This is a genomic window from Microcoleus sp. S1D4 (assembly GCF_036700765.1).
Classification (GTDB): domain Bacteria; phylum Cyanobacteriota; class Cyanobacteriia; order Cyanobacteriales; family Microcoleaceae; genus Microcoleus.
Window position 1 is genome coordinate 57,672 of sequence record NZ_JAUBPP010000006.1, and the last position, 57,671, is coordinate 115,342.

The window sequence follows — 57,671 nt, forward strand, 5'->3', positions numbered from 1 at the left end:
GACAGAAGCGCCAAATTTCGCCAACACTATCCGCAGTTGACAGAACACTTTATCAAAGCCGGTCACTGTCCCCATGACGAAGTACCGGAACAGGTAAACGAACTGATTCGCGGATGGGTAATTAACCAATAGTCGATCGGCATCAACTCTGTTAATCTCCGTTAATCTGCGGTAAAAATACCTCAACCAAAAAACAAGACGACCTATTGGGGTCGTCTTATTTTATTTAATAAAAAATGCAATTTGTCAATAGCAAACAGCGACTATTTTTTCCGTTTAGCCTTATCTAACCGCCTGCGATCGCGCCACTCAACCGAAGTCAAATATGCAACCCCGCCTGTGACAGTCACCAGCAGTACAAAGGCCACTAAAACGAGAAAATTAGCAATAGAAAATTCCACAACCCCTCCTGCTTGGCTTAGATTTGAGATTATGTGCGATCGCACAACCGCAATCAAATTAGCTTGTAACGAGGAATATAAGTCCTCATCAAACTCTGCAGACTCGCATTCCTCACTACAAACCTTACAACAACTCTTCCAAAATTGTAAACCGGACATGATTAATTGCCAAAGTCCCCACGGAAACATCCTCCTTCTTCAGAGGAACGCCCCCGCTGGTGAGACTTTGAAACCGAATTCCCTTGCCAATTTCTACGTGGTACCAAGCTAAGCCCATAAAAAATCTCAAAGGATAAGGGCCTCTGTCTTGAATATCATCGGGATTAGATTCCATCGGTACCCAGCCAAAGCCCGGAATATAAAACTCCAGCCAAACATGATTGAAATCAGGTTCCAGCGGCACACCTTTTCTGTCAGCAAAAGCCGGACACTTGTAACGCCCAATTGTGCGGCAAGCAATCCCGTTTAACCTTGCCAAAGCCAACAATAACCCTACGTACTCGCCACAAGAACCGATGCCGCGCCGCAGTACAATATCGGGTGTATCTATGTGAGGTCTGATTCCGTAAGAAAGTTGGTCGTAAACAAAATTGCGAATGCTCAACAATTGCCTGAGAATGTTAGTTTCTGTGCCAATTGAGGCCACCGCAGCCGATCGCACAATCTCCGTATCCATCGCCAAATTATCATTATCCACCAAATACTTAGCTTCAAACTCCGGCGACAGTTTGGGAATCTTTTCCACATCGCGAGGCGACAATTGATACTTAATCGATCGCACTTCCAACAAAGCCTTCCAGCCAAAAATTCGCCGTTCCCCCTTCATCAGGCGATCGAACTTAAACACCGCCACCCGTTCCCCTTCCTGAATTTCCTCAGTAAAAGGCATCCCGACTGGCGTAATTTTCCTCACCTTTTGCCGGTGAGTTTCCGAAGGTAAAGCAATCCGCCACTCCAAATTGTCGATTTCTACCTCATCCAGAGGAGACAGTTCCTCCACATAGGACATTTCTATCAAAAAACCGTTTGACAAAGCGTAGCATTCTGCCTCATTGTAGTGAAAAGACAAAGGGTGAATAAAAGTGCGATCGCGCTTCGTCAACTGAAAAGGATCTTCCGAATTCGGGTCATCCCGGATATAAAGCTCATCGCCCGCATAAGCCACGTAGAGAACCTCTTCTCCCGTCTCTGAATCCTTGTGAAAAGCCAAGCCAGAAGGATATTCAAAGGGAGTCAAAATGCTAAATTTAATTTCTCCTGTGGCCCGTTCCAAACAGTAAACAGTTTGCTCGGTTTTGTCGCAAATCCAAATTTCCTCATCCCGGATTGTGATATTTTCTACTCCGATACCCGGAGCAAAAAATCGAGTAATTTCCCGACCAGTTTTCCCGTCAAAAACCAGAATATAGCCCAATCTCTGGCAAGTCACGTAAAGCGTAGATTGCCAAATCGCAATCCCGTCAACTGGATAAGAAAGGGAAACAAAATGTTCCGGTTTGAGTTGTGCGATCGCCCCATCGCGAATTGCACCCGGACAGCAACAAATATCCTGACCTCGCGCAAACCAGAGAGTATCTTCCCAAATAGCCAGCCCGGTTGCGCCCGCAAACTTAACCGTTTGATAAGGATTCAAAACAGTAGTGTTGTCAGTTTCTCGATCGATCTCCAATAGCAGCCCTTCGGCGCGATCGACACCGAACAACCGATTTCCCAAAAAAGCAATGCCGTGCAGTGCAGATACACCGATCGGTCTGACCATTCGCAGCCCCGAAGGCTGTTTGTCCGAGATAACTGGTGAATCGAGGTTCATGCTAAATTTCTTGTCGGTATTGTACAGAAAACTTGACTTTTGACTTGTAGCCGATCGCTTGAGATCCACCGGTCTTCATTACCGAGATTCCCGGTCTCCAAAACTAACGCATCAACCGGGTTTGTTTACGAAAATACAAGTTTTAGCCTGTCGTCGTAGTTAAAAAACCCGGAATATTAGTCATTGTCAAAATTGGGTGTAACAAGGTCAACCCAACTTGCTGCTGTGAATGCAGCTAAGTATAACCACTAAACCACCGCGCCAAAACGCTACACAGAATTCTATTTCCGTCACAGCAGCCAAACTAATCGTATCTGTCTGAACATATAAATTAAGTACAACAGATTACTATATCCGCCAAAACCTTGGGTAGAATAAAAATGTGCATCGAGTTCTTAGGTTCATCAGAAGGCAGGTTCATCATGGCTTGGAAGTCTGCTCTCAATACCAGCGCCCTTTCTTTAATTCTGTCTTTACAGGCAGTTGGCACCGGTAGTTTCTTTATACCAGCCGAGGCTATCAACAGCCCCGCAAAAAGCGTCCACCGCCCCTCAACACCGCAGCTACCCCTCAACTTGCAAACAGCTCAACCCCCCGGACAGACGGGAAACAGAACCAACAGCAAGCAACCCGGAGCCGCTTGGAATAACTTTCAACCGCCGGAACAGGGAGTACCCGGAAGGCGGGAAGGGGGAGGAACCAGGGGCTTAGTCTGCCCCACTCCGATCACAGCCTTGATTCCCCAATCAACTATGGGGCAAACCATATCAGGAAAGCCGACATTTTTCTACTACATTCCCGCAGCCGTTGACAAAACAGTTCAGTTTGAGTTAGCAGACGAAAGTGACAAAACAGTATACAAAAAAAGTTTTCGGATGGTAACTAGCCGTGGTGGTATCGTTAGCGTCAGCCTAGGCTCCGACGGCAACGCGCCAGCCTTGGAAGTGGGCAAAAACTATCAATGGTACTTTACTATCAAATGTAGCCCGCAAAGCTATACAGATGATGTTCTCGTGTCCGGGTGGATCAACCGCACCGCACTCGCCCCAACAGTAAAAACACAGTTGGATCGATCGCCCGACAGTCGCGCCAAGCTCAGCATCTTCGCCCAACAAGGTCTTTGGTACGAGTACCTGGCAACTCTAGCTCAACTGCGCCTAGAGTCTCCCAGCGATAGCAGTTTAGCCACCAAGTGGTCAGAAGTGTTGAGTTCGGTCGAACTCGGCAAAATCGCCCAAGCACCATTAGTCGCCAGTGAGTTAACACCCATAACCAAAAAATAATTCTATTTGTGCGCGGCGTACCAAAAACTCGGTTTCGAGGGCGGTATCTGCCAGCGCCACAGATGATTTTGGGGGTGTTGGGGGTTTGTTTGTCGATCGTCCTGAATAAATTCAAATTTTTGTGCTCATGAGCATTTCTGGTTCGCTTGCCTCTTGAAAGCCGGACTGTTCAAATTTTTATAGTAAAATTGCGCCCAATACTAAATGGTAAACTTGCAGAGTCAAGCAGAAGACAAACTTATTTTACAAAACACATTAATTATGCGCCCGAGAGCAAATATTGCAATATTTCGGTTGGGGATTTCACTTCTAACAGCGCTTCCTATCGCTTGCTTTTATGCCAATAAAGCTATATCCCAAATAAATGATATTTCTCAGTTTTCGGCCGCTGACAACTCAGCAAATACGGACAACGAAGCATTAGCACTTCAAAAACTGGAAATCCAACAAGATGAAACTGCAACCAACTTAAATCAACTCCCCGATTTTCCCGAAAGCAGCCCGATCGAGAATCAGCCCGATCGCTGTTCTACAATTAATCAAACAGATTGTGATACGCGCCTGTCGCCCGAAGCCAAAAAGTTCGCAGACAGCCAGCCAAAATGTCATAACCCCCTAGATTGCAATGTTTTAGCCCAAAACCAACCCCAGACACCTCCAAACCTGCCACCGCCCCCAACTCAACCAGATCCAAATCGCGATCGATTTCTGCAACCAGCCCCGCAGCCTTCCCCACAACCTCCCCAAACACCACCAACAGTTGCGCCCCAACCCCCGTCACCAGTTCCGCAGCCGCTGCCGAATACGATAATTCAGGTGCAGAAAATTGAAGTAATTGGCAGCACCATATTAACTGAAGACGAAATTAACGCCTTAATCAAGCCGTTTGAGGGCCGTTCTGCCACCCTAGAACAGATCCAACAAATCGCCGACAAAATTACCGAAATTTACCTCAATCGCGGGTACATCACTTCCAGAGCAATCTTGCCACCCCAAACTATCACCGCAGGGGTAGTCAAAATTCAAGTGATCGAAGGCAAGCTAGCCCGAATTGAGGTAGAAGGAAATAAAAGAGTGCATAAAAGTTACATCCGCAGCCGAATTCGACTCGGTGCCGGAATACCTTTAAGCACATCTTCATTAGAAAACCAACTCCGGCTGCTGCGAGTCGATCCTTTATTCGACAATGTAGAAGCCAGCCTGCGGGCTGGAGATAATGCAGCCGAGAGCATTCTGATCGTCAGAGTTACCGAAGCTAATCCGTTTCAATCTAGTTTCAGCTTTGACAATTACTCGCCTCCCAGCGTCGGTTCCGAAAGATTGGGGGTGAGTGTGCGGCACCGCAATATCACAGGAAATGGCGACGAACTGGCGGCGGCTTATTACCGATCGCTAGGTGATTCAGACTTGTTCGATTTCAGCTACCGCATCCCGCTAAATGCCATGAACGGCACTTTGCAACTGAGGGCGGCACCGAACCGCAACAGTATTGTACAAGCACCTTTTGACGCTTTTGATATTTCAGGAAAATCGCATTTATTTGAATTGAGTTACCGCCAGCCGCTGCTGAGAACGCCGATCGAAGAATTTGCCCTGTCTGCCGGTGTTACTTATCAGACAAGCAGAACTTTTCTCGCTGGCGAACCGTTTCCTTTTGGCATCGGCCCGGACTCCAAGGGTGTCAGCACTACCACTGCAATTAAGCTGGGACAGGACTACATTCGGCGCGACGCGCAGGGTGCTTGGGCCTTGCGATCGCAATTTACGATCGGCACTAGCTTGTTTGATGCTACTCAAAACGAAGGTTCTGTCCCTGACGGACAATTTTTGAGTTGGCTTGGTCAAGTGCAGCGAGTACAGCGATTGAACGACAAACATTTATTAATTTTGCAATCAGATTTACAGTTGTCTGCTAATAGTTTGTTGCCTTCCCAGCAATTTGTAATTGGTGGCGGACAATCTTTGCGCGGCTACCGCCAAAATGCCCGTTCTGGCGATAACGGCTTCCGAGTGTCTGTCGAGGATCGGATTGCTTTGCAGCGCGATGCTTCGGGAAATCCCAAACTTCAATTAGCGCCTTTTTTGGATGCGGGTACGGTGTGGAATAATCCCAACAATCCTAATAAATTAGCGAATCAGAGATTTTTAGGTGGTGTGGGTTTGGGGGTAATTTGGCAACCGATACCGCAGGTGAACCTGCGCGTAGATTACGCTTTTCCTTTGGTGAGAATTAGCGATAAAGGCGACAATTTGCAAGATAACGGCATTTACTTCAACCTAATTTATACACCATAAGGAGAATGGGAGAATGGGAGAGGGGGAGAGGGGGAGAATGGGAGAGGGGGAGAATGGGAGAATGGGAGAATGGGAGAGGGGGAGAATGGGAGATGAACACAATATTTCCTTCTTCCCTCTTCCTTCTTCCCTCTTCCTTCTTCCTGATGACGTTGTACCGAAAGCTCGGAGGCGACAGCACTGATGACTAATGACTAATGACTAATGACTAATGACTAATGACTAATGACTTCTTCCCTCTTCCTGATCAATACTTCGGACAGTTTTTTAAAGTTTCTGTAAGCTTTACAGTGCAAGCCTTCGCATTTTTAATCTTTTTTTCAAACTTAAGGCTAAACTTAAACTTTGAAAAAATAGTCCGCACTATAGCCAGCATGGGTTTCAGATACTCGATCCTGCCTAAAACTGTCCGAAGTATTGCCTGATGACGTTGTACCGAAAGCTCGGAGGCGACAGCACTGATGACTGATGACTAATGACTGATGACTAATGACTAATGACTAATGACTAATGACTTCTTCCTTCTTCCCTCTTCCTTCTTCCTTCTTCCTTCTTCTATCCGATATTAATCGCCAACTTCCCCGACAACCTCCGCAGCAGCCTGAGTTTCGAGCCATAGTTTGAGCAGCAATCGCTCGGCCCGATCGCCCAAAACAGTCGCAAACACGCCCTGGGCCCCCTCAGACTCGCCAGAAATCCACGTACCGCGCAGAGTCACCTCCACAAAATCAGCATCAGCAACACAAAGATCGATCGCCTCGCTATCATTTCGGCGGGCCTCAGATTCCAGCAGAGACAGCGCCGGCAAATTCGCCGGCAGCAAAAATGCCGCAGTGCTCGGTTCGACGCTGATGCTTTGACCAACTCGCATAGCCAGCACAACTCGCAGCGCCACTAACTGTTCGGGAGATTGAGCCAAACGCTCTAGGTTAAAGCCCGTTTCAGTGTAAGTCAACTTCAGCATATTGACAGCCTTAAAATTGAAATTTGTCAGTAGTCAGTAGTCAGTTGTCAGTTGTTAGTAGACTGACTAATTTCCTATTCCCCAATTTGGTATTCGTGCCAAAACATTTCGGAAAAAGCCACAGTGGGGTGCATAGGAGACTTCGGCTTAGTTCGCAAAGGCATTTGAGCTTCTATGGGAGTTCGATCGCCCTTACGAGAGTTGCACCCTTCGCAAGCAGTCACCACGTTGTCCCAAGTATGCAGCCCGCCCTTCGATCGAGGCATGACGTGATCCAGCGTCAACTGTCGGTTGCTGCCGCAGTATTGACAAGAATGAGCGTCGCGGCGCAGAACTTCCCGGCGATTGACCGGTGGCACTTTCCAAAGGCGTTCGCTGTTGGCAAAAGTCAAGCGGATGTGTTCGGGTACGTGGATGCTGGTGGTGGGCGATCGCACCAGCCAGCCATTGCCGGTGCTATAATCTAGAGCTTGGGCCTTGCCTGTTACCAAAAGTACGATCGCCCGTTTGATGTTGACACGGCTCATCGGTAGGTAATTCTGGGAAAACACCACCACAGATTGCCTCAATACATCAGTTAGTACGGTCACGGCTGCCTCCTCTTCATTAGGATTTTAGATTGAAGAATTTAAAATTTTTCGACTTCGCTCAAAACAAGTTTTAGATTTGGGATTTTGGGTGTTTCACCAGCATGATTAGATTTTAGATTTTGGATTGTGGATGTTTCACCAGCATTGTTAGATTGAAGAATTTAAATTTTTTTGACTTCGCTCAAAACAAGTTTTAGATTTAGGATTTTGGGTGTTGCACCAGCATTGGCTGAATCTGGTTTTTTGCCAGTTTCCCAAGCCTTTCCCAATTTCTCAAATATCCAATCAAATGCCCCCGCTTCTGTCGTACAGAAGCGGGGGCCCAAAAAACTGCTTTCATGCAAATTTTCATCCTGTATCGGTACAGTTTTTTAGCTGTACCTCCCGCTTCGCGTATCTTTCTCTGGCTGTGCCACTCCCAGACCGTCCCGGTCTACCTGGTTGTAATTAATTTCTGCATTTTGTCTTAATCCACTATAACCGGGTTTAATTGGGCTTATACGCGCCCGCGAGATTGCTGTGACGGTGACAAAACTCGCCATCAAGACGCGCAGTGACGAGTCGCTGCAACCACAAGGGCGATCGCCGCGCTGCGGTTGATAGGTGGAATTGGTGGAGAGAAATGTCACAGTAGGCACAAAGCGATCGGAGACCTTTAAATCTAGCTTTAAACATACTACACTGATATTACACATATGTCCACCTGTCACGGAGAAAAATAATGCATACCTTACCTAGAACCTCAACCACCGAAATGGAAGTCACCAGCATCCGACTAGAAAGAGAGCTCAAGGAGAGACTCAAAGAGCTCGCGGGGAATCAAGGCTATCAAGCTTTGATTCGAGATTTGCTCTGGAATTACGTCCAGCAGAAGTCTGGAGAGTATCGCCAGATGTTTTGCCGAGAAGATATTCGAGCCAGCATTAATGCCACAGCACAGCAGGAGGAACGCTGCGCGCTTACAGGAGAAGCAATCCGAGTTAATGAGCCGATGTTATTAGGCCTGACGATGCACGGGGAAATGGTGCCGCTAAGTATGGGGAGTATGGCTGGATAAACCAGTCGATCGAGAATTTGCCCGGCCTGGGGTGAAGGCCCCAGGCGCTGAATATCAAATCCTGAAGCGTTTCGAGATATCTATTTAACGAAAGCAAGAAGACGAGAAGTGCGCGAAGGAAGATCGGAGAAGGAAGAGGTGCAGCTAATGCTAAACTTTCCATCGGGTGTGCCGCAGGATGAATGGTCAATTTGATGGAAAAATTTATGGTAATGCTGAAAAACCGCTACTTGACTGCTGTAAGTTCGATCGCCATTCTCACAATTATTACCGGATGCGCCGCTACGGAATCACCCCAACTTGCAACTCCCTCTCCTGTAGCCGAATCTTCCCCGCCGCCGGTTAAACCGAGTCAGCCGTTAACAGTCTCTGTCAACAATTCCGAAACTGCCACAAATACCAAAATCCAGCAATATCTCAACGGATTGACAGCCCAAGGTTCTGCCAAAGAAGACCAAGGAATCTGGATGCAATCTGGCAATACTTTGCTAGCCAACCATCAAGGTACAGTTCCTCTGTCAGCAGCTTCCATTACCAAAGTAGCAACATCTCTGGTAGCCCTGCAAGAATTTGGGCCGGAACATCAATTTATTACTTTAATTAGTACCGACGGGACAATCAAAGACGGCGTATTAAAAGGCGATTTAATTATTCAGGGTAGCGAAGATCCTTTGTTTGTTTGGGAAGAGGCGATCGCCCTCGGTAACACCTTAAATCAAAAAGGCATCAAGCGCATCACTGGTAATTTGATAATTGTCGATAAATTTTACATGAACTTTGAATTAAATCCCCTCAAATCAGGAGAATTGCTCAAACAAGCATTCAACAGTCAAAACTGGCCCAGCGAAGCCGCCGCCCAGTATCAAACACTAGCTCCAAATACCCCAAAACCTCAAATAGTAATTGATGGTACTGTCAAAGTTGTGCCAGCACCTCCCACCAGCGTGCCTTTAGTCAAACATTATTCTTTGCCCCTCACCGAACTGATCAAAAAAATGAATCAGTACAGCAACAATCTCATGGCAGATATGCTCGCCGATAGTGTCGGCGGCGCGAAAATAGTTGCACAAAAAGCAGCAGCAGCAACTGGAGTTCCTCCCGCCGAAATTCAACTCGTCAACGGTTCGGGATTGAGCGAAGATAACCGTATTTCTCCCCGCGCCGCTTGTGCGTTATTTATAGCTTTAGAAGGCTATCTTAAACCTTACAGCATGACAGTTGCCGATGTCTTAACTGTAGTTGGAAAAGATAAAGGAATCCTTTCTGAACGACCGTTACCCAAATTAGCAGTAGTCAAATCTGGTACGTTGGATAATGTTAGCGCTTTGGGCGGAGCGCTGCCAACTCAAAAACAGGAAACAGTATGGTTTGTTATTATGAATCGAGGGGCAAATGTCGAGGAATTCCGCACTCAGCAAGAGGTTTTGCTGAAAAGCTTTTTGAAGGATTGGGGAACTGTTCAAGCCTCACCGGCGGAATTAACGCCAAATCCTGCTAGAAAGAGTAAGGTATCTCGCAACGAAATTGTCAATTAATTTGGTTGTAGTCAGGAGTTTCGTCCTTGATTGTTAAGTAGCGTAAGGTTCGCCACAAGCACCTAGCCCGCTTAGGGATGCAATGGACGGATTTGCGTCATTATTAGGTGTTGGCGATCGGCAATAAACCAGATTTATTACCCATCGCCCAATTCCGAGGAGTTCCCTATTTACGAAGGTGATGAAACACTCTAACGATAGAAACACCCGATTATTATCCCCATAAAACTGCTCTGTCTCTACAACTTGCGAAAATAGCCGTTGGAATACTCACAAGCATAGAGTACAGACACTTTTTCAGGCTTGTCTGCAAAAAACTCATCACAAGCACGTTTTACACCAGGCGATTTGAATGGCTCAGCAGTATGTGGACGTGAAAACACCTTTTCATCATAATAAATGCCAAATAAGCAAATAGCTCCTGGCGTTAGACGCTCGTACACATAGGGTAGTACATATTGAGTAGAGCTATATATATCGCCGTCCACAATTGCAAAGCTGATCCGATCTGGAAGACATGAAGGAACAGTATCCTCGAACCATCCTTTATGAATATGTGGTAGATCCAGTCCAACATCGGAAAAATTCTTTTTGAATTTGTCGAGTTTAGCTGTCATCGAACCTTGAGCGTATATTCCATCTTTTATATCGTCTTCTTGTAGTTTTGGAAGCCCTTCAAAGCTGTCAAACACATGAAATTGTTTCTCCGGCGCATACTCATTCAGAATTTTTTGGATCACAATGGAGCTTTCGCCGGCATTACAACCCACTTCGACAACATCACCCTCTACTTTGTATGCTGCTATTTGGCTTGCCAAATGAAAAATATTCATTCGAGCTTCTACAGTTGCCATACCAGGCGTTTTTGGAATAACTTGACCGTTCAATCGCAATTTATTCAATACCCGATTAGCCAAGCGATGGCGTTTGCGTGGAGTCCGGTGATCCCAATCAAAATAAGTTGCAATGAAAGTATTGTCCATGTCGTTTACTAGATGAAATTGTGAATAGTGGTTTAGAGAATGGATGACTTCACTTATAATCCTTGCGTCAGCAGCATAGCAGTGGAACCAAATTACATAGTTTTGAAGAGCGGTCGAAAAAACATTTTGGAACCTGCCAATAGCAAGGAATTTAAATAGAAGAAATGAAAATCCTATCTTTCCTAAAAAGTTGAATAACGCTCACTTCATTGAGAATAGAGATAGAGTAGCGAAAGAAAATGTTGCTACCTGAGATACTCCAAATTGGTTTACTTCTCTAGAATTACACGCAGTTATGAAATTACGATGAAATGCCGATCGCTGCAAAGCATGAAATCATCTCCTTTTCAGAAGAAAGAGGCAATTAAGCTGTTGCGGCAATTAAATTTTATGTAAAAAAATAAAACAATGAGTGGGCCGTTGCTCTGAGCATCACCCTGAATATGCAATGTTTATTTGCGCGACAGCTTAACAGCTTTGCTTGCGAGAATTTTATCGGCTATATTTTGGGGTGTATTGTGGAGTGGGTTTTGGTGGTTTGTCTGAAGCATAAAATCATGCAAAAACACCAAAAATTGTAACAGGTTTGTAGTAAGTAAGGGCTTTAGTTTTTTCTGTTGATAACCTCACATATCTTTATCTGGGATCGATCGCCCTAACGACTACAATGCCGATCGCGCTTTCGACTCTGCTAATATATCTTTGCAAGTCGTAAGCAACTGTCACAGCCCCAGCCGGCGAAGCATGAATTAAGCCCAGATTCCCGTCTGCATTCCTGTACACAAAACCCGTGTGGGTGACATCCAATCCTTTAAGATCCGTGGCTACCGCCACAATATCCCCCGGTTTTAACTGAGAATAAATACTTTTTATCCGATTTGTCGGGATGTAATTAACAATCGTTTTGGCTAAGTCTGCTTCTTGGTTGACTATGCACTGATAAGTTGCTTCGTCTTTGACCATTTGCGGGTAACTGCTGCGGTGCTGGCTCATGAAATTTAGTGTTTTATTCATGGGCACTCCGCCTAATTCAGCGGTGATGTTTTCTACTGTTTTCCGTTTTTGATTGTCGTTAATCCACTCAGAAAAATAGTGCAGGCGGCTGCAATAACCGTTCATTTTACCGTTTACATACCGCTGTTGTTCTAGGCGATTTACAAAGTTTTGATAGTCGTAATCTTTGACGGCTACGCCTCGCGAAATCGCTAAAACGGTTTCGACAAATAAAACGCAATCAAATTTATTTAAAGTTACGATCAACTTTTCTTCGCCGGAATTGTCAAGCAAATTCTCGGCGTAGGGTTTTCCTAGGAAATTGTCGGCGATCGCCTGTAGGATTTCTCCGATCGCGCGATCGGGCAAATTTTGTTGTTTTGCATACTGTACAATCTTTTCAAAACGTGCTATATCTTCGGGTTGTGCAGCATTTTCTCTCGCGGTATTGTCTGAGTCGGCTCCTCTAGCGAGCACTTCGAGCAATTGCGAATAGGAAATTTTAGATAAATTGTTGATTTCCCAAAACAGACTCGGGAAACTGGAAATAGTTTGGTTGTTTATTACGTCCCACTTTTCGCTTTTTTCCGTCAACTGGGCCGCTACATCCGCGCCCTGTGCTTTTGTTGGTCGATCGACAACAGCGACAGCAGGTGGAGGCTGAAATGCCCACACATCCGGTATCAAAGAATTATTCACAATGGCGATCGCAAATCCCCAAATAGCCGGACTCCAAAAATTTCTCATGTTTTTCAAAGGATTTTGCTTTAACCGAGTGCTATCCTGAAATCTTTACAATTATTAGAAGTCTGCATCAGCCTAGAAGAAAGCTCGAATTGGCAGTGGCGGACTCGGCTGATAAGTGTATCAGTCCATTTTAGATTTTAGATTTCAGATTTCAGATTTCAGAAATGAATCTCGGAGGGTCAACTACCCGGCCGCTTCGGGGTTTGTACCTGTTTTTGGGCTTGGTCATTTAAATTAGTTTCCCAAAAGAATCCGACTGTAAGCCCGCGATCCAAACCCTTATATAATCAGTGATTCGCAATTTTCAAATTTCAAATCTAAAATCTAAAATGGTATTATACGCCGACCTATTATAAACTTATCCTGCGAGTTTGATACCACAACACTGTAATGCAAGTAGACCGCCGACGCCCCCCCATCGGGCCCCAACGCCCCATCCAGCCCCGACAAAGCAGCAGCCGTCCAGTCCCATCCCGACAAAGTAGCAGCCGTCCAGTTGCATCCCCGCGCCCCATAGATTTCTGGGAAAAGTCGGTATCAATTCTTAAAATTATCTACGTTTATCTGCGTTCCTCTGCCTTATATCTGCGGTCTCTTTATCGAGAGAAGATGGATGCCAGAAGTTTAACCCAATCCCCACCCCAAAGCAGCCAGCGTCCAGTCAGGCGCAGACAAAGCAGCCAGCCTCCCGTCCAATCTCGTCGCCGAGTCAGGACGAAATTTTCTCGATTAAAATACGGTAACATCCTGTGCTTAGTTGCTGGGGCGATCGCGCTTTTTTGGATTGTCACAATACCCTTCAGAATTCGCCGTCCCCCAGAACCGCCAGTCATTTTGACTCAAGAACCCCTCTCGCCGCCGATAATTCAAACACCGGAAAGTTTAGTCGATCGTCAAAGCGAGCCTACCTTCAGCTACAACATCAAAACACCTCCTAATTTAACTTACTCTCAAGAATTGCAAGGGATTGTTGATGAAGCTGTGAAGATTGCGACCAGCAAAGGACTGCCTGCAGACAAGCTATCAATTAGCTTAATTGATGTTAGCAATCCCCAAACCCACAGCATTGCCGGATATCAAAATCAAAGTCTCAGATTTCCCGCTAGCGTTGCCAAGTTATTTTGGATGGCAGCCTTTTACTCAGCCACCGAAAAAGGCATAATTACGCAAAAAGAATCAACGTTCAAAAACGACCTAGAACAAATGATTGGTTTCTCCAACAACGATGCCGCCAGCCGGATTTTAGACAAAATCACTGATACAAAATCAGGAGTCCGGCTCGCAGGAGAAGAGTTGCAAACATGGCTGCAAAAACGCACGCAAATTAATTCATTTTTCCAGTCAGCCGGCTACAATGATATTCGTATAAGCACCAAAAATTATCCCATACACTATTTGCATCAAGAAGGCCCTATCGGTCGTGACTTGCAATTGCGGGGCGATGCTTCCCAGCCAATTCGCAATCAAGTAACTAGCGATCAAGCCGCCAGATTAATATATGAAATCTATACTAGGCAAGCTGTTTCCAGCATCGCCAGCCGCAAAATGGCTTACTTGCTGACGAGAGATTTAGACCCCAAGGCCTGGAAAAATGACCCTACCAACTCGATCAAAGGATTTCTGGGCGAGTCTTTACCAACTAAGATTTATTTTGGTTCCAAGGTTGGCTATACTTCCAAATCCCGCAGCGAAGTGGCATTTGTCAGGACTTTGGACGATCGCGCGATTTATATCTTAGCTGTTTTTGCTGACGATCCCGCTTATTCCAGAGACGAAACAGCATTTCCGGCCATTTCGCGATACGTGTTCGATCGGCTCAACGCTCGCGAGATCAAAAGTTCGCAGTGATCTGATGTGGGGCGATCGAACAACCACAATAAAATTGGTTTGCAGTCAGGACTTTAGTTTTTTGATTCAGAAACACTGAAGTCCTCACTACAAACATAATTCATTGGTTCGTAGTGAGGACTTTACTCCTTCTGAATCAACCATTGTACAAACAATTTAACTGGGGCGAAAGGATTCGAACCTCTGAATGGCTGGACCAAAACCAGCTGCCTTACCACTTGGCGACGCCCCAACGTCTTAACCTTCATCATATTAGCATTCAAACACCTAAATCTGTCAAGCATTTTGACAGTAAAATCTCAAAAATATTTTTTAAACCGATCGCCCGCCAGTTTTTTGTTTGACCGGTGCGGGGCGATACAGCGGGACTTAAATCCAGAAATCTGCTCCCTGTAAGGGTTCCGAGATACACTTCAAACTGCCACCCTGCTGTTCCACCACAATCTGGTAACTGATAGACAAGCCTAGTCCCGTACCCTGCCCCATCGGGGTTAGTGGTAAAGAAAGGGTCAAACAAGCGGGATTTAGCTTTTTGGGTCAATCTCTGTCCGCTGTCGCGAATCCGAATCACCACAAATTTGCCGTTAGCGGAGCCCGCCCCTACGGGGGCTGCGCCAACGAAGAGGATCGACTTTCCAAACTCAGCATTCTCCAACTCTCTGGCCACCAGCGCCGTCGAGATGGCGATCGTCTTGGGCGCGGGCCGATTTTCCCAAGAGTCGATCGCATTCCCCCAAATAGTCATAAATACTTGGTTGAGAGCTCCGGGATAGCACTCTACCTTCGGCAAGTCGCCCTAGTCTTTAATTACCTCAATTCCCGGTATCAGCCCGTTGGACTTCAAGCCGCCCTGCAAAATCAGCAGCCTGCTGTCAACCCCTTCGTGAATGTCCACCGGCTTCAATACCCGCCCCAGCAAAACAAGCTCTGTATTTTGTGTCGGGAGACTGTTGGCACAAGTCGCGTGCAGCCTGCTTGCGCCCAACTCAGAGCAACCCCTTGACTGAAATTGAAACTTTTGAGTTATGGAATTAGGACACCACAGATCTAAATACGATACAAATTATATTTCGACTTGACTGTGCTTTTTAATACTCCGGCTGGGTGAATCTAAGAGCCTCCCCAGGGAAAAAACACGCTTCACCCATACATCGCGGATAGCAGTTTACAGAGAATTTTTGAATAAGTCAGTCCTAGAGGCAGGCGAGGCACAAAACCCGGGTTTTTTTCCTCAAGCATCTCTGGGATGAGCAACGATTTTCCAAGAAACCGGATTTTTTGGAGCAAGTTCTCTAAATTTAAGTGTATTTTAAGGGACTTGTCTAATCCTGCGTAGGAGGCTTGCTGGTAGATTAAAATAATCAATTTGTGCCACAATACCAGTGCGGTTTACGAGTCTGTGCCACAGACTACTCAATTACAGTGAGAAAATGAAGTACAAAAGATTGCCAAAATGTTAAACTTTGTAACGATAGTTGGTCAAACTCGACCGTCGAGGGTTTTAGCATTGAGATGGAGATTTTGCAAGTGTTGTAATAGGCGATCGACTTTTCTAGCCATCCCTGTTTTCGAGCCCTTCGACATGGCGAAAATTATGTTTTCTCTTTTCAAAAGTTATAAATAAACCGGGAGAAGAATATGTCTGCAACTAGCATTCAAATACCAACTATTTTGGCAGTTGATGATAGCGTAGTAATGCAAGGACTGGTCAAACAAGCCTTAAGCAAAGAGTTTCGAGTTCTCGTGACAGACAATGCAGTCGATGCTTTATCAACGATTTATCACGAACAAATTTCTGTTTTGTTGCTCGATGTTTCGATGCCTGGTATTGACGGATTGGAACTCTGTCGCACAGTACGAAGCTTACCTCAATTTCAAAATTTGCCGATCGTGATGCTGACAGCCAGAGATGGAGCCTTTGATAAGGTGCAGGGTCGTTTGGCGGGAGCAACCGAGTATTTAACTAAGCCCTTTGATGCTGAAAAGTTGCGCGAAGTTATTGGTAAGTTTATCACTCTCAAATCATAAAAGAAGATGGGCGCGGTTTCAACCGCCGTCTCCTTCTATAGCAGTTAGATCTCTCATATGAGGTATTGACAGATCGATCGCTCAATCCCTCAATCCCCCAATTCCTCAATCTAAAATGTCAACTCCTCACCACGCTTGAAAAAGGCTATATATTTTCCCTAAGTGCTAAACTTTTAACTTAGCCAACAGCAGGGGAGCGATCGCGCTGATGGGTAAAACGTGCTGAGCTGCACCAAGGGCGATCGCCTCTTTCGGCATTCCAAAAACCACGCAACTGTCTCGATCTTGAGCAATTGTCAAGCCTCCTACTCGCGCGATCGCCAGCATACCCTCAGCACCGTCTCTACCCATTCCTGTTAGCAAAACACCAGCAGCCCCCCTACCATAAAAATTAGCAACTGACTTAAAAGTTACCGTTACAGATGGGCAGTGTCCCCCTTCACCACCACCTTCCGAATAAATAAATCGCCCTTGAGAATCCAATTCTAAATGACGCTTTTCAGGCGGAAAATAAATAATCCCAGCTTGCGGTAATTCCCGCAAACCAGCTATTCTCACCGGCAGTTTTGATTCACAACCCAACCAGTTAACCAATCCCTGCAAAAATCCTTCACTGATATGCTGGATGCAAATTACCGGCACTGGCAAATTAGCTGGAAACTGCGAAATAATCGACTGCAGCGCTTGCGGCCCGCCTGTAGACGCGCCTACAGCCAATAATTTAATAGTATGAGGCTTAAGATTTTCCCTGGATAATTGGTAATTGTGCGCTGATAATTGATTAATTTTTGGGCTGGGGCGATCGCTTGTTTCGATTCCTCCCAGCCTTTGATGCCGCGTAAATACTTTAACTCCCGACAAAACTTTAACTTTAGCAATTAATTCATTCGCGAGACGAGCGTAATCTGATGCCAACCCGCCAATCGGTTTGGGGAAAACATCTAATGCACCTGCTTCCATAAGTTCAAATACATTTTGAGTATCGCTTGCTTGTACAGAAGCACTAATTATTAAAATCGGTCGCGGGTATTTTTTCATCACTTCCTGCGTGAATTCTAACCCGTTCATTTTTGCCATATTAAAATCCGTACAGATAACGTCCGGCTGAAGTTTCGGAATTAATTCTAGTGCTTCTAACCCGTTGCAAGCGGTTCCTACAACTTGGATTTCTGGCGAAGCATCCAAAATGCGCTTGAGGACAATCGTAGCTACTGGGGAATCTTCTACTAACAATACTTTTATGACCGAAGACATGAATTTTTTAAGTAATTGGGAATGGATAATTGGGAATTGGGCGAGCGCGAAGCGGAGGGATTGGGAATTGGGAATGGATAATTGGGAATTGGGCGAGCGCGAAGCGGAGGGATTGGGAATTGGTAGCCGTCTCTCCCACTCTCCCACTCTCCCACTCTCCCCCTCTTCCTTCCCCTTCCCCTTCCCCTTCTTCTACAATTAAACTAACCTTTTCAAGGTTTCAATCAATACATCTTGATTGAACGTACCTTTAGGAATATAAGCATTAGCCCCGGCATCAGCCCCTCTTTTTCGATCTTCATCCGATGCCAAAGATGTTACCAAAATAATCGGCAACTCATTGTATTCTTTTTGCTCGCGAATTTTAACAGTAAGTCCTAAGCCATCCAAATTTGGCATTTGTATATCAGAAATCAGAGCATCAAAGTAGCGAGTTTTTAATTTATTGAAAGCATCCATTCCGTCTACGGCTGTCACCACTTCATAACCTGCACCTTCGAGGATGCGCTTTTCTTGAGTGCGGGTAGCGATCGAATCTTCTGCTAAAAGTATAACTTGTTTGCGGCTGACTGTCTCAACGGGCGATCGCCCGCCAGAAACCTCACGCGACGAAACTTGTTTGCGTACAGATTTTATCAAATCATGAGGATTGAGTACCATACAAACTTCCCCCGTCCCGAGAATCGTTGCACCTGAAACATTTCGCACCCGTTTCAACAATTGACTTTGAGGTTTAATCACCACATCCTGTGCGTCAATCAAAGTATCTATAAATAATCCCAATCTTTCCTCCCCAACTTTCAGGACAATACAAGACATTTTTTGAGAAGTTGAAGTCAGGGATTCTCCCTCTATTTTCCTGTTGAGTTCTTTCCAACTTTCCTCTCTCCACTCCTGATTTTGAGGCAGCCATTCTCCCTTGTTTAATTCTAATAAATCTGCCAAATACGCAACTGATAGCGGCTGAGCATCGACAAGTATAGTTGCTTTCCCTTCTAAAGTAAAAATATCAGAATTAGCCACCATTATCCCCGTATCAACAAATTCACTTGGCATCGCATAAGCAACACCTTCAACAGCTATAATTAATACATTAGCAGTAGCTATAGATGTGCCGATAGTTAGCCGAAAAATACATTCTTTTCCTGGTACAGATTCAACTTTAATGCTGCCTTTTAGTGATTCAACATTAGTCCGAACTACATCTAAACCAACCCCCCTGCCAGAGACTTCAGTAACAAATGTTCTGGTGGAAAAACCCGGAGCAAAAATCAACGATTCAATTTGGCTTTCTGTCATGACGGCGAGTGCTTCCGGCGTGCAAACGTTGCGTTTGACAGCAGTTTGTTTAATGCGATCGAGATTCAGCCCCTGGCCATCATCAGCAACTTCAATGATAATATTACTAGCAGTCTGGTAGCCTTTAATTCGGAGAGTAGCCACGGGAGGTTTGCCCAGCCTTTCGCGTTCGGCGGTAGTCTCGATGCCGTGGTCGATCGCATTCCGAATCAGGTGCATCAAAGGGTCTTTCATTTCTTCTAAAATGCGTTTATCAGCTAAAGTTTCCCCACCTTCAATGACTAATGCAACTTCTTTTTCTTCCTGCTTCGCCAAGTCTCTAACCGCTCGGGGAAATATATTAAAAATAGTAGACAAAGGCAGCAATCTAAGAGTGCGAATTCCTGAGCTTAATTCCTCGGCAATTAATTCGAGTCTAGCCGTATCTTCATCAACTAGATTGTTCAAGCGATTTACTAAAGTTCCCAGATGTTCTAAATGTTCTTCAGTCCGCTGGTAATATTTCTGAAACTGCATGAATATCTCGTTTTGTTCAGATCCGGTTTTCTCAGTTTCTATTTGATGATCGGCCAACCGATTTATAAAAGATTCTCGGCTCCAATCTTCCCACAAAGTGGTAATTTTTTCGAGTTCAGCAAGTCGGTGTACTAACCGAGTTTTGGTAACAGTTAGTTCCCCTGCTTGAGTCATTAAATCGTCTAAATTTTTGGTAGCAACGCGAATTGTTTCGATGCGGTAAGACGAACTAGAAGAACCATTCTTAACAGTCGGTTCGGAAGCCGATGTAACAGCGGGGCCAGAAGCGGCAGGCAATTTTTGAGATTTCGACAGCAATTCTCGCTCCGATTGTACCGTCAAAAAAGAGAAATTACTATCTAAATTAGTGGCTAAAGAAGTTTCATTATTTGTTTCTGGTGGCGTATTTTCCGAATTGGTAAATTGCGTTTTTACTAATGCTTGTTCTGGTACTTGTGAAGATGATGGTTCTGCTATCGGGGCGGCGGGCTGGGGATTGCTAGAAGCACCCATCATGCTAGCGAGCACGTAAAATGTATTGACGCCGGAATCTTGACCCGTGACGGCTTCGTTAACGAGTTGGCGAAGCGCCTCTAAACCTTGGGAAAGTCGATCGCTAAGCTCTGGATTTAGTTGAGTTTCTCCCCGCTTGATACCTCCCAAAATATGCTCTATTTGATGAGCTAAAGATGCTACATTTTTTACGCCCAACATCCCAGCATCACCTTTAAGAGAATGGGTTTCCCGCAGCAATTCTTCTAACTTAGCTAAGTCTCTTGGGTGTTGTTCTAAGTACAGAAATCCATCGTCTAGTTTCTGCAAGTGTTCTTGACTAGCAATTTTAAATACATCTCGTAGTTCTTGATCTTCTATCATATATATCTTTGGATAATTGGTAATCGCTAATTGGTAATGGCTAATTCTTCAGGAGCATCTCAGTTTTGCAAAAAGCATTTTTTTATCATAGTGCGAGTTTAATATCTCGCGTATTGTACAAATCGCGAGCGGGGAGGCTCGCACTGTAAATGCAAAACTGAAATGCGCCCAATTTTTGATTAAATCCATTAAATCCATTAAATCCTGTATACCCCTCGTTTCCGAACTTCCTTCTGACATCACAGACTTGAAATTTAATGCAGCTTCGTTAGGTTTTTGAGTGCCGATTTTGGCTTGAGTAATGCCACTGACTGTTTGAAAAGCGGCTTAGTTGAGAGAATTCATGGCATCACCTACTTGCTGAATAGCGATCGCCTGCTGTTTAATATTAAAAGAAATTTGTTGATTGCTAGTAAACACCAGATTGCAAGCTTCCCGAAGCCCCGTAAAAGCTTCTGCCATATCTCGTGCTGTTTTCACCCCTGCTATATCAAATTCTCTCTTCATCGGAATAGTAAATTCGCTGTTGACTGTTGACTGTTGACTGTTAACTGTTGATTATTAACATCATGTATGAGTGCAACCGGAATTAATATTACTGCCGTTTTGGCTCCCTCTTCTGTTGCTTTCATAGTCGAGTAGATCGCACATTTAATCTCTGGAATAATACCATTAATCTTTTGTGCCACTTCTTGGCTTTCCTCTGCTAACTTGCGAATTTCCCTTGCTACCAACGCCAAACCTTGCTCGTACTCACCGGCTCTGACTGCTTTCACGGTGGCGTTGAGAGCCAGGATATTCCTATGGCTGGCTAAATCGCTAACCAAACTTGCTAAAGTCGAGATATTGCCAATCTGACTTGTACTGTCATCAGGAGGAAAAGGGGCTTACAGTTGCATCTTTTTGTGAAGCTATCAGAACTAATTGCTATTCTTAAACAACTGCTTTTAGATCTAAAGCAGCTTCATTCAATTTTTGAGTACCGACTTTAGTTTGAGTGATACCGGAAGCCGTTTGTGCTGCTGCTTGGTTGAGTGAGTTCATAGCTTCCACCACTTGCTCGATCGCGATTGCTTGCTGTTTGGCGTTCAGCGAAATTTGCTGAGAGGTCAAAACCACATTGTTAATTGCATCAGCCACTCCAGCAAAGGCTGCTGCGGTTTCTGAGGCAATATTTACACCAAATTCTACAGTTTTAGTTCCTTCATCTGTTACCATTACTGTTGAGTTAATCGCCTTTTGAATATCAGCAACTAAGAGATTAATTTGCGTAGCAGATTTTTTACTGCGATCGGCTAGTTTGCGAATTTCTGACGCGACAACGCCAAATCCCTTGCCGTGTTCGCCCGCCCGCACTGCCTCCACGGCAGCATTAAGCGCTAACATATTAGTCTGATTTGCCAAATCGCTAACGACAGTTGAGATATTGCCAATGCGATCGGTTTGCTCGCTCAACTGCATAATTTGCCCTTGCATATCCTGAACTTTTGTTTTCAGGGTTGCCATTGCTTCTAAAGTTTGTTCGACAGCTTTTGTACCTGTTCCAGCTAAATTTAAAGCTTGTATTGCTTGAGATGCGGCAGTTTCTATCTGCTGTGAAGTCGCGCGAGAAGATGCACCCAATTCGTCCATTGTCGTAGTAGTTTGATTGACTGAAGCTGCTTGCTGGCTTGCCATGCGTTCCTGTTCTTCAACTGTTGCTGCAATCTCAGTGGAAGAAGTGGCGATCGAACTAATTGCGCGATCGATAGTTCCGACAATTCCTGACGAAATCAGCCAAGCTATGCCCGCACCAAACAGCATTAAAAGCACCGAAGCAACCAGCAGCGTCGATACCAATAAGTGTAAAGCTTCCTTTGTTATCTGCGTTTTTTCCTTAATTATATTTAATTCGGCTTCCCGAAATACCCGGTTCACTTCCACAAATTCATTCACAAAATTTGTGTACTTGCCTGTATTAAATAGAGCGATCGCTTTCTCTTTTTGATTTTGCTGCAATAAGCGAACAATTTCGTTAGAACCATCATAATATTCGTTTACTAGCTCTCGCATCCTATACAAACGGGTTTTCTGGGAGGGATCTTTAACGATCTGCTCTACATTATTTGCCGACTGGCGAGCTAATTGTGCACCCACTTGAAAATCCTTTAAAAACTGCTGATTTTTATTAATTATATACCCGCGCATCCCCCGTACCATTTGCTCCGCACCTGCGGATATTTTACTGGTTTCTCCGATTACTTGCTCTACTCTTTCTGTTTCTTGGAAAGTGTTAAACACCTGATTGGTAGTAGCGATAACTATTACGGGAAACCCTAAGTATATAGTTGCTGGCACTAGATATCCGAGCAATATCTTGTTTCTAATGTTTAAATTGTTAATTTTAGCAAACATCTTTTTTCCTGAATTTAAGATAGGATTTCTGTTGGTAATATTGTGACGCTGCGCTTGTCGTTAGGAATACCGCCTTAACAACAGAAATCAGCCGGCAACTTCTGGGAGCGATGCCGTGCAGTGACACTAACAAATAATATCATAGCAAATTCCGTTTTATTGCTATAGCGGTTCTTAATTTTTGTGAGACATGAGGGCGAGTAATTACATGGCTTACACCCAAAGGTCAATCAACCGGGTTTTTAACCGAGATTGAGGTTTTTTCGGAAGTATTTGGGTGATAAAATTAGCTCTATGGCAACCTATATATAATTCCTAAATTACCAGTTACGAAAAATCCCAGTGTATGGCGCTTTTGTTGAGAAATGCGATATCTTTTCTTGAATTTCCAGTGCGCGGAGTTCCTTGGTGTCGGCGCAATTCCGATGGCTGATAAAATCTTTTTTCAAACCTCCTCGTCAACAATAATTCCCCCTTGTTTCAGGAGTTTATGTAAGTTGAGAACAGCGATAAGTTTTTCTTTGTAGATAGTTGTACCGAGCAGATATTCGCGGTTTTCCGAAGTTAGTGCAGCAGGAATAGTCGCAAGCTCTGCCACATTCAAATATATAATATTTAAGATTTCATCAACAACTATACCTGCAACCAAATCTTCAATTTCAACAACGATCGCCTTAGATAGAGATTTTGTATCCGCCGACATATTTAAAACATTCCGAATATCCACTAGCGTCAGAATCTCGCCCCGCAAATTCATATTTCCAATAATGCGATCGGGAGTGCAAGGAACCGGAGTTACTTGGCGAATGTCAGTAAATTCACGCACTACCTCTAGATTAATACCAAAATATTCGTCGTTTAAGAGAACCACCGCCAGCGACAGATTAATTGCTTCAGAATTTTTGCGATCGCCCAAGAGCCTCAAATTATCAGCTCGCTCTCGAAAAATTGCCTTTTCTTCCGGCAGAGCATTCGGACAAAAAACGCGAGGCTGGCTCAAAAAATTAGCATTTTCTGCTAACAATTTTGGATCTATTTCTAACTGCAAATTTTGACCCTCTACCTTGCCGGCTAACGCCCCAGAGCCTGCAATGCTTGCAGAAAAAGGAATTTCTGCCTCTGTTTTGTCGGGAGAATATCGAATTAGGCGATCGAGATTTAGCAGCATGATCATATCGGCTTCACAGCGGGCAAATCCAGCTACAAAATGATGCGACGCCTCTGAGTTGTCTCGCCCGTAAGATAGCTGCGGAGTTATTGCATCTTCCGGGATCTGCTTAACTTCGGTAACTTCATTAACAATGATGGCAACTCGAACTTCTTGCCATTCTATAACGATCGCACTATCTGTCAAACAATACTCGTGCCACAGATACCCAAAACGAAGATTTAGATCCATCACCGGCAGAATAGAGCCCCTGAGATCGATCGCCCCAACAATATCTGGAGGCGCTTCCGCGATGGGTTTCAGCTCCGGTAGAAAGAAAATTTCCCGAACGCAGGCGACTTCTACACCCCAGAGCAAACCGTTCTGTTTAAATATAAGATACGGCTTAGTTTCCATATTGATTGTGACACTTTATTGACTGGGACTTGGGAAAAAGACATGGTTTTTGCGATCGTATTTGGCTTGGTAGCGAGCAAAGTGTGTCAACTTAATATCAAATGTAGTATCGATCTACTGTTTTACGATTAGGCCTCAGATCCCCCCTAGCCCCCCTTAAAAAGGGGGGAACCGGAAGATATCAAAGTCCCCGGACTATCCGGGGGATGCGAGGCTTGGATACACACCAGAGAGAGCAAAGATTTCAGACTTAAGTTTACACCAATGGGTAGCGAGGTACTTACCAAAAAAATTAGTTTGTAAATTCTCCCTGCCCGTCAGTTTTGTTAGCTGTACAATTTTACCAATTTTTTTTGAACATCCATCAATACTTGACTCGCTGTCATTTTTTCCTGCTGCTCTATCGGAGTATTGGGCGGTAGTTTTTTGAGAATTTCGCAGGATGAGTTGTACATTTTAATAGCTATATTTAGCTTACCTTCTTGAAGGTATATATTTCCGAGTTCGAGATAAGCTGAAACAAAAGATGGGCACAGATAAATTATTTTTCTCAAGATAATTTTAGCTGTTTCCAAATCGCCCTGTTCTTCAGCAATGTGCGCTTGTAAACAATAAGGAAATACTGACATAGAATCTACTTTGCTAGCTCGCTTGCAGTGATCGATCGCCTGAGAATAATTACCTAAATTTGCATAAATTTGCGCCAACAAGTAATCAGCATCAAAGGTCTGACATTGTAGAGATAACGCTTTTTTTGCCCGGTCAATTGCCTCAGTATAATTTTTATTTTTAAAGCATTGCTTAGCTTCTTTGATTAGCATTAAATAAGTTTGTTGTGGCGTTTTTTTGGTTAAATTAGAGTTTAATAATGCCCCATCCTTGCCCGCACAATGTTCCTCCACATAGCGACTTGGCAGTATTTTTTGCAATGGAGTATCTGCTGTTAACAACGACCCGATCTCCGCAAAATTGCCGTTAGCCAAACTAGCTGGCACCGTTTTTGCTGGTAGCAACTGACGGCTGTCGCTACCAACTTTCGCTCCCTTTCCCGATTCCCCAGAGGCTGATTTTACCTGGGATGCTGGTGTAATCAAAGACTCTATTTTACCTGGTTCATCCCCTAGGACATTCTTGGCTTGATAAACAACCGACTCCGGGAAAATTTTTGGTTGAAACTCCTTCATTACGTGATTGTAAACTTCCGCGTGACCGGTCATTAAATATCCTCCAGGTCTCAGCGTCTTGGCAAATTTTTTCAATACCTGGGAAATATATTTATATTCAAAATAAACAAAAACATTTCTGCATAGTATCAAATCAATGTTATTAATATCTGTGTAAATATTAGGAAAATTATCTGTCACTAAATTGAGATTGCTAAAGCTCACAAATTGGCGCAATGTTCTATCTATTACCCACTCGGTTTTTCGTCGGTCGAAATAGCGCGCTTGCAAATTTGGATCGACTAAGCGAAACGACCAAGGGCTGTAAATTCCCTGCTGCGCTTTTTCTATTACTTCTTGATTGATATCAGTACCTAAAACTAAAATATTCCATTTTTCCAAATCAGAAATTAGCTTTTGTAAAATAAAAAGTAAAGAATAAGGTTCTTCACCGGTAGAACAGCCTGCACTCCAGATTCGCAGGGTTGGCTTAATCCCCAATTGATCGTGTAGTTTTAATTGGCGATCGATCAATTCCGGGAAAATGACTTTTTCTAGGAGCGAAAATTGTCCTTTGTCCCGCATGAAATAACTTTCGTTGGTTGTCAGCAGCAGGGCGAGTTTGTCCCATTCGTTTTGACTTTCCAGACTCGCAGCAGCTAACATTTGATAATAATTATCGGGTAAGCCTATTTTTACAGCTTTCATCCGAGTCAAAAGTTTTTGAGTCAAAGCCGATCGATCTTGCGGGCGAATTTGTAAACCGGTGCGAGCCGCAATTAATTGAATAAATAGCTGAATTTGTGCATCGTTCATATCAACTCGGTAAATTTGTTTAGGTATAATTTATTATGATGGGGAATTGGGAATTGGAAATTGGGAATTGGGGATTGGAAATTGGGAATTGGAAATTGGGAATTGGGCCGATCGCACTCACCGCCACAATCCGAACGGAAATAAGATCGTGTCAGGTCGATCGACCGCAAGATTCGAGTTGGGGCGGTGAACTCACCCACAAAAACCATCGTTAATTTAGCAGATTGCGAGAGCGAAAACAGCAGGTAGAAAACAGACAGCAGCACGAAAAAAATTCGGCCGTTTGCTTTCTACCTTCCGCCTTCAATCGGTAAGGTGCGGCCCGCGCACCCTACACAATGCCCGTTCCAAATCCCGACTGTTTAAGCTGGAAAAATCCGCAGGCGGCGGTTGGGTTCTTCCCCAAAACTGTGAGATTTTAGGTGATAGTGTTCCACAAGTTCGTGCTGCATTTTGCGGACGTTGGGAGAACGCGGTAAGAGTTCCACCGGCTGTCCCTTGGGAATCACAATTTGCTCCACAGCCAAGCGGGTTTCTTCGAGAGCTTCGAGCTCGTCAGAAGTACCGCTGCGGGCGAATAAGGCGAGGTCTGCCACTTCCGGGGTGCCGGGGTCGTCCATGTCCAACAAGCGCCGCAAGGCTCTCGCTACGTGGGGAATAGTGCCGGCCTTAATTGTGTGCAGGGGAACTTGGCGAGTTTTGGCCAAGTGCCTTAATTTTGACTGGTTCCGCACGTTCGATCGCAAAGCCAAAACCACGTCAGCACTTTCAATATCCTTCGTCAACTGCACCGGCAAGTTCAGGGTGGAAATCACCTGTTCTAGCTGGTGGCGAGCTATGCCGTAAGGATAAACGTGGAGGGGCAAATCTTCGCCGTTAGGGCCGACGTTCTGCGAATAACGTCCCCGCTGCTGCGGTACTGGTTCCACGGACAGGGATTCTTCGAGGAGTTGCTCGAAATACCGACTCTCAGGAGCCACCGGCGCGCTGTTAGCTGCTGCGAATTTCTCGCCTTGAGGGGGCATCGGCACCATTTTGCCGGCACTGCGCCACCCAGAAATCGGTGTGACAGGTCGGATTGCTGATACCGCAGCGGGGCCTTGGCCGGAAGCTGGCATCCCTGGGAACCGGGCGGGGGGAGAGGCTGACTCGCGCTCGATAATTACTTCTCCGCTGTCGCTGACGCTTCTGATTTGCTGGCTTGGTTCGCGTCCCCGCAGCAGGCTGTCGATCGAATCTGAAACTCGCTCGTGAATTACCCAGCGCTGGCGTTCGAGCATTTCGACCGCAATTTCAAAAGTAGGCGGCGATTTGCGTTCCAAAACTGTCTTTTGAGAACCGCGCCGCCTTGCTTCGTCATCTCCTAGTGTCACCGCTTGGATTCCGCCAATTAAGTCTGCCAGAGTCGGGTTTTTCATCAAGTTTTCGATGCGGTTCCCGTGGGCGGTACCGACCAATTGCACGCCCCTTTCGGCGATCGTCCGAGCGGCCAAAGCTTCTAATTCGGTGCCGATTTCGTCAATCACGATCACTTGCGGCATATGGTTTTCCACTGCTTCGATCATGACTTGGTGCTGGAGTTCGGGACGGGAAACTTGCATTCTGCGAGCTCTGCCGATCGCCGGGTGCGGGATGTCTCCATCTCCGGCGATTTCGTTGGAGGTGTCGATGATTACCACTCGTTTTTCCAAGTCGTCGGCGAGCACGCGGGCGATTTCGCGCAGGGCTGTGGTTTTGCCGACTCCGGGGCGGCCTAGCATCAAAATTGACTGACCGGTTTCCACTAAATCGCGGATAATGCCGATCGTCCCGAACACAGCGCGGCCCACCCTCAATGTCAAGCCGATAATCTCGCCGCTGCGGTTGCGAATGGCGCTAATTCGGTGCAGGGTTTGCTCGATACCGGCTCGATTGTCGCCGCCGAAGCTGCCGACTCGATCGATGCAATAGTTGAGGTCTGCTTTGGAAATCGGTGTTTGGGAAAGATGTTCGGCCGAGGATGGAAAACGAGCTTCTGGTCGGCGGCCCAAGTCCATTACAACCTCAATGAGATTGTTGCGCTGCGGGTGCTGCTCTAAGGGCTGCCGGATCTCGTCTGGCACGATTTCTAATAATCTGTTGAGGTCGTCTGTAATCTGCATTCGCCTCGGTGTGTTCGGTTCAGTGGACAGTGGACTGTTGACTGTTGACTGTTGACTGTTGACTGTTATCAGTTGACTGTTATCAGTTGACTGTTGACTGTTGACTGTTTACGCATCGGTGGCTAGAAACCCGGCTTCGACGAGTTTTGAGTTGGGTAACGAGAAATATACTAAGAAACCGGGTTTTACTCTTGTCGCAAGTGCGATCGTGAAATCGCAAAATACAGTTGTTAGTTATCAGTTGTTTTGATTAACAACTAACAACTAACAACTAACAACTAACAACCAACAACTAACAACTAACAACTAACAACTAACAACTAAGAGAGCGGGCACGGGGCACCTACCAACTAACAACTAACTTTTAATCTGGGAAACTAGAGAACGAGCTAAACTCACGGCCTCCGAGAGAAGTTCTGGGACGGCTTCGAGTTGATTCAACCGAGGTGTTGGAACTTCGGCTGCGCTGTGAGCGGCTGCCACGGGAACGGCATAAGCTCGATCGCTCTGCATTGTGTCTAATTGTTCTAAAATTGGCGACAGCAAAACCCTGGCATAGCTGCCGTAAGCTACACCTGCAATGTATTGGACAGGAGGAACTGACAAATTTTTTCCGCCATCCAAAAGCAGTCCAGAGGCTCTGAGTTTGCTGACAGTGCGATCGTTAGTGCCTCCTGCAAGTTGCACGAATCCCGGCAACTGGGCAGCCAAAACTTTTTGACCGAGTTTGACGGAGGCTCTAGTAGTTCCTATTCCGATATCTCCGCTCATTGGCCTACCGTCGGTTTGCCAAATTAGGGGACAAGGAAGGGGGGAAATTATTTGATACAGTGTCCGCAAATAGTCAATCAAATTGTCTCCATCGGGGCAACTAATTGCTATTAATTTGAGTCGATAGACCCACGGAGCTATGCTCGACCAAAGTCGCGCAAAATCTACTTCTCTGCCTACTTGCGTGTGGATTTCTAGGGCATCCGCACCGGATTGCAAGATTAAAGGTGCGATCGCAGCGGGAGCAGACACGTAAGAACGAGTGTAGATTAATTGGCTCGGACAAATTGGCAGACAGCGACCGCAGCCATAGCATTGCTGGTCTATCACCCCGGAAAAACCCTCAACAGCTTCCTGAAAAACTATTGCGGAGGCCGGACATATTTTTTCGCAAGGCCGCCAGCAGTCCGTCGGACAATCGGCTGGGTTGAATTCGGCCTTGCGAAAATGCGGGTCTTCCCCATCGTTTAAACTCACCATCAGCCAGGGCAACCCTTTGCCCCCAAACCTGCGGTTGGGGGTTTTTGCCTGTAATTCGCTGGCAACTTGTAGGGCTTCTTTTGCTGCTGCGACTGCGGCGGGATCTGCCGCGACATCGATACAGTCAGCGCCTGCTAAGGTGTAAGCCAAGGTGAGATTCCGAACCGCAGGCAGGTGTTGAAAGCTCGCCCCACAGATCAACTTGAACCAGCGGCCACCTTTTAATGAGTTTAGGGGATGATAATGTTCTGTCACCCTTATATGCTAATCCTTTCAGCTAAAAATTACGAGGTGCAAATTTCTACTTAATTTTAAAATTGAGCCTGGTACAAGCTGCAAACGCTACTGATAGCAGTAGCTCTGGTGCTGTTTGCCCTATATGTAGAGTTCCGAGGTAACTGTTTTTGATAAATCTAATTTTTTTGAGAGTGCCTAACGATGACGCGATTTTTAAGTTTGGCGATTGGCTTGACTTACAGACAGACTTTCTACCGTATCATATTTGGGAGGATTTGGCAAGGGAAAGGTAGACTAGAGATTTTTTTTTGAAGTTGCCGTGCAGTGGCAATGGTCATAAAGTTCGATCGAGCTTTGAACCCAATTGACCAACCGCAGATGAACATTCTCCTCCTTGACTAGGAGCTACATTCATCTGCGTTAATCAGCGATTCAACGAGCTATACTACTTGCTCAGCCGCTTGTAAACCGTAGCCAAAGCATGGCTATCCCCCACATTTCCCGGAAACAAAACAACTGGTAAATTGGGAAACAGAGGATGATCTGCATCGGTTTTCACCACCGAACAACCTGCGATAATTTGACCGATTTGCCTGACACTTTTCAGCGACAAACCTGTACTCAAAACATCATTAGAAGTAATGCCGCCCTTGCTAATCAAAAACCCGATATCCGCAGGCAGTCCGCGCACGATATCCATCAATAAAGCAGAAACCGCCTCTCCAAATTTTAACCGGACTTCGGTATTTTCAAATTCGAGTTCCTTGCGGCTGGTATAAATTACAGGCGTTTTACCATCGGCATGAGCAGTGCTAGCTTTTTCGAGAATTTCATCGAGCATTTGGGTGCGATACTCTGGTGAATCTTCTAGCAAGTGAGATACATCTATTTCAATGCTAACTATATTGGGTTCTTTTAACAAGCGTTCCAATTGTTCAGTAGTTTTCTTAACGTGGGAACCAACTATTACTGCACCCGGTTTGCCATCCCTCACATATTTGGCCATTTCGTCGGCTGCTACTGGCTGCGGGCCGAGGTCAGCTAAGGATGTTAAAATACTCGCTGCGCTACGGAATAAAAACTTTTTGCCTTGACTGGCTGCCGCGAGAATGTGTTTGGCAAATGTGTCTAAATCGCCTTGGCTTTCGCCGTCAACAACTGCACATTGGTTGTCTTTCATCTCCATCAGTCGATCTAAACTTCCGTAGCGTATATCTGCGAGTAAAATGCGATCGACTGTATCAGCTTTGATGCGACCTTTGGTTTTTTCTTCTACGTAGTCGGGCAGGTAACTGTGACTGTAGCCGAAGACTGAATCTTTGGCAAATTCGGTTTGGTGTACTGGTATTTCGACGCTGTTAACTATTAGGTAGTGTACGCTGTTGCGGGTAATTCTCCCTCCTTCAAAAAAGGCGGGAATTAGAAAATGAGCGTCGAAGGGGCCGAGTTCTTCGGCGATCGCGTCGGTTTCGATGGGATAGTGACCGCGCAGGGTAGAATCGGAACGGCTAACTATTAGGAAGTCTTCGATTTTTTCGCTGGCGATCGCCCTTTTTAGATTTTGGCACACTTCCCGGGTGACGGAGGCTGCTTTTTCGGGAGTTAGCGATCGAGTATTTGTCAGTATAAAAAAAATCGGGGACTTGTCCCGCAGCCCCAAACGCAGGGTATCTTCGTCCCAACGTGTCAGCAGCAAGCAACTGTGCACGGTTTGCGAACCTGTTGGATCGTCGTCGAGAACTATAATCTTGGGTTGGCTAGAAGACATACTGACCTTGTTGTTAACGTCACCTTTCCAAGATATCCTTACCTGTTACTTAACAGCCAAAAATTTACAATTAGGATATTTCTTAACAATTCTCATTATTCATGAATTTTAAGATGTGTTGAATAATACCGGGCGGTTGAAACCCGGTTGATACTTACCTTACAGCCACTAAAGAGCGGGTTGAAGAAGGGGCGGTTAAAATTTAATAAGGTTGGGTTAACGCTGGTGTCAGAAGAGATTTCTTAGTGTTAGTTTTCGCGAGCGGCGACCATCGCGATCGCCGAGATTATGATAGTTATAAATTAACTGATGTGCGCGGGGAGAAATTAGTTTTTTAACTGAACCGTATTTGGCTAAAATTACGTTATACCAATTTCATAAAGTAGCGCTAGACATTACCCCCCCAACCCCCCCTTACCAAGGGGGGGCTAAGACTTCAGCTAGACCACATCTTTAGAAAAATGGTATTATGCTCTTCATTCCGCTTGGCATGGAATTAGTTTGTGTAGACGCGGTTTCAACCGCCGTCCGATCTTTTCCATTTTTTCAATTAGCAGTGTTTCGATCTTGCAACTTTTTTATTTCTGCTTGAACTTCTGTAGCTAACTGCAAAGCTTCGTTGAGCAATCGCCCTTGTTTGCTGGCTCGATCGCTAATTTGCAAGGCATTCAATGTTCTCAAATTATTGGCAAACAGTTCGGAGTTAGTTGCGACAAATTTTTTGTTTTCTCTGAGAATTCTTTCAGTTTTCAAAGCTCGAACTAAATCCTCTCTGATGGCCTGCAAGGCTTGAATGACTTTGGCTCGATCGCCTATTTTGACTTCCGCATTGCCCGCATCTTCTATCCGATCGTTAATTTCGATCGCTTTGATTATACCATTATAGCGATCGACATCATCAAACAAATTGATTAAATCTTTATTTTGGCTGCTCCAAATTTTCCACGCATCCTCAAAAATCAAACCGCAGATCGCAGCGAGGTGGAGGGCGAACCAAAACAAATAAGCCCTAGGAAATATCGCAACCAGTAACCAACAACTGATTATAACCAAAACAATTAAACCGACGGTTTTTAAAACTTCGCGCGCAAAATTAGTTGCAGTCGCCGGTCTGTATACGCGATCGGGCCCCGCGCCGCACAGGTGCCTGAGCTCACCGACAGTAATTTCTAATCCTTGAATGTCAGCTCGCATAAATCTTCACAAATATTTGTTAAATATAAAGTTTTGTGGTAGAACAAAAGGCTCGTCTACAATAAATCTAACACTTTTTTCAACCAAAACTGCACTATGTCCGCACGTCCTATCTACCTAGACAACCACGCCACAACTCCTGTAGACAAACGGGTACTTGATGCGATGCTGCCGTATTTTACCGAACAATTCGGCAACGCAGCCAGCATCAACCACGTCTACGGCTGGGAAGCAGAAGCAGCGGTTAAAAAATCGCGGCAAATCATAGCAGAAGCAATCAATGCTTCTCCAGAAGAAATTGTTTTTACTAGCGGTGCGACGGAAGCAAATAATTTAGCGATTAAAGGTGTCGCCGAAAGTTATTTCAGCAAAGGAAAGCACATTATTACAGTAAAAACCGAACATAATGCAATTCTTGATCCCTGTACGTATTTGCAAAAATTGGGGTTTGATATTACTGTTTTACCTGTAAAAAGTGACGGATTGATTGATATTGGCGATTTGATCAAAGCGATTCGGGCAGAGACAATTTTAGTTTCAGTGATGACGGCTAATAACGAAATTGGCGTGATTCAACCGATCGCAGAAATTGCTGCAATTTGTCGCGGAAATGACATTCTGTTTCACACGGATGCGGCACAGGCGATCGGCAAAATTCCCCTCGACGTACAGGAAATGAACATCGATTTAATGTCCTTGACAGCCCACAAAATCTACGGCCCAAAAGGTATCGGTGCTCTGTACGTGCGCCGCAACAAACCAAGAGTGCAGCTAGCGCCACAAATGCACGGAGGAGGCCACGAACGGGGAATGCGATCGGGAACTCTTTACCCACCGCAAATAGTTGGGTTTGCCAAAGCAGTAGAATTGGCAATTGCAGAAATGCCGTCGGAAACAGAACGAGTGGTTAATTTGCGGCAGCGTTTGTGGGAAAATTTGAGTGAATTGGGCGATGTTTTTCTCAACGGTCACGCTACGAAAAGATTGCCGGGGAATCTCAATATTAGTGTAGGTGGGGTTGACGGTCAAGCGTTGATGTTGGGTTTGCAACCGGCGGCGGCAGTTTCTTCGGGATCTGCTTGCACTTCTGCGAAAATATCTCCATCTCATGTTTTAGCAGCGATCGGGCGATCGGACAAATTAGCTTATGCTTCAATTCGGTTCGGTATTGGCCGATTCAATACCGCAGCAGAAATAGATGCAGTCGCCGAACACGCGATCGCAACTATTCAATCTCTCCGACAAGCTCAAAAAGTCAATCAATTTTAGATTTTAGATTTTAGATGGGAGAATTGAAGATTAAGAAGTAGTTTTGAGTTTTTAGTTTTAAATGATTTAACTTAAAACTCAAAACTTTTCCTCTTTTTGTCATCGAGTATAATTTGGATCAACCCCTTATTTAGAACCAAACACCTCGCGCACCCGATAAATCGGTTTTCCCTGCGACTCGTGATAAGTCCGCATCATCACTTCCGCCAGCAAACCAAAACAAAATAACTGCACGCCAGTTAACAGTAAAACCACAGCCAAAATCAGCAAAGGACGATTGCCAATACTTTGACCAAAAGCAAATTTTAAGACTGTCAAATAAATCCCTAAAACCGTTCCCAACGTCATAGAACTCAGTCCCAAAAGTCCAAAAACGTGCATCGGTCGAGTCAGGAACTTTTTCATAAAAGAAATAGTTAACAAATCCATCAACACCCGAAAAGTCCGCCAAATTCCGTACTTACTTTGACCGAAACGGCGGGCGTGATGTCGCACCGGCAGTTCTGCAATTCTCGCCCCTTCAATAAATGCCAACGCTGGCAAAAAGCGGTGCAATTCCCCGTAGAGATTCAAGTCTGCTACCAACTCGGATTTATAAGCCTTCAAAGAACAGCCGTAGTCGTGCAGAGTTACGCCTGTAACGCGACCAATTAACCAGTTCGCAATTTTAGAAGGAATCAACCGGCTAATAGTATTGTCTTGCCTATTTTTGCGCCAGCCGCTAACTAAATCGTAGCCTTCATCTAACTTTGCCAACAATAGCGGAATATCAGCAGGGTCATTTTGCAAATCGCCGTCTAGGGTAACAATAGCACGACCGCGAGCGCGATCGAAACCTGCCGACATGGCAGCAGTTTGCCCGTAATTGCGGCGCAAAATTACAGCACAAAGGTCATCGCGAGTGCTGGCTAACTGCTGGAGAAGTTCAGCAGAACCGTCCTTAGAACCGTCATCTACACAAAGAATTTGATAGCTGAGTCCAGATGGTTGGATAGAAGAGGCGATCGCCTCAATCAAATGAGGCAAACTTTCCACCTCATTATACACCGGCACCACCACTGAAACGTCGAGAACAACCTCAGAGCCAGCCTGCTGTGCAGCCAATTTTTCCAAAAATAATGCAGCGTCCATTTTTTTATTCGATAATATTAACAGTCAACCGTCAACAGTCAACCGTCAACAACTAACTAGGTTGATAACTTGCCACAACTTTACCATATCCCCGCAATTGCTGGTAATAAGCTTGACTGACTCGATCGCCATCATCCGACAAAACATCGATACCGATACCATTGCGACCTTGTGCTTGTCCAGAACTGTGAATGTAGCGATTATCTCCGAGATATAATCCTACATGAGTGGCTTTTTCGGGCGTACCAAAAAATACTAAATCCCCCGGTTCTAAAGCACTAATACTAATAGGTTTAGTAAAAGCTTCCTGCTGATAAGCATCCCTCGGCAACCAGATTCCCGCAGCCACGAACGCCGCCTGCATTAAGCCCGAACAATCATAATTTGGCCCGACTGTGCCGCCCCAAAGATAATAATTGGATTGGTTCATAGACTCGCGAGCGAAAGTAATTACAAATGGTAATTTTTCCTGGATTTGGGCCTCAGAAACCACCAGAGGATGATACACTGTTTCTGCCAAATCGAGCAACTCAACATCTCGAATATCCAGCCATCCCGGATAATCATCTTCGCACAGCCGCACCATTACAGCCGTTGTATCCCCCTCAACAACCGAGTCTATGCCATTTCTCCCCTCCTTATGAAGGGGGGGGTCAACTACTCGCAAATGCCGCCCCAGCGCTGCTTGAGTTGCCAATCGATCGCACTTTGGGGAATCGTAAATATTTATGTGCGATCGCACCCGGTACTCCACAACATCAGATAATTGAGAATTGACCATTGCTAATTGCTAATTATTTGCTGTTAATTGTTCGCATCCAACGATTTATGGCAATTAGCAAACCGCCGTTAACCGTTAACCGTCTGCCATAAACCATGACATTTTTCCACAAAGACGAACAATTAGAAACCCTCGGCAGTAGCATTATAGACTCTGCATTGTCAGAATTTACAGGATTGACGGGCGATCGCACAGCCATTACCTGGATAGTCTACGATCCGCCAGTGCGAGTCAACACGGGCGGCGCCCTCAGCGCACCAGAATTTTGGAAATATCAACCGCGAGGTTTTAGCAACCGAGCATCCGAACGAATTTATCCCGCCAGCATCATCAAATTATTCTACCTCGTTGCCATCTGGGAATGGGCCCAAAAAGGCATGATTCAAACATCGCCAGAATTAGAACGCGCCGTCCGAGATATGATAGTTGATTCCAGCAACGACGCCACCGGTTTAGTAGTAGATGCCCTCACCGGCACCACAAGCGGCCCAGAATTATCACCAGGCCCCTTTGAAACTTGGAAACAGCAGCGAAACATCGTCAACCGTTACTTTCAATCATTAAATTGGCCGGAATTACAAAATATTAACGCCAATCAAAAAACCTGGTGTGACGGCCCCTACGGTCGCGAGCGAGCAGTTCTGGGAGAATTAATGGAAAATAGAAATATGCTGACCACAAATGCAGTAGCCCGTTTGCTGCACAGTATAATCGGTGGCGTAGCTGTTTCTGCCAAAGCATCGCAAGAAATGATGGGTTTAATGAAACGCAGTTTAGACCCAGCAGAATTAGAGGCAGATCCCGAAAATCAAGTTACAGGTTTTTTAGGCGGCGGATTGCCAGAAGATGCAAAATTGTGGTCAAAAGCAGGGCTGACAAGTCAAGTTCGTCACGATGCTGCTTATATTGAAATACCGGGTTTGCGGCCGTATTTGTTAGTTGTATTTACCGAGGGTAAAGAGAATAGCAAGAATGAAGAAATTTTGCCATTTATATCGCGGCAATTTGTCGAAGCGATGAAGGTACTTAATTAGATTTAGTAGCTGATTATTGCGACTAGACTTGAATTGCAAAAATAATTTGGACGATGCTCAAAGCCCGTCCAAAAATTTGATTAACAATAATTTTTTTTTACAAGTTCTAGAACGGAGAGGGGGGGATTCGAACCCCCGAAGGGTGATAACACCCTTAACAGATTAGCAATCTGCCGCTTTCGACCACTCAGCCACCTCTCCAAGATGACGGTAACTAACTATAGCACACACATCTTCTTTTTGCCAACCCCTAATTTAAAGATTCCTCAATCCCTTACTCTGTATCGAAGGAAGAAGGGCACAACAGGAATTTTGACACGGATACACAGATGAATTATTCAGCTTGACTCACATATTGAAGTCAGAAGGAAGAAGAAAGAAAAATCAACTATTCCCAATCCCCGATGCCCCATGCCCCATTCCCAATGCCCAATGCCCGATGCCCGATGCCCGATGCCCAATGCCCCATGCCCCATTCCCAATGCCTACTCGCCAAATCCCCTAGCCTTCAAGTGTTTTTCCCAACTAAAGTTGGAACTCAAAAAGAACCTCTTAGTATACAAATAGCCCAAGCGGTACAGATTAGCCTTGCGATCGGCATCAAGTTGAAAATCCGTCGTCGTCACCTGAGCTTCAGTCACATCAATATTAATCACCCTACCTTTATCCATCTCCCGCTGGTGATAGCGGTCTCTTGCTTTCATCATCGTTGTGAACATCGCCGACAGCATTGACACCGGATTTTTAATCTTAATTTGATTTTCCAGGCCAGTATCAACCAACCGAAACCCAAAGGTAAACCAGCGCGGTGCAACCGGAGTCGAACCCGATTGCGTGTCATAAATCCACAGCGGAAAATTGCTCAGAATTCCCCCATCGACAATTAAGTCGTTTCCGAGTTTTCCCGGCTCAAAAAATAGGGGAATGCTCATCGACAGCCGCACCGCTTCAGCCACGCTAAAATCTTCAGCGCTTTTGAGCTGCAACTCCTCGTACAAAGCGTCGGAATCAGCCGATTCCCGTCGGTTCAAATCATCGGGAATCACCAACATCTCACCGCGACTGAGGTTAGATATTACTACTTTTAATTCCCGGTCTTTTACCAGTTGTTTGACATCCGCAAAAGTATGCAAGTGACCTTTAGCAAGTGTTGCTTCCAACCACTGCCGGAAAGGCTGCGAAGAATATTCACCCATCTGGCGGCTAATTGTTAGGAAAAGTAGCGTCCAAGCTGGAGATTGCAGGTCATCTGCGGGGTCGCCGTTTAAAATTAGAGGACTATTTTTTTGAGTTAAAAATATGTTGTAATCTAGCTGTCCCAACAATTCTTCTAAGTCATCGATTGACAAGTCTGTTGCCAATACTGCCGCCGTAATTGCACCGGCAGAAGTGCCTGCCAATTTTCGCCAGCGGATGCCCAAATCGCTGCAGCATCTGAGCGCTCCTAAAAATGCAACTCCACGCACGCCTCCGCCTTCAAAAATTGCGTCGGCATAAATTTGATTGTTTTCGTCGGGAGGCGGAAATTTGCTGAGAATTGTTTGTCTTTCGGTGGCGGACATCCTGACACCGGGTTCTTGCAAAATTTGCTGCGGATACCAGTTGCTCATTTTAGATTTTGGATTGTGGATTTTAGATTTTGGATTGATATCTATTGTTGTTGATTTTTGTTGGCATTCATTGCTTCTTTGACGTATTCTTGAACTTGCGATCGCACTTGTTCGTAGGCCACCGACGCGCACCAAGGCCGGAGAGATAAAATAGTTGTATCTGGAGTAATCTCGGCTACCAAACAAGTCGGGGGCGGATTTTCCAACACCAGCGGGTGAGAGTGGGCAATTTCTAATAACTCAGCCATCGTTGGACGGATCGGCCGATCGCCAATATCAATTTTTAAGTCTACTCGCCTCGTTCCCATTGCCGTGGTATTTTTCAGTGTACCGTTAAATAGCTGGTTGTTAGGGACAATAATTTTTATGCGATCGTCCGTCACAACAGTAGTTGAAAAAATCCCGATGCTATCGACAACTCCCTTCACATCAGTAGCTTCGATTGCATCTCCTACTTCAAAAGGCCGCAAACTAATCAACATTACCCCAGCAGCAAAGTGCGACAAAGTATTTTGCCACGCCAAGCCAATCGCCAAACCCGCCGCACCCACCACCGCCACCACGCTAGTAGTTTGAATTCCCAACTGACTCAAAGCCGCGACTACTCCGACAATCAAAATCGTAATTTCTGCCGCTTGAACCAAGAATTTCCGCAGCGTGGCCTCCGTGCGGCTCAGAGCTCGGCGAGTCACGCGCCCCGCAACGTCGATCGCAAATCGCGTAATTAACAAAATGCCGATCGCCCACAGCACTTGAGGTACAACTTTAAACCCCAATTCTACGAACTTTTTCGAGAATTCTTGGGCGAATTGCATGGCCTGTATTCTTTCTGTATCTAGCTGCGCCGTCAAGGTTTGAGCTATTAGTATAATTGTGCTGGATGTCATGGCAATTGCTAATTGGTAATTGGTAATTGGTAATTGGTAATATCAAATTTGATTACATCGAAATTATACTATATAAAGCCTGCGGTTGAAACCAGGTTTATACAAACAAAACCCGGATGGTGCGCGGGTTGAAGAATAGGCGGTGAAAATTAAGTTTGACATGATTTTATTCAGTCCGCGCAGGCGGACATCGTTTGTGTAAACCTGGTTTCAACCGCCGTCTAATCGTCCTAATTAAGAGTTTACCGCAACGCGGGGCAATCGGTGTTTAAAACCGCAGAGAATTTCCCAAGAAATAGTTCCTAAAATTGCGGCCCAACCGTCTGCAGTAATTTCATTTTCCCCATCTTTGCCCAACAGCGTCACCACTTCGCCGACTTCTAAATCGGGAATTGCCGAGACATCCAGCATTAATTGATCCATCGTCACTGCTCCGATTTGCGGCACAAATTTGCCCCTGACTAAAACCTGAATTTTATTAGAAAGATTGCGCGGAATCCCATCTGCATAGCCGATGCCAACTACGGCAATCTGTGTCTGCTGCGAGGCGATAAATTGATAGCCATAACTGACACCGGTGCCTGCTGCAATTGTTTTCACTTGAGTAATCCGGGCTTTTACCTGCATTGCCGGCTGCAAAGAAGCGATCGACTGCAAGTGAGGAGCTGGATAAATACCGTAGGTAGCCAAACCGACTCGCACTAAATCGTAGTGTAAATCGGGGTTTGCCAGGGCCGCCGCCGAGTTTGCCAAGTGCAGGCGGGGGGGGTTAATTCCTGCTGTTTGAATTTGCTCGATCGCCCGTTTGAACCGATCGTGCTGAACAGTCATAACAGCGGGATCGGGACTGTCGGCTGTCGCCAAGTGAGAGTAAATGCTAGCTAATTTTAAATTGGGCAACCGCTTGACTAATTGCACAAATTCTGTTGCTTCCGACGCGGGCGTACCCAAGCGAGACATTCCCGTATCTAACTTAGCGTGAACGGGCAAAGAGCGATCGAGAGTAGCGAGAACTTCGGAAAAAATTAGGGCTTGTTTGGCAGTACAAATAGTGGGCTGCAAGTGCCATTGGGCGATCGCCCTTACCTGCGCCGCTGTATGAGTTGCCCCCAACAGCAAAATCGGCGCTTCTATCCCAGCTTCTCGCAATTCTATGCCTTCGGGAATCGTCGCCACACCAAGCCAACTAGCACCAGCTTGCAATACTGTTTGACTGACTGCAACAGCACCGTGCCCGTAAGCATCCGCCTTCACAACTGCCATCAATTCAGTTTGGGGAGATAACAGATTTTTAAGCTGTTTTACATTGTGAGTTAAAGCTGCCAAATCAATTTCTACCCAAGCCCGCTGGCAAAGTCCGCCATCACCTTTCCACAGCACCGTCTGGCGGTTTTTTGTTAGCGCCGATTCTGCTGTTTTTTCTTCCTCGCTCAACATTGTCGCTCCTATCTTGCTTACACAATTAAACACTGCTCGGAGATTTTATCCTAGGTTTAATTATCAGGAATTACGCATTAATACCACAGAAACCGGGTTTAAATCGAGATTAAAGGTCTAGATGCAGTATTTTCGCAATACAACCCGGTTTCTCACCACTCGCGCGTCTAGGACTAATTTATAACTGGTTCCCAGGCAGAACCCGATCGCGAGTAGTACCATAAATCATTTAGGATTGCTATAGCATCCAAAATACCTGGTAAAAACTATGGACGGATTAGCTTACCTGCATTTAGCTGAAACTTGGGAAACACCTGCGCCTCAAACTCGATCGCCCAATTCGACAAAACACCTAAATTTAGCCTTTCCTCCTTTACTTTTCTTTACGATCGCTCTGACAATTTTAAATATAGTCAACCCCACCCTGGCCATCAAAAAAGGCGATTCAGGCCCCGAAGTTGCCGAACTCCAGAAAACACTACAAGACGCAGGATATTTTAGCCAGAAACCCACAGGATTTTACGGCTCCATAACCCAAGCTGCTGTGAAAAAGTTCCAAGCAGACAACAACCTGAAAATTGACGGAATTGTCGGCCCTCAAACCTTGTCAGCACTTAACGTTAAACCGGAAAGCACTCTAGCTGACAATCAACCTGCTGACGAAACGCAGTCAAAGTACGATCGGCGTAGCTATCCCCAAGAAAATCAATATTCCCCATCGCCTAGCACCACAGAAAACACCAACCAACTCGAAGATACAGCTAAAAGCCAGCCGAAAAAACCTTTTTTTCAAGAACCATTTTTACCACCATTTAAAACAGAAACTCCCGCGCCACAATCCGAAGCAGAAACACCTGAATTTCAACCCGAAAAGCAGGTAAAACATCCAGAAAAGATTACCCGCAACATGACATTGAAAAAAACTATTTACGGCAAAATATCGCCGAAATCAATAGTTTATTCAGGATCGGGATTGTTTTTTGCTCAAAACATGATGTACAGCCACACAATCACAGTTTACGACAGGAACTTTAAATTAGTCAAGACTATTCCCGATACAATAAACTTGTCCAAGTTCGGATTTGCTAAATTCAAAGGTAATTATCGAGGTGCTCCCGTAGAAGCTGCTTTTTCAACAGACGGTAAATATGCCTACGTATCCAACTACCAAATGTACGGTACGGGGTTCGACAATCCGGGGAGTGATAGATGTACTCCATCGGCCAAACACGACCAAAGTTTCCTCTACCGCATCAATACCAAAACGTTAAAAATAGAAAACGTAATTCCTGTGGGTGCTGTTCCCAAATTCAATGCTGTTTCACCAGACAATCGCTTCGCCCTCGCCAGCAATTGGTGCAGTTGGGATTTGAGCGTAGTTGATATAAATAAAAATCTCGAAATCGAGCGGGTAAAACTAGGTGCATATCCTCGGGGAATTGCGGTAAGTCCTGACTCAAAGAATGCCTATATAGCCGTCATGGGTTCTTCGGATATTGCGAAAGTAAATTTGATAAATTTTTCGGTAGAATGGCTGAGAAATATTGGCAATGCGCCGCGTCATCTGACAATAGATCCCAAGGGAAATTATCTTTATGCCACGTTAAACGGTGAAGGAAATGTGGCAAAGATTGACCTAAAAACGGGTGAAGTGGCTCAAAAAGTGAGGACTGGAAATGCACCTCGCAGCATGGCGATTTCGGATGACGGTCAACTGATTTACGTGGTTAACTATTTCTCGAATACTGTTAGCAAAGTTAGAACGAGCGACATGAAAGTTTTGCAAACAGTAAATGTTAATTCAAGTCCGATCGGAATTACTTACGATCCGGAAACTCATCAGGTTTGGGTAGCTTGCTATTCGGGCAGCATTATGGTGTTTCAAGATTAATTTAGCTGGTTCGCAGTCAGGAATTAAATCCTCAGAAAATGCTGGAGAAAAAACTAAATTTCTTACTGCAAACTAGCTAGATTAAATCTTATTCTGGAGCGCCGAGCCGGAGCTGTCCCAAAAATATTATTTGGACGACTTGACCTGCTCGATCACATACTTAGAAGGTTTAGCAGGTACTTTACCTTTTTTTGCCATAGATTGGTAAATCATGGCTGCTACTTCCGCGCGAGTTGCTGTTTTGTTGGGCTGCAAAAGTGTGGGCTTGGGGTGGTTGACAACAATGCCAGCTTTTGTTGCTGCTGCTACTTTGTCAACTGCCCATTTCGGCACTTTTTGTCTGTCTGTATAAACTTGTAAAATCTTGGTGGGATTCCCTTCTTTTTTCAGGTTTAAACCGCTAGCTAATGCTACTATGACTTCGACACGGGGAACGTCTTTTGTGGGACGGAACTCATTGTTTGGATATCCTTTAAGAAATCCTTTTTGAACGCTGCCATCGATCGCGCTAGCGGCAGGGTTCTTGTCTTTCACGTCTTCAAAATTAATCGGTTTTCGGGTCTCTTTTTTGTCGGACATTCGCTCAATTAAGCGGGCTAGTTCGGCTCGCGTCATTGGTTCATCGGGACGAAACTTGTTGTCTGTGAAATCAGTAAAGATTTTGCGATCGACCAAAGCGACAATAAATGGACGCGCCCAATATTTGTCAGGCATATCGGAGAATTTAACCGGCCCGACTGTTGGTTTAGGGGCTTTCGGTTTGGTAATGATTGCAGGGGGAGTCTCGCGCGCAATTGGCGTTTGGGGAACCACGATCGCCCCCTGGGGAGGAATTGCCGGTAAAATCGGCCCTAAAGGCGCAACAGGCGCAATCGGTACAATCGGTACAATCGGTACAATCGGCGCAATCGGTGCGGCATTAGGTTGCGAGGGAATCAGCTTTGTAGCGGGCGCAGGCGCGGGCGATCGCACATCCGAACTCGGCAGGGGTGTTAAGATTGTCGAGTTTCCGGGTGTGACAGCAGGCGCTGAAAAAACGGCTGGAAATTGCCAATTTCTCATGCCGAATTGATTGGGATTCTTGCTGGTGGCCCAAAAGAAAATTGTTCCCATCGTGCCGAAAGCAACCAAGATGGCAATCAATTCGTCGAATCCTAGAGGGTTTCTTTCCCCTGATGGGGGTTGTGAAGAAGACATATTGTCACCACATATCAATGTAGCAATTAAATCACATATTTTTTGGGTCTGGTAAATACACAAATCGATCGCTCAACTATTCCCAAATTCTCACCGTCAATAACTGCGGCGGCGTGGTATACAGAAGAGCGATCGAATCCACTTTTATCGATCGGGCGTTGCTGATTTTAGCAATCTTCTAATTAGCGCCCTCTGCTGCGGGAAGAGCCACTGCGACTAGGCCTGCGAGACGCCCCGCCGCTACCAAAACTCGGCTGGCGCTTGTATTCATTTTGACGCGGCTGCTGCGATCGTTTCAAAGTGCTGCCGCCGTAACCCGAACCGGTCGATCGATTGGCATTCGACGGTGCTTGCCGTCTTACTGGCGCATTCGATGTGGGCGATCGCAAGCGGCCCGTCGTCCTTAAAACTTGACGGTTGCTCACAGCAGCAGGCGGGGCTTGGTAGCGAGTTTGATATTGCGAGACAGCTTGGCCGTAAGTATTGCCGTACCCGCCATATCCGTTCATAATTACCCCAGGCTGATAGAGTGGCGGCACGTAATATCGCGGTGTAAATAACAAACTGCCGATCGCCTGACCTGCCACGGCCCCAGCAAACGGAGCCCAGAAGCCCGATTGCTGCCGCACCACAACCGTTTGCGGCTGACCTGTTTGAGGATTAGCAACAGTTTCAGTAACGTTATGAACGTACTCAATTTTAAAATCTTCTGTCAAATGCAGGCTCGCATTATTGTTATCAATTTTTAGATAACTTTTCTTACCTGCCGATATTTCTTCCTCCGTCAAACGAGCCATTTGTAAATCGGTACTGCGATAAATAGAAGAATTACCGGGGGCAGTATTCAGCAACATCAAACTGTACTCGCCATCGCCATCGTCGTAGGTAGCTTGCTGTACGGGATATTCCCCTTGGCTCAAGTTATTCTTTGGTGAAGTACGCACCCTGTTAATCTCCTGATTTCCAGCAGCAGGATTTGTCGGAGCTTGGACTGAAGGAGAGCCGCAAGCGGTTGTCGTCACCAACAAAATTACAGCCATCAAATAAACTGTCAGTTTTCGCAGCATAGTCAATAATATTTGCTCATTGGTTGTTGGTCGTGAAAGCATTTCTGCGCCATCTTTAATAATGCGAAATGAATGTCGCGGCGAGTCTTCTAGCTAACCGCAAGCATCTTCATATAGCCTTATAAAAAAAGCTTTTTACAAAGCCCGTAGTTTTTCGTCGGTAAAAAGTCCGAACGATCGAACCTTTTTATTTTTCTTCTTTTTTTTAAATCGTGTTGGCTAACATTGTTTTTGTCAAAGCGAATTATTTTTACCAAAGCACTGGTTCGTTGTGTTGATGGCAAGTTTTCCAGTTTTTAAAGGGGAATGAGTTCTGGGAAATTTACCAAAACTTGGTCGTTGGTAAGTTCGTCTCCCAATTGTGCCGGAGAAAAGTGAACTTGCACGGCTCGCAGCCTTTCCTGGTACTGTAAATTAATCAATGCTTTCAAACCAGCTTTCAGGGCGCTCATGTCAGCGAGGTCTGTTTCTAGGGCTGGAACTTCACCTTCATAAGCAACTGTCAGCATCACTACGACATTTCTAGTAACCGGCAAAGACAACAGGGAATTTTTCTCGTCCGCAGATGTGCTGTATTGAGGTTCGCTGAGATAGCGGGAGGCTGAATCAGTGAAAAGTTCATCCACATAATCGCCCGCTTCGCCTTCATCCCAAAAAACATCACCTTCATTAGCGGCTGCTTGCCAGTAGTTGTCATACTGTAACAAGTGATTGCAAATTTCTACAAGGCCTTCTCCCAAAACTGTTACATCGCCATCGGCATCAATTGCTTCTCTGGCGGTGCTGTTGAGAACTCCTAACATCGGTGCAACTTCTTCACCTGTTAGCTGAACGAACACGCGACAAACTGCTAATCTAGTTTTACCTGTAAATTGATTGAACCGATCGCGCAAACCACTCATAATAACCTAATAGTTGTGATCTTTTGGGCAATGCTTTCTATCATATCACCCTATTGCAACTATTGTTATCTACCTTCAGATTGAGAACGAGATTTTTTTCGGCGATCGCCCCGGCAGCCTACATTCTCGCTTTGAGCGATCTAATTTTCAACAGTCGCTCTTAGACAATCCTAAAAAGCCTGTAAAGAGCAGGATCGAAGAGCCAGATCCGGCTGGGAAAAAAGCATTTTTTATTCAGCGCGCGATCGCCTCAAAAATTCGCGAGTTCCCGACAGCATTAAGCTGTTGCTCATATATATTGTGTATGGCGATTGAGGGTCCGATGGGGATCAGGGTAGAGGGGGAGAGGATTTGACAATTTTTGATTGTCATCAAAATATACAATGTTTATTTGCACAACAGCTTATTAAATGCCAAACACAAATGCTCGCAAATTGCAAGTTTAAAAACCTCCAATCTTGCAAGATGGGAGATTCCCTCAGCGAATACTTTGTCGCCGCGAGATAACTATTTGAGATCGTGTCGATTACCATCAAAGAACGGATCGCGCGTGCGTCATATCAATTCCGGTTGCACTCATACATGATGTTAACAGTCAACAGTCAACAGTCAACAGTTAACAGTCAACAGTCAACAATCAACAGTAAATTTACTATTCCGATGAAGAGAGGATTTGATATCAGTCAGCGTCCGTTTGTTTGGCTGCAAACTGAAGTCTGCACGCGCGATCCTTACTGATTGCAGTCTATTTGACGATCGCGCGCTTTACTGGTTCGATCGCACTTTCACAAACTAACTCTGCAACTTGCTCCACCGGCAAATCTAGCTCGCCGCCTGGAGCTTCCGGGTGTTCGCGAACCACAGCAACCGCATCTGCAGTCTCAGCTACACTTGCATCTGCGATCGGCTCAACTGGCTCTTCAAAAACTTCAAAATTATCGCTCATCGCAGCACAAGCCGCAGAGGCCCGCTGGCCGGCGCGATAGCTCATGTAGGCCGCACCGCCACCCAAAACCCCAAACAAACCCAGAAAACCCAGAGCCGCTATTTTGTCGGATTTCCACGGATTCATTCGATCGGAGCCGCCCGAACCTAGGAGCGTTGTCGCAGAACCAGATTGAGTCGCCCCTGATTTTTTGTAGGAACAGGGAAATGCAGATGCAGCGTCACCTATGGCGATGCTACTGGCGATCGCTGCGACGGAAGCAATGCCAGCTAACACTTGAAACTTCTTCATGGTGCTCTGGAATATTGTAAAGGATATTTAAAAAATAAATGGTAACAGCTCTTCACAAATAGATCAACAGTCGCTATCGGCTCAAATCACAGATCGATCGCAAATATCCGCGATCGCCCGATCGCAACTAAAATTTTAAATTACCAAAAATAAACACTAAAAACCTTGTTATGTAAGCGTTACGCTCAAAATCATCGATAGAAATTTAAGTGTGTTGATTCAATATTTCAGCGCCCCAAAATCAGAAAATCTGAAGTCCGACAACAGAAAATTCGATCGCAGAGCGACAAACACTTGATGACAAACTACATTTAAGGCTACTTTTAAAAAGACTTAGTTATTGGAAAAACTTTTATTTTTATGACAAACATTGGGAATCAACGCATTGAGCGAGAACCTCATCGATTGTTGGTGACGGGCGGGGCTGGATTTATCGGCTCGAATTTTGTGCATCACTGGTGCAGCAGCTATCCGGGCGATCGAGTAATCGTACTCGACGCTTTAACCTACGCCGGCAACAGAGAAACCCTAGTAACCTTGGAAAAAGGAGAAAATTTTCGGTTTGTGCAGGGGGATATTTGCGATCGAGCCCTAGTCGATAGCTTGCTCAAACAAGAAAACATCAACATAGTCGCCCACTTTGCCGCAGAATCCCACGTTGACAGATCAATTATCGGGCCAGCAGCCTTCGTTCAAACCAACGTCGTCGGAACCTTCACACTCCTAGAAGCCTTCCGCAAGCACTTTGAAGCAACAGACGACTCGTCTCTCAAAGCACAAATGCGCTTCCTCCACGTTTCCACCGACGAAGTTTACGGCAGTCTCGGCCCCGACGACCCAGCATTTACCGAAACCACCGCCTACTCCCCCAACAGTCCCTACTCAGCCTCCAAAGCCGGCAGCGACCACCTCGCCCGCGCCTATTTCCACACCTACGGCCTCCCCACAATCATCACCAACTGTTCCAACAATTACGGCCCCTATCACTTCCCCGAAAAGCTGATTCCATTAATGTGCATCAATATGCTACTCGGCAAACCCCTGCCAGTATACGGCGACGGTCAAAACGTCCGAGATTGGCTGTATGTCCTCGACCATTGCCGCGCCTTAGATGCCGTTATCCACCGCGGCCAACCAGGAGAAACCTACAATGTTGGCGGCAACAACGAAGTAAAAAATCTCGATTTAGTCAAGATGCTCTGCCAGCTAATGGACGAATTAGCCGAAGATTTGCCCGCGCGTCCTTGCGAACAACTGATCTCATTTGTCAAAGACAGAGCCGGGCACGATCGGCGTTACGCTATTGATGCCAGCAAAATAGAAACAGAACTAGGTTGGACTCCCTCAGTAACAGTTGAAGAAGGCCTGCGGCAGACCGTAGAATGGTACTTAGCCCATCGCGAGTGGTGGGAACCCCTGCTTTCGGAGGAATATCAAACCTACTACCAAAAAATTTACGCTCATCAGTAATTGGTAATTGCTAATTCGGGTAAGGTGCGAATTCCGCACCCTACAAATTCTTCTGATTTAATTAGATGAAAACTAATATCACAAACATTCACTCTTGTCAATCATTGTGAAGATTTAGTTAACATTCATCCCAAACGCATAAATTTCAGTGTTTGTGGCTGATAATTTCTATAGAGTTACCTGCTCGAGCATTTTATAAGCTTTTAGTAAAAAACAAAAAGCAGCAATGATAGAAATCAACTGGATCAAACAAATCCAAGAACCTAAATATTGGCTGTTAGGCATAGCCTGCGGCTTGATTGCCTTGCAACTGACTCTGGCTGCCAGAACAAACGACACAGACCTCTTCGGCACAATGTTAATGTTTTGGGGAGTCGTGGTATTTTTGATTTGGGAAAAACACGAATCCCTAACTTTTGAAAGCGGAATTTTCGCCAGTTGTTTTGGGGCATCGTTAATTGCTTTCATTTTGCTCAAAACTTCCTCCATATCGGGCTACGACTTGTTTATCAGAGTGGCCCCTTTCTTATCTGGAATCAGTCTGGCTTTGCTAGCGTCCGGCACAAAAGGACTTAAACAATATTGGCAAGAACTGCTAATACTTGCCTATGTTATTATTCCTCCCGGCGCGATCGGAGTATTTGTTGACGTAGCCCTACTAACAGCAAAATTTTCAGCTTTCCTCCTGCACTATCTAGGATTTGAAGTTATACGGAAAGGAGTTTTTCTCATCCTAGAAAAGGGCAGCGTCGAAGTGTATCACGGCTGTTCTGGCGTGAATGCCATGCTACAACTATTGGGACTATCCCTAGTTTTCTTGCTGATGTTTCCGACAACTAGGGGACAGAAAATTGTAGTCCCAATCGTAGCAATACTTATTGCATTTGTCGTGAATGCCGCGCGGATTGCTCTCCTGGCAGTGCTGGTATCGCTATCTCAATCAGAAGCATTTAAATACTGGCACGAAGGTAGTGGATCGGTAGTTTTTTCGATGATTTCTGTATTCTTTTTCGGGCTATTCTGCTGGTTTGCAATCTTGCAATCGGAACCGCCAAATAATAAAAAACAAAATTGCTAATGGCTATGACCTCTTGGAAACCAATTAGAATTTCTCTTTTGGCTGTTACTTTGGCAGGAGTTTTATTAGTGGCCGGAAAGTTGACATTCTATCCCTCAACAGGCAATAGTCTAGTAACCCAGTTTAATTTTCCCGAGTCGGTGCCTTTAGCAGAGTGGAAAATAATCAAGAGCGCGCCGCTGGAAATCACCGATACTTCACAAGTCAAGGCTGCCAGAAAGTATCAATATCAAAAAAATAGCAAGGATCTAGAAATAGAGATGCGCTATTTGGTGAATACCATTGGGGACGTGGAAGGTATGATGAAGGGACATACTATTCTCAAGTCGTCTCCTGGTAAGCTAGCATTAGCCAGCACTCAAGCTGCCGGGTTTCACGGAATTTTGCAACAGCAAAATCGACTGTATTTGAGTTCGTGTATCAATCCTCGCGGCAGTCCTACAGTAACTTCCCAACAGTTTAGATACAATCGAAATACTAGCGATTTGCAGCCGAACCGCATTTTGTTTTGGCTGTTGGGTAGGGGAAATATTCAAGACAAGCGCTGTTTGTGGACTCAGATGTCTATGCCTTTGGATAAAACAACTCCAGAAGATGCCAAAAAAACCCTAGAGAATGCTTGGGTTTCTTGGTATGGGTGGTGGCAGCCACGATTTCCCGAACCTTAAGTAAGTCGATTTTAGATTCTTCGACTTGCTTCGGCTACCCTGGCTCACAAGTCGCTCTTCGGGGAAGTTTTAGATTTTAGATTTACTCGACCTGATGAATCTGGGAACTCTAACTTTGGTCTAAAATTTGGAGATTCGACGACTTCAATCTGTAGTTTGTATCCGTTTTGAACGGAGAGATAGATTTTTTTGTTAACAACAACAGTGAGGATTTTATGAATGACATACAAGGCGAACAAGGTTTTTCTATTTACAGGCTGCGTTGGATTGGCTACGGTTTATTAATTTTGTCTTTATTAGATACGATCGCAGTTTTGATACCAGCAAACTTCGGCAATCGCGTCTGGGAATTGCAGACGATTGGCGCTGTAGTGGAACGGGTGCCAGTTCCGCTGCTGGCTATGGCGCTGATATTTTTTGGAGAAGATTACGATCGCAGGCGTTTTGAAGACCCTTTGTTAAAGCTTTTGTCTTGGGTTTCTTTGCTGTTGGCGCTGCTTTTTCTGTTGATGTTGCCTTTGGGAATTTTTGGCACTATCTACGTCAACAACCAAAACAGCAAGCAAATTACTACTCAAGCCGATCAACAATTAGCTCAATTGCAGCAAGTGGAAGAACGACTGAACAAGGGCACTCCTGAAGATTTAAGGAATTTGGCGGGGGAACTTACCCGTTTGGGGGTACCAGCGGATACGCAAAACCCGCAGGAATTAAAAAGCCAAATTCTTTCAAGAATTACTCCGGCTAAGGAACGGTTGAAGACACAAAGCGCCACGGTTCAGTCAAGTCAGCGCTTGGGGTTATTTAAAAATGCTGTTAAGTGGCTGCTGGGTGCGCTGATTTCTAGTGTGTTGTTTTTCACAATTTGGCGCGGTACTGATTGGGCGAGATAGTAGTTTTGAGTTTTGAGTTAGATGTAAGGTGCGCCGACGCGCACCTTACGAACTTATAAATGCAACAGAATCCACACATTTCAACCTCTATTATTTAAGAGTCTGCACTTCAGGATATGCCAAAAATTTCGCGTCAGCCGTCAGCACCGGACACCCATGTATTTTCGCTGTTGCTACAATAAGTTGGTCAGCAGGATCGCGGTGAAAACCCGTGAGTTTGGTTGACTGAATAATAATAGGAATTGTGAGTTCGAGTTGCTGCACTCCCGGATAAGCTAAAGCTGCTGCTAACCACTCATCAACTGCTAGGGACAGAGTTAGTCTTCCCAGCTCTACCAATTTAGCGACTTCCCAACAAGAAATCATGCTAACTCCTAAACCTTGAGACTGATATTGTTGTATCCAGTCCTAGTGTTTTTGAGTCAGTCGCGCATTTTTGTCAACCCACCACACCCATATATGAGTATCCAGTACAATCATTGCAGCACTTCCCAATCTTCTGAGGGTGCAGCAGGTTCAAAGGGCTCATCATAGCGCTTGACACTACCGTGTAGAGGATATAAAAAAGATTTTTTTATAGTTTCGTTAACCAAATTTAGATAATCAACCAATTCTTGATATTGATTTAGTTCTGTTTCTTCTTCTGAAGTGAGAGCTGATTCTGTTTTTTGAGCTGTTAAGGTTTCTATTCGCTCCTGTATTTTGGTGGAAATGCGAAATACTAGGAGTCCTTTGACTAGCTCAATACGGATAGAACCTTCACTAGGTAAGCTGTTGGGTAAACGGTTCAGATTGAGAAGCAAATTAGTTGTCATAGTAGCTTGATTTAAATGTTATGAGAAGGTGCAGAATGCGCCCCCTACAAAGTTAAGAAATTAGGTGCTGAGCGATCGTGTTTTCGAGTTTTTCGGCAATGCCTTCTACCCAGTTTTCGTCTTGTTTGGTGTAGCTGCGGGGCGCGTTGGCACCTAAGATTAAAACGCCTTGACTGCCGATGGGCTGACAGATGACTCCTTGGGTATTTTCTGGTAAGTAGTCAAATTCAATTTTGCCGGGATAAATATCGAGCTTTACTAAATAAATTGGTTTGTTTTTGTCGATCGCTCGCTGCAATATTGGCCCTGGTTTAACTTCGGGATTGATGCCTAAAATGCCGCGCCGCAATAAAACTTTTCCTCGATACACAATGACGATCGCCCTTGTGGCGGTATTTGTCAACAGCAAACGCGATGCCCAGGCTAATTCTAGCTTGACGGCATCGGGTAAATCCGGCGCAAACTCGAAGCCTTCAGAGCCGATTAGCTGTACCGAATCGGGCGATCGCGCTTGCACCTGCTGCCACAGCAAGCCTGTTAAAATCAGCAGGGCGCTGATAATTACTCCCAAAGCGTCCGATCGAGCTTGAGAGTCTGTAATCTGCTCTGTTAGCAAGCGGTTTACCATCAGCAGCGTACCTGCTAACCCTCCTGCAACTAAGGGCAATTGCCGCAAAACTTTATTTGGATCGGATTTAGTCATTAGTCATTAGTCATTAGTTATTGGTTATTTGTTATTGGTTATTGGTTATTGGTTATTGGTTATTGGTTATTTGTTATTGGTTATTGGTTATTGGTTATTTGTTATTGGTTATTGGTTATTTGTTATTGGTTATTTGTTATTTGTTGACTGTTGACTGTTGACTGTTGACTGTTGACTGTTGACTGTTGACTGTTGACTAATAACTACTTCTTTCCTGCCAACTGCCAACTAACAACTGCCAACTAACAACTGCCAACTGCCAACTGCCAACTAACAACTAACAACTGCCAACTGCCAACTGCCAACTGCCAACTGCTTTCCTAACAACTAGCAACTGCTTTCCTAACAACTGCTTTCCTAACACCTGCTTTCCTAACACCTGCCAACTGCCAACTGCCAACTGCCAACTGCCAAATGCCAACTGCCAAATGCCAACTAACTTTACCCAACTTCTCCAGGTTCAACAATTCGCTGGAACAGATAACCTGTGCCGCGGGCGGTTAAAATTAATTCGGGATTGCTGGGGTCGTCTTCTAGTTTGGCTCGGAGCCGGGAGATGTGAACGTCCACGACGCGGGTATCTACGTGGCGTTCTGGCGTGTATCCCCAAACTTCCTGCAAAATTTCCGATCGCGAAAAAGGCTCTCCAGAACGGCTCACTAGCAGCTCTAACAGGCTGAATTCCATGCCTGTGAGCCGAATTCGCTCGTCGCCTTTGTAAACTTGGCGCTTGTTGGTATCAATCCTAATATTCGTGACTTGAATGACTCCAGAGCTGGGAATTCCCGAGGTGCCGTTTTTGTCAACTCTCCGCAGTACCGAACGGATGCGGGCTTCTAGTTCTTTGGGAGAGAAAGGTTTGACGACGTAATCGTCTGCGCCTAATTCTAAACCGGTGATGCGATCGGCTACGTCTCCCAAAGCGGTTAGCATGATGATGGGTACGTCTGATTCTTTACGCAACTCCTGACAGACGCCGTAACCGTCTAGCTTCGGCATCATCACGTCCAAAACCACTAAGTCTGGTTCGCTGTTGCGAAATGTTTCGAGAGCTTCTTCGCCGTCAGCCGCGGTGACGACATCGTAGCCAATCATCGAAAGGCGAGTCTCCAGAATGCGCCGGATACTGGCTTCGTCATCGACTACCAGAATTTTTTCTTTATGGTTTTCCAATTTACCGAGCACTCCTTAAGTTACATTTCAGATAATGTTAATTTTTTGTACCCTATCATAGAAGCTACAGATTGAATCATTGGTGGCGATCGATCTGAAAGCTTTATAATTGCTTTAACTCAGATTTTTCTAAATGTTAGGGTGACTATTTATCATCATAAACAATGGCTAAGCCTCGAATACAATATATTTGTCGGGAATGCGGGTATGATTCACCACAATATTTTGGCAGGTGTCCTAGCTGTCACAAGTGGGATTCTTTTGACGAGCAGTTGGAACAACCTACTGCTGGTGGCTCGCGGGCTGGTTTAACTGGGGTGACAACTAAGACGGTGGGCGGTTCGCCTCCTGATAAGTCGAAGGGTCAACCGAGAGCATCTTTTAGATTATCGCAGATTGCTGACCAAACTCAGTCTCGCTGGCCTTCTGGTTACGGGGAGCTCGATCGAGTTTTGGGAGGCGGGATTGTTCCGGGTTCCCTGGTGTTGATTGGCGGGGAACCGGGTATCGGGAAATCGACGCTGCTTTTACAGGTGGCGAATATGTTGGCGCGCAAGGATCGGATACTGTATGTCAGTGCGGAGGAGTCTGGCCAACAGGTGAAATTGCGATCGCAGCGTTTGGGTGTAGCTAATCCGGTTGATTTGTCAAGCAACGGCGGACATAAATCTGGCAGCAACGGGGAAGTTAAAGCGGATTCCGAGGACAAGTCAGCGGAGAATTTCTACTTGCTTCCTGAGACGGATTTAGAAGTAGTTTTGCGGGAGTTGGAATCGCTCAAACCGAATGTGGCGGTGATTGACAGCATCCAAACTATTTATTTTGCTAGTTTAACATCGGCTCCGGGTTCGGTGGCTCAGGTGCGGGAATGTACGTCGGCTTTGATGCAGGTGGCGAAGAGGGAAAATATTACTTTATTTATTGTCGGTCACGTTACTAAGGATGGAGGTTTGGCGGGGCCGAGGGTGTTGGAACATTTGGTAGATACTGTACTTTATTTTGAGGGCGATCGCTTTGCTTCTCACCGGCTTTTGCGATCGATGAAAAACCGTTTTGGCGCGACTCACGAAATCGGTGTTTTTGAAATGGTAGCAGAGGGTTTGCGAGAAGTAGACAATCCGTCGGAGTTATTTTTAGGTAATAAAGATGAATTTTCTCCCGGTACTTCTACGACGGTTGCTTGTGAAGGAACTCGACCGATTTTAGTAGAAATTCAAGCGTTAGTTAGTCCTGCGAGTTTTGGTTCGCCGCGCCGCTCTACTACGGGTGTTGATAATAGTAGATTGCAGCAAATTTTAGCTGTTTTGGAGAAAAGAGTGGGGATTCCTTTGTCTAAATTGGATACTATTGTAGCTTCGGTGGGCGGGTTGAAGGTGGAGGAACCGGCGTCGGATTTGGCAGTTGCGATCGCGGTTGTGGCCAGTTTTCGCGATCGGGTAATTGATGCGCGCACAGTTTTGCTGGGAGAAGTGGGTTTGGGTGGACAGGTGCGGCCGGTTTCTCAGTTAGAATTGCGGCTGAGGGAGGCGGCTAAGTTGGGGTTCAAAAGGGCGATCGTTCCGAAGAATCAACCGGTGCCAGATTTGGGGATGGAAATTATTCCGGTGGCGAGAGTAATCGATGCAATTATTGCCGCAATTCCGGCTACTCCGGCTCAGTTGCAGTCAGATGATATGGAGTTGCCGCCTGTAGATTTGGAGGAAGAGGATTTATCGAATTGAGTTAGAATGGTGATGTTGTCAATTGAGATTAAGGAGGCAAAAATTATGTATCAAGTAGACATTATTGAGGCAAAAGAAAAACTGCTTGAATTAATTGAAGCGGCGATGAGAGGTGAAGAAGTTGCCATTAGTAAAGATAACCAGCCTGTTGTAAAATTGGTAGGGATACCGCCAGCTAATAAGAAGCGGTGGCCATCCAAAGCTGGGAGTGCTAAAGGCATGGTTTGGATGTCTGATGATTTTGACGAACCGCTAGAAGAATTTAAGGAGTACATGGAATGAGGTTGTTGTTGGACACTCATACTTTTATTTGGTATGTCACGGACAACCCTAGACTTAGCGCCAATGTCAAACTGCTAATTGAAGATGAAAATAACGAGAAGCTAGTCAGTATAGCTAGCATCTGGGAAATGGCAATTAAGCACAGCATAGGCAGGCTAAACTTTAGTCTGCCTTTTATGGAGTTTGTCAGACAGCAACTCAGTGTTAGCAATATCGGGCTACTGGAGATTAATCTCAACCACATTGAGGTTGTGGCTTCACTGCCTTTGCATCACCGCGATCCATTTGACAGGCTGATAATTGCTCAATCAATGTCGGAACAGATACCGGTTTTGAGCGTTGATGCTATTTTTGATGCTTATGCGATCGCACGACTGTGGTGAATTAAGTTAGTGCAAAAATAAAGAGGCAAAAAGGAGGTAATAGCAACGTGAGCGTTAGATTATATCCCCATGCTCAAGCACGATTGATTGAGCGAGGTGCAACTGAGGCAGAAGTAATTGCTACTGTAGAAAGTGGTACAACTTTTCCGGCTCAATTTGGCAGAACCGGATTTAGGCGCAACTTTTCCTTCAATGCTGAGTGGCAGGGAAAAGTTTATGCTATGAAGAAAGTGCAGGCTCGCAGCGTCAGAAGGCGAAGACTGGATAATTATCACTGTAATTGTCAAATTCTTTGGAGCAGGAGGTTCCCGTGAAACTGACTTACGATCCGAGATACAACGTAGCTTATATATACCTGCAAGAAAAAACCACACAGGTAGAAACTATCCAGGTTAGCGAGCAAATGAATGTAGATATTGCCCCAGACGGTACTATTTATGGGATTGAATTACTCAATGCCAATCAACAATTAGGGGCAGATAGTCAAGGAAAACTGATTGTTGTCAACGAAGCTTTAGGAGAATCAGCAGAGATTCAGCTTGCACTTTAATGGCATTGAAAACAATCAGTAAAAATGTGGTTGCTGGATGAATGCTAGGAGTAATATCAAATGATTCAAACTAACTGGCAATGCGTACACACCCTTCACGGACATTCATGTTCGGTAACTTCTGTTGTCATCACTCCAGACGGACAGACTGTAGTTAGCGGAAGTTCTGATAGCACAATTAAGCTGTGGAACCTCAACACAGGGCAAGAACTTCACACTTTATCAGGACATTCACAAGGGGTTACATCCATTGCCCTCGCCCCTGATGGAGAAACTCTTGCTAGCGGCAGCAAGGACAAAACTATCAAGCTTTGGAATCTCAGCACTAAAGAGGAAATTTACACCATCACCGGACATTCAGACATAATTACTTCTGTAGTTATCAGCCCCGACGGGAAGACTCTGGCAAGTGCCAGTGAAGACACAACTATCAAACTTTGGAACCTTAGAAATGGAGAAGAAATTCGGACTTTAAAGTGGCCAGT

56 protein-coding genes and 2 tRNA genes (2 of these 58 cut by a window edge) are annotated in these 57,671 nt (G+C 45.3%); 22 read left to right on the forward strand and 36 right to left on the reverse strand.

Annotated features, from left to right (window positions below; translation table 11 throughout):
- Positions 1–132 carry the final stretch of an alpha/beta fold hydrolase gene (locus QT998_RS08470; protein WP_333090143.1) on the forward strand. Its footprint begins 762 nt before the window's first position, so the window shows 132 of its 894 coding nt (coding positions 763–894); its start codon lies beyond the left edge, outside the window; the stop codon is at positions 130–132.
- Between the two features lie 131 nt (positions 133–263).
- Here QT998_RS08470 and QT998_RS08475 read toward each other — a convergent pair whose 3' ends face one another.
- Entirely contained in the window at positions 264–401 is a 138-nt protein-coding gene (locus QT998_RS08475) for a hypothetical protein (protein WP_194010119.1), read from the reverse strand.
- A 124-nt stretch (positions 402–525) separates the two neighbouring features.
- Positions 526–2,211 (reverse strand): transglutaminase-like domain-containing protein, encoded by a 1,686-nt coding sequence (locus QT998_RS08480; protein ID WP_194066364.1) that lies wholly within the window; start codon positions 2,209–2,211, stop codon positions 526–528.
- Between the two features lie 422 nt (positions 2,212–2,633).
- Between QT998_RS08480 and QT998_RS08485 the strand changes: the two genes are divergently transcribed.
- Together QT998_RS08485 and QT998_RS08490 are read left to right on the forward strand one after the other, a co-directional pair.
- Positions 2,634–3,494 carry a DUF928 domain-containing protein gene (locus QT998_RS08485; protein ID WP_333090140.1) on the forward strand — a complete coding sequence of 287 codons (861 nt, stop codon included), beginning with the start codon at positions 2,634–2,636 and terminating at the stop codon, positions 3,492–3,494.
- A 204-nt stretch (positions 3,495–3,698) separates the two neighbouring features.
- Entirely contained in the window at positions 3,699–5,789 is a 2,091-nt protein-coding gene (locus QT998_RS08490) for a ShlB/FhaC/HecB family hemolysin secretion/activation protein (RefSeq protein WP_333090139.1), read from the forward strand.
- A gap of 565 nt (positions 5,790–6,354) precedes the next feature.
- Here QT998_RS08490 and QT998_RS08495 read toward each other — a convergent pair.
- The 3 genes from QT998_RS08495 to QT998_RS08505 form a co-directional block, all read right to left on the reverse strand.
- Complete coding sequence (locus QT998_RS08495; RefSeq protein ID WP_333090137.1) at positions 6,355–6,753, reverse strand: alr0857 family protein; 399 nt, start codon at positions 6,751–6,753, stop codon at positions 6,355–6,357.
- 74 nt (positions 6,754–6,827) lie between these two features.
- Positions 6,828–7,343 carry an HNH endonuclease gene (locus QT998_RS08500; RefSeq protein WP_194066360.1) on the reverse strand — a complete coding sequence of 172 codons (516 nt, stop codon included), beginning with the start codon at positions 7,341–7,343 and terminating at the stop codon, positions 6,828–6,830.
- Between the two features lie 371 nt (positions 7,344–7,714).
- Positions 7,715–8,038: a hypothetical protein gene (locus QT998_RS08505; protein WP_333113792.1), complete on the reverse strand. Its 324-nt coding sequence runs from the start codon at positions 8,036–8,038 to the stop codon at positions 7,715–7,717.
- A gap of 26 nt (positions 8,039–8,064) precedes the next feature.
- On the opposite strand from QT998_RS08505, the gene QT998_RS08510 reads away from it, so the two are divergent.
- The gene (locus tag QT998_RS08510) at positions 8,065–8,400 is read left to right on the forward strand and encodes a hypothetical protein (protein WP_194012344.1); all 336 of its coding nucleotides are present in this window, start codon (positions 8,065–8,067) and stop codon (positions 8,398–8,400) included.
- A 182-nt stretch (positions 8,401–8,582) separates the two neighbouring features.
- The gene (locus QT998_RS08515; RefSeq protein WP_333113795.1) at positions 8,583–9,935 is read left to right on the forward strand and encodes a D-alanyl-D-alanine carboxypeptidase; all 1,353 of its coding nucleotides are present in this window, start codon (positions 8,583–8,585) and stop codon (positions 9,933–9,935) included.
- Between the two features lie 239 nt (positions 9,936–10,174).
- Here QT998_RS08515 and QT998_RS08520 read toward each other — a convergent pair whose 3' ends face one another.
- Together QT998_RS08520 and QT998_RS08525 are read right to left on the reverse strand one after the other, a co-directional pair.
- Positions 10,175–10,918 (reverse strand): TylF/MycF/NovP-related O-methyltransferase, encoded by a 744-nt coding sequence (locus QT998_RS08520; protein ID WP_333113797.1) that lies wholly within the window; start codon positions 10,916–10,918, stop codon positions 10,175–10,177.
- 636 nt (positions 10,919–11,554) lie between these two features.
- Positions 11,555–12,658: an N-acetylmuramoyl-L-alanine amidase-like domain-containing protein gene (locus QT998_RS08525; protein ID WP_333113799.1), complete on the reverse strand. Its 1,104-nt coding sequence runs from the start codon at positions 12,656–12,658 to the stop codon at positions 11,555–11,557.
- Between the two features lie 390 nt (positions 12,659–13,048).
- Between QT998_RS08525 and QT998_RS08530 the strand changes: the two genes are divergently transcribed.
- Positions 13,049–14,506, forward strand: coding sequence for a serine hydrolase (locus tag QT998_RS08530; protein ID WP_333113802.1), 1,458 nt, complete (start codon positions 13,049–13,051; stop codon positions 14,504–14,506).
- A 160-nt stretch (positions 14,507–14,666) separates the two neighbouring features.
- Here the strand turns inward: QT998_RS08530 and QT998_RS08535 are convergent.
- The 3 genes from QT998_RS08535 to QT998_RS27440 form a co-directional block, all read right to left on the reverse strand.
- Positions 14,667–14,738: transfer RNA gene (locus QT998_RS08535), tRNA-Gln, on the reverse strand.
- Positions 14,739–14,765: 27 nt separating this feature from the next.
- Complete coding sequence (locus tag QT998_RS27435) at positions 14,766–15,251, reverse strand: hypothetical protein (RefSeq protein WP_442921950.1); 486 nt, start codon at positions 15,249–15,251, stop codon at positions 14,766–14,768.
- Positions 15,252–15,302: 51 nt separating this feature from the next.
- Complete coding sequence (locus QT998_RS27440) at positions 15,303–15,491, reverse strand: hypothetical protein (protein ID WP_442921951.1); 189 nt, start codon at positions 15,489–15,491, stop codon at positions 15,303–15,305.
- Between the two features lie 653 nt (positions 15,492–16,144).
- On the opposite strand from QT998_RS27440, the gene QT998_RS08550 reads away from it, so the two are divergent.
- Positions 16,145–16,534: a response regulator gene (locus QT998_RS08550; protein ID WP_194013022.1), complete on the forward strand. Its 390-nt coding sequence runs from the start codon at positions 16,145–16,147 to the stop codon at positions 16,532–16,534.
- Positions 16,535–16,699: 165 nt separating this feature from the next.
- Here the strand turns inward: QT998_RS08550 and cheB are convergent, their stop codons facing one another.
- Entirely contained in the window at positions 16,700–17,788 is a 1,089-nt protein-coding gene (gene cheB, locus QT998_RS08555) for a chemotaxis-specific protein-glutamate methyltransferase CheB (RefSeq protein ID WP_194066582.1), read from the reverse strand.
- On the opposite strand from cheB, the gene QT998_RS08560 reads away from it, so the two are divergent.
- Positions 17,787–17,990 carry a hypothetical protein gene (locus tag QT998_RS08560; protein ID WP_333090126.1) on the forward strand — a complete coding sequence of 68 codons (204 nt, stop codon included), beginning with the start codon at positions 17,787–17,789 and terminating at the stop codon, positions 17,988–17,990. The two genes, cheB and QT998_RS08560, sit on opposite strands and share 2 nt — an antisense overlap.
- Here the strand turns inward: QT998_RS08560 and QT998_RS08565 are convergent.
- The 6 genes from QT998_RS08565 to QT998_RS08590 all read right to left on the reverse strand — a co-directional run bounded on the left by QT998_RS08565 (position 17,987) and on the right by QT998_RS08590 (position 26,416).
- Positions 17,987–20,479 carry a hybrid sensor histidine kinase/response regulator gene (locus tag QT998_RS08565; RefSeq protein ID WP_333113807.1) on the reverse strand — a complete coding sequence of 831 codons (2,493 nt, stop codon included), beginning with the start codon at positions 20,477–20,479 and terminating at the stop codon, positions 17,987–17,989. The genes QT998_RS08560 and QT998_RS08565 overlap by 4 nt on opposite strands.
- Positions 20,480–20,806: 327 nt before the next feature.
- On the reverse strand, positions 20,807–20,986 hold the full coding sequence (locus QT998_RS08570; protein ID WP_333113810.1) for a hypothetical protein: 180 nt from the start codon (positions 20,984–20,986) through the stop codon (positions 20,807–20,809).
- Positions 20,983–21,333 (reverse strand): methyl-accepting chemotaxis protein, encoded by a 351-nt coding sequence (locus tag QT998_RS08575; RefSeq protein WP_333113973.1) that lies wholly within the window; start codon positions 21,331–21,333, stop codon positions 20,983–20,985. The genes QT998_RS08570 and QT998_RS08575 overlap by 4 nt, the downstream gene beginning before the upstream one ends.
- Before the next feature lie 79 nt (positions 21,334–21,412).
- Positions 21,413–22,873: a methyl-accepting chemotaxis protein gene (locus QT998_RS08580; RefSeq protein ID WP_333090121.1), complete on the reverse strand. Its 1,461-nt coding sequence runs from the start codon at positions 22,871–22,873 to the stop codon at positions 21,413–21,415.
- 445 nt (positions 22,874–23,318) lie between these two features.
- Positions 23,319–24,437: a chemotaxis protein CheW gene (locus QT998_RS08585; protein WP_333090120.1), complete on the reverse strand. Its 1,119-nt coding sequence runs from the start codon at positions 24,435–24,437 to the stop codon at positions 23,319–23,321.
- Between the two features lie 326 nt (positions 24,438–24,763).
- Positions 24,764–26,416, reverse strand: a complete 1,653-nt coding sequence (locus QT998_RS08590; protein ID WP_333113811.1) for a CheR family methyltransferase — start codon at positions 26,414–26,416, stop codon at positions 24,764–24,766.
- A gap of 35 nt (positions 26,417–26,451) precedes the next feature.
- Between QT998_RS08590 and QT998_RS08595 the strand changes: the two genes are divergently transcribed.
- On the forward strand, positions 26,452–26,631 hold the full coding sequence (locus QT998_RS08595; protein WP_333113812.1) for a hypothetical protein: 180 nt from the start codon (positions 26,452–26,454) through the stop codon (positions 26,629–26,631).
- A gap of 147 nt (positions 26,632–26,778) precedes the next feature.
- Here QT998_RS08595 and QT998_RS08600 read toward each other — a convergent pair whose 3' ends face one another.
- The 4 genes from QT998_RS08600 to QT998_RS08615 all read right to left on the reverse strand — a co-directional run bounded on the left by QT998_RS08600 (position 26,779) and on the right by QT998_RS08615 (position 33,007).
- Positions 26,779–28,557 carry a R3H domain-containing nucleic acid-binding protein gene (locus tag QT998_RS08600; protein ID WP_333090117.1) on the reverse strand — a complete coding sequence of 593 codons (1,779 nt, stop codon included), beginning with the start codon at positions 28,555–28,557 and terminating at the stop codon, positions 26,779–26,781.
- Between the two features lie 357 nt (positions 28,558–28,914).
- The gene (gene ldpA, locus QT998_RS08605; protein WP_333090116.1) at positions 28,915–30,063 is read right to left on the reverse strand and encodes a circadian clock protein LdpA; all 1,149 of its coding nucleotides are present in this window, start codon (positions 30,061–30,063) and stop codon (positions 28,915–28,917) included.
- Positions 30,064–30,490: 427 nt separating this feature from the next.
- Positions 30,491–31,813, reverse strand: coding sequence for a four-carbon acid sugar kinase family protein (locus tag QT998_RS08610; protein ID WP_333113814.1), 1,323 nt, complete (start codon positions 31,811–31,813; stop codon positions 30,491–30,493).
- Positions 31,814–32,359: 546 nt separating this feature from the next.
- Complete coding sequence (locus QT998_RS08615) at positions 32,360–33,007, reverse strand: hypothetical protein (protein WP_194009295.1); 648 nt, start codon at positions 33,005–33,007, stop codon at positions 32,360–32,362.
- A gap of 96 nt (positions 33,008–33,103) precedes the next feature.
- Here QT998_RS08615 and QT998_RS08620 point away from each other — a divergent pair, with 96 nt between their 5' ends.
- Positions 33,104–34,276 (forward strand): IscS subfamily cysteine desulfurase, encoded by a 1,173-nt coding sequence (locus QT998_RS08620; protein ID WP_333113817.1) that lies wholly within the window; start codon positions 33,104–33,106, stop codon positions 34,274–34,276.
- 126 nt (positions 34,277–34,402) lie between these two features.
- Here the strand turns inward: QT998_RS08620 and QT998_RS08625 are convergent, their stop codons facing one another.
- On the reverse strand, positions 34,403–35,407 hold the full coding sequence (locus QT998_RS08625) for a glycosyltransferase family 2 protein (RefSeq protein ID WP_333113819.1): 1,005 nt from the start codon (positions 35,405–35,407) through the stop codon (positions 34,403–34,405).
- A gap of 52 nt (positions 35,408–35,459) precedes the next feature.
- A complete protein-coding gene (locus tag QT998_RS08630; protein ID WP_333113822.1) occupies positions 35,460–36,188 on the reverse strand; it encodes a C40 family peptidase in 729 nt (242 codons plus the stop codon).
- A 95-nt stretch (positions 36,189–36,283) separates the two neighbouring features.
- On the opposite strand from QT998_RS08630, the gene QT998_RS08635 reads away from it, so the two are divergent.
- Positions 36,284–37,222 (forward strand): serine hydrolase, encoded by a 939-nt coding sequence (locus QT998_RS08635; RefSeq protein ID WP_333090108.1) that lies wholly within the window; start codon positions 36,284–36,286, stop codon positions 37,220–37,222.
- Positions 37,223–37,334: 112 nt separating this feature from the next.
- Here the strand turns inward: QT998_RS08635 and QT998_RS08640 are convergent.
- From QT998_RS08640 to alr, 4 genes are all read right to left on the reverse strand, one after another.
- Positions 37,335–37,423, reverse strand: a tRNA-Ser gene (locus QT998_RS08640).
- A gap of 284 nt (positions 37,424–37,707) precedes the next feature.
- A complete protein-coding gene (locus tag QT998_RS08645; RefSeq protein ID WP_194066565.1) occupies positions 37,708–38,832 on the reverse strand; it encodes a patatin-like phospholipase family protein in 1,125 nt (374 codons plus the stop codon).
- A 41-nt stretch (positions 38,833–38,873) separates the two neighbouring features.
- Positions 38,874–39,719 carry a mechanosensitive ion channel family protein gene (locus tag QT998_RS08650; RefSeq protein WP_333090104.1) on the reverse strand — a complete coding sequence of 282 codons (846 nt, stop codon included), beginning with the start codon at positions 39,717–39,719 and terminating at the stop codon, positions 38,874–38,876.
- A 234-nt stretch (positions 39,720–39,953) separates the two neighbouring features.
- Positions 39,954–41,156 carry an alanine racemase gene (gene alr, locus QT998_RS08655; protein WP_333113824.1) on the reverse strand — a complete coding sequence of 401 codons (1,203 nt, stop codon included), beginning with the start codon at positions 41,154–41,156 and terminating at the stop codon, positions 39,954–39,956.
- A 268-nt stretch (positions 41,157–41,424) separates the two neighbouring features.
- Here alr and QT998_RS08660 point away from each other — a divergent pair, with 268 nt between their 5' ends.
- Positions 41,425–43,047 carry a peptidoglycan-binding protein gene (locus QT998_RS08660; RefSeq protein WP_333113826.1) on the forward strand — a complete coding sequence of 541 codons (1,623 nt, stop codon included), beginning with the start codon at positions 41,425–41,427 and terminating at the stop codon, positions 43,045–43,047.
- A gap of 126 nt (positions 43,048–43,173) precedes the next feature.
- Here the strand turns inward: QT998_RS08660 and QT998_RS08665 are convergent, their stop codons facing one another.
- The 4 genes from QT998_RS08665 to QT998_RS08680 form a co-directional block, all read right to left on the reverse strand.
- Positions 43,174–44,244: an S-layer homology domain-containing protein gene (locus QT998_RS08665; protein ID WP_333113828.1), complete on the reverse strand. Its 1,071-nt coding sequence runs from the start codon at positions 44,242–44,244 to the stop codon at positions 43,174–43,176.
- A 182-nt stretch (positions 44,245–44,426) separates the two neighbouring features.
- The gene (locus QT998_RS08670) at positions 44,427–45,311 is read right to left on the reverse strand and encodes a hypothetical protein (RefSeq protein ID WP_333113831.1); all 885 of its coding nucleotides are present in this window, start codon (positions 45,309–45,311) and stop codon (positions 44,427–44,429) included.
- 296 nt (positions 45,312–45,607) lie between these two features.
- Complete coding sequence (locus tag QT998_RS08675; RefSeq protein WP_333113833.1) at positions 45,608–46,213, reverse strand: DUF1517 domain-containing protein; 606 nt, start codon at positions 46,211–46,213, stop codon at positions 45,608–45,610.
- 745 nt (positions 46,214–46,958) lie between these two features.
- The gene (locus QT998_RS08680; protein WP_333113836.1) at positions 46,959–47,450 is read right to left on the reverse strand and encodes a hypothetical protein; all 492 of its coding nucleotides are present in this window, start codon (positions 47,448–47,450) and stop codon (positions 46,959–46,961) included.
- A 360-nt stretch (positions 47,451–47,810) separates the two neighbouring features.
- Here QT998_RS08680 and rfbB point away from each other — a divergent pair, with 360 nt between their 5' ends.
- The 4 genes from rfbB (at position 47,811) to hpsJ-A (ending at position 51,559) form a co-directional block, all read left to right on the forward strand.
- Positions 47,811–48,920, forward strand: coding sequence for a dTDP-glucose 4,6-dehydratase (rfbB, locus tag QT998_RS08685; protein WP_333113839.1), 1,110 nt, complete (start codon positions 47,811–47,813; stop codon positions 48,918–48,920).
- A 226-nt stretch (positions 48,921–49,146) separates the two neighbouring features.
- Complete coding sequence (crtA, locus tag QT998_RS08690) at positions 49,147–49,998, forward strand: cyanoexosortase A (protein WP_333090093.1); 852 nt, start codon at positions 49,147–49,149, stop codon at positions 49,996–49,998.
- Entirely contained in the window at positions 49,998–50,666 is a 669-nt protein-coding gene (locus QT998_RS08695) for a cyanoexosortase A system-associated protein (RefSeq protein ID WP_194066553.1), read from the forward strand. Before crtA ends, QT998_RS08695 begins: the two co-directional genes overlap by 1 nt.
- Positions 50,667–50,881: 215 nt before the next feature.
- The gene (gene hpsJ-A / locus QT998_RS08700; protein ID WP_194009278.1) at positions 50,882–51,559 is read left to right on the forward strand and encodes an HpsJ-like protein, cyanoexosortase A-associated; all 678 of its coding nucleotides are present in this window, start codon (positions 50,882–50,884) and stop codon (positions 51,557–51,559) included.
- A 90-nt stretch (positions 51,560–51,649) separates the two neighbouring features.
- Here the strand turns inward: hpsJ-A and QT998_RS08705 are convergent, their stop codons facing one another.
- The 5 genes from QT998_RS08705 to rpaB all read right to left on the reverse strand — a co-directional run bounded on the left by QT998_RS08705 (position 51,650) and on the right by rpaB (position 54,250).
- Entirely contained in the window at positions 51,650–51,961 is a 312-nt protein-coding gene (locus QT998_RS08705; protein ID WP_333113976.1) for a type II toxin-antitoxin system VapC family toxin, read from the reverse strand.
- Positions 51,962–52,035: 74 nt separating this feature from the next.
- Positions 52,036–52,374, reverse strand: coding sequence for a hypothetical protein (locus QT998_RS08710; RefSeq protein ID WP_228049808.1), 339 nt, complete (start codon positions 52,372–52,374; stop codon positions 52,036–52,038).
- A 52-nt stretch (positions 52,375–52,426) separates the two neighbouring features.
- On the reverse strand, positions 52,427–53,077 hold the full coding sequence (locus QT998_RS08715; RefSeq protein ID WP_194066552.1) for a cofactor assembly of complex C subunit B: 651 nt from the start codon (positions 53,075–53,077) through the stop codon (positions 52,427–52,429).
- 277 nt (positions 53,078–53,354) lie between these two features.
- Positions 53,355–53,498, reverse strand: a complete 144-nt coding sequence (locus tag QT998_RS08720; RefSeq protein WP_194066588.1) for a hypothetical protein — start codon at positions 53,496–53,498, stop codon at positions 53,355–53,357.
- Between the two features lie 20 nt (positions 53,499–53,518).
- Positions 53,519–54,250: a response regulator transcription factor RpaB gene (rpaB, locus tag QT998_RS08725; protein WP_194009302.1), complete on the reverse strand. Its 732-nt coding sequence runs from the start codon at positions 54,248–54,250 to the stop codon at positions 53,519–53,521.
- Between the two features lie 164 nt (positions 54,251–54,414).
- Between rpaB and radA the strand changes: the two genes are divergently transcribed.
- The 6 genes in view from radA to QT998_RS08755 are tightly spaced (at most 60 nt apart) and all read left to right on the forward strand, a layout consistent with a single transcriptional unit that may run on beyond the window.
- Positions 54,415–55,971, forward strand: coding sequence for a DNA repair protein RadA (radA, locus tag QT998_RS08730; protein WP_333113843.1), 1,557 nt, complete (start codon positions 54,415–54,417; stop codon positions 55,969–55,971).
- A 6-nt stretch (positions 55,972–55,977) separates the two neighbouring features.
- A complete protein-coding gene (locus QT998_RS08735) occupies positions 55,978–56,253 on the forward strand; it encodes a type II toxin-antitoxin system Phd/YefM family antitoxin (RefSeq protein ID WP_333087912.1) in 276 nt (91 codons plus the stop codon).
- A complete protein-coding gene (locus QT998_RS08740) occupies positions 56,250–56,636 on the forward strand; it encodes a type II toxin-antitoxin system VapC family toxin (protein ID WP_333087913.1) in 387 nt (128 codons plus the stop codon). Before QT998_RS08735 ends, QT998_RS08740 begins: the two co-directional genes overlap by 4 nt.
- A 47-nt stretch (positions 56,637–56,683) precedes the next feature.
- Positions 56,684–56,950: a hypothetical protein gene (locus QT998_RS08745; protein WP_333113844.1), complete on the forward strand. Its 267-nt coding sequence runs from the start codon at positions 56,684–56,686 to the stop codon at positions 56,948–56,950.
- Complete coding sequence (locus tag QT998_RS08750) at positions 56,947–57,186, forward strand: DUF2283 domain-containing protein (RefSeq protein WP_333087916.1); 240 nt, start codon at positions 56,947–56,949, stop codon at positions 57,184–57,186. Before QT998_RS08745 ends, QT998_RS08750 begins: the two co-directional genes overlap by 4 nt.
- Positions 57,187–57,246: 60 nt before the next feature.
- A protein-coding gene (locus QT998_RS08755; protein ID WP_333087919.1) for a WD40 repeat domain-containing protein crosses the window boundary here: on the forward strand, positions 57,247–57,671 show its 5' portion. Its footprint extends 529 nt past the window's final position; only the first 425 of its 954 coding nucleotides appear in the window; it begins with the start codon at positions 57,247–57,249; the stop codon falls past the right edge of the window.

Excerpts from the sequence above, each read along its gene's own strand:
- QT998_RS08480 (WP_194066364.1), bottom strand. The coding sequence starts at position 2,211 with ATGAACCTCGATTCACCAGTTATCTCGGACAAACAGCCTTCGGGGCTG.
- QT998_RS08485 (WP_333090140.1), top strand. The coding sequence starts at position 2,634 with ATGGCTTGGAAGTCTGCTCTCAATACCAGCGCCCTTTCTTTAATTCTG.
- QT998_RS08490 (WP_333090139.1), top strand. The coding sequence starts at position 3,699 with ATGGTAAACTTGCAGAGTCAAGCAGAAGACAAACTTATTTTACAAAAC.
- QT998_RS08495 (WP_333090137.1), bottom strand. The coding sequence starts at position 6,753 with ATGCTGAAGTTGACTTACACTGAAACGGGCTTTAACCTAGAGCGTTTG.
- QT998_RS08505 (WP_333113792.1), bottom strand. The coding sequence starts at position 8,038 with ATGTGTAATATCAGTGTAGTATGTTTAAAGCTAGATTTAAAGGTCTCC.
- QT998_RS08510 (WP_194012344.1), top strand. The coding sequence starts at position 8,065 with ATGCATACCTTACCTAGAACCTCAACCACCGAAATGGAAGTCACCAGC.
- QT998_RS08515 (WP_333113795.1), top strand. The coding sequence starts at position 8,583 with ATGGTCAATTTGATGGAAAAATTTATGGTAATGCTGAAAAACCGCTAC.
- QT998_RS08520 (WP_333113797.1), bottom strand. The coding sequence starts at position 10,918 with ATGGACAATACTTTCATTGCAACTTATTTTGATTGGGATCACCGGACT.
- QT998_RS08525 (WP_333113799.1), bottom strand. The coding sequence starts at position 12,658 with ATGAGAAATTTTTGGAGTCCGGCTATTTGGGGATTTGCGATCGCCATT.
- QT998_RS08530 (WP_333113802.1), top strand. The coding sequence starts at position 13,049 with ATGCAAGTAGACCGCCGACGCCCCCCCATCGGGCCCCAACGCCCCATC.
- QT998_RS27435 (WP_442921950.1), bottom strand. The coding sequence starts at position 15,251 with ATGACTATTTGGGGGAATGCGATCGACTCTTGGGAAAATCGGCCCGCG.
- QT998_RS08550 (WP_194013022.1), top strand. The coding sequence starts at position 16,145 with ATGTCTGCAACTAGCATTCAAATACCAACTATTTTGGCAGTTGATGAT.
- QT998_RS08560 (WP_333090126.1), top strand. The coding sequence starts at position 17,787 with ATGAATTTTTTAAGTAATTGGGAATGGATAATTGGGAATTGGGCGAGC.
- cheB (WP_194066582.1), bottom strand. The coding sequence starts at position 17,788 with ATGTCTTCGGTCATAAAAGTATTGTTAGTAGAAGATTCCCCAGTAGCT.
- QT998_RS08565 (WP_333113807.1), bottom strand. The coding sequence starts at position 20,479 with ATGATAGAAGATCAAGAACTACGAGATGTATTTAAAATTGCTAGTCAA.
- QT998_RS08570 (WP_333113810.1), bottom strand. The coding sequence starts at position 20,986 with ATGAAGAGAGAATTTGATATAGCAGGGGTGAAAACAGCACGAGATATG.
- QT998_RS08580 (WP_333090121.1), bottom strand. The coding sequence starts at position 22,873 with ATGTTTGCTAAAATTAACAATTTAAACATTAGAAACAAGATATTGCTC.
- QT998_RS08585 (WP_333090120.1), bottom strand. The coding sequence starts at position 24,437 with ATGGAAACTAAGCCGTATCTTATATTTAAACAGAACGGTTTGCTCTGG.
- QT998_RS08590 (WP_333113811.1), bottom strand. The coding sequence starts at position 26,416 with ATGAACGATGCACAAATTCAGCTATTTATTCAATTAATTGCGGCTCGC.
- QT998_RS08595 (WP_333113812.1), top strand. The coding sequence starts at position 26,452 with ATGATGGGGAATTGGGAATTGGAAATTGGGAATTGGGGATTGGAAATT.
- QT998_RS08600 (WP_333090117.1), bottom strand. The coding sequence starts at position 28,557 with ATGCAGATTACAGACGACCTCAACAGATTATTAGAAATCGTGCCAGAC.
- QT998_RS08610 (WP_333113814.1), bottom strand. The coding sequence starts at position 31,813 with ATGTCTTCTAGCCAACCCAAGATTATAGTTCTCGACGACGATCCAACA.
- QT998_RS08615 (WP_194009295.1), bottom strand. The coding sequence starts at position 33,007 with ATGCGAGCTGACATTCAAGGATTAGAAATTACTGTCGGTGAGCTCAGG.
- QT998_RS08620 (WP_333113817.1), top strand. The coding sequence starts at position 33,104 with ATGTCCGCACGTCCTATCTACCTAGACAACCACGCCACAACTCCTGTA.
- QT998_RS08625 (WP_333113819.1), bottom strand. The coding sequence starts at position 35,407 with ATGGACGCTGCATTATTTTTGGAAAAATTGGCTGCACAGCAGGCTGGC.
- QT998_RS08630 (WP_333113822.1), bottom strand. The coding sequence starts at position 36,188 with ATGGTCAATTCTCAATTATCTGATGTTGTGGAGTACCGGGTGCGATCG.
- QT998_RS08635 (WP_333090108.1), top strand. The coding sequence starts at position 36,284 with ATGACATTTTTCCACAAAGACGAACAATTAGAAACCCTCGGCAGTAGC.
- QT998_RS08645 (WP_194066565.1), bottom strand. The coding sequence starts at position 38,832 with ATGAGCAACTGGTATCCGCAGCAAATTTTGCAAGAACCCGGTGTCAGG.
- QT998_RS08650 (WP_333090104.1), bottom strand. The coding sequence starts at position 39,719 with ATGACATCCAGCACAATTATACTAATAGCTCAAACCTTGACGGCGCAG.
- alr (WP_333113824.1), bottom strand. The coding sequence starts at position 41,156 with ATGTTGAGCGAGGAAGAAAAAACAGCAGAATCGGCGCTAACAAAAAAC.
- QT998_RS08660 (WP_333113826.1), top strand. The coding sequence starts at position 41,425 with ATGGACGGATTAGCTTACCTGCATTTAGCTGAAACTTGGGAAACACCT.
- QT998_RS08665 (WP_333113828.1), bottom strand. The coding sequence starts at position 44,244 with ATGTCTTCTTCACAACCCCCATCAGGGGAAAGAAACCCTCTAGGATTC.
- QT998_RS08670 (WP_333113831.1), bottom strand. The coding sequence starts at position 45,311 with ATGCTGCGAAAACTGACAGTTTATTTGATGGCTGTAATTTTGTTGGTG.
- QT998_RS08675 (WP_333113833.1), bottom strand. The coding sequence starts at position 46,213 with ATGAGTGGTTTGCGCGATCGGTTCAATCAATTTACAGGTAAAACTAGA.
- QT998_RS08680 (WP_333113836.1), bottom strand. The coding sequence starts at position 47,450 with ATGAAGAAGTTTCAAGTGTTAGCTGGCATTGCTTCCGTCGCAGCGATC.
- rfbB (WP_333113839.1), top strand. The coding sequence starts at position 47,811 with ATGACAAACATTGGGAATCAACGCATTGAGCGAGAACCTCATCGATTG.
- crtA (WP_333090093.1), top strand. The coding sequence starts at position 49,147 with ATGATAGAAATCAACTGGATCAAACAAATCCAAGAACCTAAATATTGG.
- QT998_RS08695 (WP_194066553.1), top strand. The coding sequence starts at position 49,998 with ATGGCTATGACCTCTTGGAAACCAATTAGAATTTCTCTTTTGGCTGTT.
- hpsJ-A (WP_194009278.1), top strand. The coding sequence starts at position 50,882 with ATGAATGACATACAAGGCGAACAAGGTTTTTCTATTTACAGGCTGCGT.
- QT998_RS08710 (WP_228049808.1), bottom strand. The coding sequence starts at position 52,374 with ATGACAACTAATTTGCTTCTCAATCTGAACCGTTTACCCAACAGCTTA.
- QT998_RS08715 (WP_194066552.1), bottom strand. The coding sequence starts at position 53,077 with ATGACTAAATCCGATCCAAATAAAGTTTTGCGGCAATTGCCCTTAGTT.
- radA (WP_333113843.1), top strand. The coding sequence starts at position 54,415 with ATGGCTAAGCCTCGAATACAATATATTTGTCGGGAATGCGGGTATGAT.
- QT998_RS08735 (WP_333087912.1), top strand. The coding sequence starts at position 55,978 with ATGGTGATGTTGTCAATTGAGATTAAGGAGGCAAAAATTATGTATCAA.
- QT998_RS08740 (WP_333087913.1), top strand. The coding sequence starts at position 56,250 with ATGAGGTTGTTGTTGGACACTCATACTTTTATTTGGTATGTCACGGAC.